Origin of the sequence: Roseomonas sp. KE0001 (assembly GCF_016107285.1) — a bacterium.
Classification (GTDB): Bacteria; Pseudomonadota; Alphaproteobacteria; order Acetobacterales; family Acetobacteraceae; genus Pseudoroseomonas.
Genome location: NZ_RCVQ01000001.1, coordinates 446,319 through 503,606, shown reverse-complemented (window position 1 = coordinate 503,606; position 57,288 = coordinate 446,319). Strand labels below are relative to the sequence as shown.

46 protein-coding genes (2 of these 46 running past the window's edge) are annotated in these 57,288 nt (G+C 71.7%); 22 read left to right on the top strand and 24 right to left on the bottom strand.

The genetic code is table 11. From position 1 onward, the window contains the following. The 3 genes from D9598_RS02320 to D9598_RS02310 form a co-directional block, all read right to left on the bottom strand. Positions 1–538, bottom strand: partial view of an ABC transporter permease gene (locus D9598_RS02320; RefSeq protein WP_198364773.1) — the 5' portion only. The gene continues 407 nt to the left of window position 1, outside the view; only the first 538 of its 945 coding nucleotides appear in the window; the start codon lies at positions 536–538; its stop codon lies off the left edge, out of view. 37 nt (positions 539–575) lie between these two features. Continuing rightward, the gene (locus D9598_RS02315; protein ID WP_198364772.1) at positions 576–2,150 is read right to left on the bottom strand and encodes an ABC transporter substrate-binding protein; all 1,575 of its coding nucleotides are present in this window, start codon (positions 2,148–2,150) and stop codon (positions 576–578) included. A 151-nt stretch (positions 2,151–2,301) separates the two neighbouring features. Beyond that, a complete protein-coding gene (locus D9598_RS02310) occupies positions 2,302–4,488 on the bottom strand; it encodes a N,N-dimethylformamidase beta subunit family domain-containing protein (protein ID WP_198364771.1) in 2,187 nt (728 codons plus the stop codon). A 236-nt stretch (positions 4,489–4,724) separates the two neighbouring features. Between D9598_RS02310 and D9598_RS02305 the strand changes: the two genes are divergently transcribed. The 6 genes from D9598_RS02305 to D9598_RS02280 all read left to right on the top strand — a co-directional run bounded on the left by D9598_RS02305 (position 4,725) and on the right by D9598_RS02280 (position 12,646). After that, the gene (locus tag D9598_RS02305; RefSeq protein WP_198364770.1) at positions 4,725–5,489 is read left to right on the top strand and encodes a class II aldolase/adducin family protein; all 765 of its coding nucleotides are present in this window, start codon (positions 4,725–4,727) and stop codon (positions 5,487–5,489) included. Positions 5,490–5,606: 117 nt separating this feature from the next. Next, a complete protein-coding gene (locus tag D9598_RS02300; RefSeq protein WP_198364769.1) occupies positions 5,607–6,887 on the top strand; it encodes an O-antigen ligase in 1,281 nt (426 codons plus the stop codon). Positions 6,888–6,998: 111 nt separating this feature from the next. Next, positions 6,999–8,069: a glycosyl hydrolase family 8 gene (locus tag D9598_RS02295; protein ID WP_198364768.1), complete on the top strand. Its 1,071-nt coding sequence runs from the start codon at positions 6,999–7,001 to the stop codon at positions 8,067–8,069. Between the two features lie 134 nt (positions 8,070–8,203). Next, on the top strand, positions 8,204–11,080 hold the full coding sequence (locus D9598_RS02290) for a PAS domain-containing protein (protein WP_198364767.1): 2,877 nt from the start codon (positions 8,204–8,206) through the stop codon (positions 11,078–11,080). Positions 11,081–11,186: 106 nt separating this feature from the next. After that, positions 11,187–11,873, top strand: a complete 687-nt coding sequence (locus tag D9598_RS21555) for a response regulator transcription factor (protein ID WP_198364766.1) — start codon at positions 11,187–11,189, stop codon at positions 11,871–11,873. Between the two features lie 20 nt (positions 11,874–11,893). Continuing rightward, positions 11,894–12,646 (top strand): HD-GYP domain-containing protein, encoded by a 753-nt coding sequence (locus D9598_RS02280; protein WP_198364765.1) that lies wholly within the window; start codon positions 11,894–11,896, stop codon positions 12,644–12,646. Between the two features lie 22 nt (positions 12,647–12,668). Here D9598_RS02280 and D9598_RS02275 read toward each other — a convergent pair whose 3' ends face one another. After that, the gene (locus tag D9598_RS02275) at positions 12,669–13,289 is read right to left on the bottom strand and encodes a hypothetical protein (protein WP_198364764.1); all 621 of its coding nucleotides are present in this window, start codon (positions 13,287–13,289) and stop codon (positions 12,669–12,671) included. Between the two features lie 145 nt (positions 13,290–13,434). Here D9598_RS02275 and D9598_RS02270 point away from each other — a divergent pair, with 145 nt between their 5' ends. Then, positions 13,435–14,184, top strand: a complete 750-nt coding sequence (locus D9598_RS02270) for an SDR family oxidoreductase (RefSeq protein ID WP_198364763.1) — start codon at positions 13,435–13,437, stop codon at positions 14,182–14,184. 54 nt (positions 14,185–14,238) lie between these two features. On the opposite strand, the gene D9598_RS02265 is transcribed toward D9598_RS02270, so the two are convergent. From D9598_RS02265 to D9598_RS02200, 14 genes are all read right to left on the bottom strand, one after another. Continuing rightward, positions 14,239–15,231 carry a tripartite tricarboxylate transporter substrate binding protein gene (locus D9598_RS02265; protein ID WP_198364762.1) on the bottom strand — a complete coding sequence of 331 codons (993 nt, stop codon included), beginning with the start codon at positions 15,229–15,231 and terminating at the stop codon, positions 14,239–14,241. A gap of 191 nt (positions 15,232–15,422) precedes the next feature. Next, positions 15,423–16,202 (bottom strand): cold-shock protein, encoded by a 780-nt coding sequence (locus D9598_RS20925; RefSeq protein WP_370591915.1) that lies wholly within the window; start codon positions 16,200–16,202, stop codon positions 15,423–15,425. An 86-nt stretch (positions 16,203–16,288) separates the two neighbouring features. Beyond that, positions 16,289–17,554 (bottom strand): FAD-binding oxidoreductase, encoded by a 1,266-nt coding sequence (locus tag D9598_RS02255; RefSeq protein WP_198364761.1) that lies wholly within the window; start codon positions 17,552–17,554, stop codon positions 16,289–16,291. Continuing rightward, positions 17,551–17,961, bottom strand: coding sequence for an AtzH-like domain-containing protein (locus D9598_RS02250; RefSeq protein WP_198364760.1), 411 nt, complete (start codon positions 17,959–17,961; stop codon positions 17,551–17,553). The genes D9598_RS02255 and D9598_RS02250 overlap by 4 nt, the downstream gene beginning before the upstream one ends. Positions 17,962–18,047: 86 nt before the next feature. After that, the gene (locus D9598_RS02245; protein WP_198364759.1) at positions 18,048–18,842 is read right to left on the bottom strand and encodes a xanthine dehydrogenase family protein subunit M; all 795 of its coding nucleotides are present in this window, start codon (positions 18,840–18,842) and stop codon (positions 18,048–18,050) included. A 14-nt stretch (positions 18,843–18,856) separates the two neighbouring features. Further along, the gene (locus D9598_RS02240) at positions 18,857–21,280 is read right to left on the bottom strand and encodes a xanthine dehydrogenase family protein molybdopterin-binding subunit (protein WP_198364758.1); all 2,424 of its coding nucleotides are present in this window, start codon (positions 21,278–21,280) and stop codon (positions 18,857–18,859) included. A 91-nt stretch (positions 21,281–21,371) separates the two neighbouring features. Then, positions 21,372–21,875 (bottom strand): (2Fe-2S)-binding protein, encoded by a 504-nt coding sequence (locus D9598_RS02235; protein WP_198364757.1) that lies wholly within the window; start codon positions 21,873–21,875, stop codon positions 21,372–21,374. Positions 21,876–22,067: 192 nt separating this feature from the next. Next, the gene (locus D9598_RS02230; protein WP_198364756.1) at positions 22,068–23,135 is read right to left on the bottom strand and encodes an ABC transporter ATP-binding protein; all 1,068 of its coding nucleotides are present in this window, start codon (positions 23,133–23,135) and stop codon (positions 22,068–22,070) included. Further along, positions 23,132–24,124, bottom strand: coding sequence for an ABC transporter ATP-binding protein (locus D9598_RS02225; protein ID WP_198364755.1), 993 nt, complete (start codon positions 24,122–24,124; stop codon positions 23,132–23,134). Before D9598_RS02225 ends, D9598_RS02230 begins: the two co-directional genes overlap by 4 nt. A 4-nt stretch (positions 24,125–24,128) precedes the next feature. Continuing rightward, on the bottom strand, positions 24,129–24,992 hold the full coding sequence (locus D9598_RS02220) for an ABC transporter permease (RefSeq protein WP_198365009.1): 864 nt from the start codon (positions 24,990–24,992) through the stop codon (positions 24,129–24,131). Between the two features lie 44 nt (positions 24,993–25,036). Then, the gene (locus D9598_RS02215) at positions 25,037–25,978 is read right to left on the bottom strand and encodes an ABC transporter permease (protein ID WP_198364754.1); all 942 of its coding nucleotides are present in this window, start codon (positions 25,976–25,978) and stop codon (positions 25,037–25,039) included. A gap of 9 nt (positions 25,979–25,987) precedes the next feature. After that, complete coding sequence (locus tag D9598_RS02210) at positions 25,988–27,592, bottom strand: ABC transporter substrate-binding protein (RefSeq protein ID WP_198364753.1); 1,605 nt, start codon at positions 27,590–27,592, stop codon at positions 25,988–25,990. A 129-nt stretch (positions 27,593–27,721) separates the two neighbouring features. Continuing rightward, a complete protein-coding gene (locus tag D9598_RS02205; protein WP_198364752.1) occupies positions 27,722–29,302 on the bottom strand; it encodes an ABC transporter substrate-binding protein in 1,581 nt (526 codons plus the stop codon). Positions 29,303–29,583: 281 nt separating this feature from the next. Beyond that, positions 29,584–31,188, bottom strand: coding sequence for an ABC transporter substrate-binding protein (locus tag D9598_RS02200; protein WP_198364751.1), 1,605 nt, complete (start codon positions 31,186–31,188; stop codon positions 29,584–29,586). Positions 31,189–31,419: 231 nt separating this feature from the next. On the opposite strand from D9598_RS02200, the gene D9598_RS02195 reads away from it, so the two are divergent. From D9598_RS02195 to mepA, 5 genes are all read left to right on the top strand, one after another. Continuing rightward, positions 31,420–31,788, top strand: a complete 369-nt coding sequence (locus D9598_RS02195) for a GtrA family protein (protein ID WP_198364750.1) — start codon at positions 31,420–31,422, stop codon at positions 31,786–31,788. A gap of 410 nt (positions 31,789–32,198) precedes the next feature. Next, a complete protein-coding gene (locus D9598_RS02190) occupies positions 32,199–33,977 on the top strand; it encodes a type I secretion system permease/ATPase (protein WP_198364749.1) in 1,779 nt (592 codons plus the stop codon). Further along, entirely contained in the window at positions 33,974–35,371 is a 1,398-nt protein-coding gene (locus tag D9598_RS02185; RefSeq protein ID WP_198364748.1) for an HlyD family type I secretion periplasmic adaptor subunit, read from the top strand. The genes D9598_RS02190 and D9598_RS02185 overlap by 4 nt, the downstream gene beginning before the upstream one ends. Before the next feature lie 136 nt (positions 35,372–35,507). Beyond that, on the top strand, positions 35,508–35,795 hold the full coding sequence (locus tag D9598_RS02180; protein WP_198364747.1) for a hypothetical protein: 288 nt from the start codon (positions 35,508–35,510) through the stop codon (positions 35,793–35,795). A gap of 10 nt (positions 35,796–35,805) precedes the next feature. Beyond that, a complete protein-coding gene (gene mepA, locus D9598_RS02175) occupies positions 35,806–36,672 on the top strand; it encodes a penicillin-insensitive murein endopeptidase (protein ID WP_198364746.1) in 867 nt (288 codons plus the stop codon). Between the two features lie 16 nt (positions 36,673–36,688). Here mepA and D9598_RS02170 read toward each other — a convergent pair whose 3' ends face one another. Continuing rightward, positions 36,689–37,420 carry a glycerophosphodiester phosphodiesterase family protein gene (locus tag D9598_RS02170; protein ID WP_198364745.1) on the bottom strand — a complete coding sequence of 244 codons (732 nt, stop codon included), beginning with the start codon at positions 37,418–37,420 and terminating at the stop codon, positions 36,689–36,691. 108 nt (positions 37,421–37,528) lie between these two features. Between D9598_RS02170 and D9598_RS02165 the strand changes: the two genes are divergently transcribed. The 3 genes from D9598_RS02165 to D9598_RS02155 are packed head-to-tail and all read left to right on the top strand — an operon-like array spanning position 37,529 to position 41,846. Continuing rightward, entirely contained in the window at positions 37,529–37,801 is a 273-nt protein-coding gene (locus D9598_RS02165) for a hypothetical protein (RefSeq protein WP_198364744.1), read from the top strand. Positions 37,802–37,837: 36 nt separating this feature from the next. Continuing rightward, positions 37,838–38,923, top strand: a complete 1,086-nt coding sequence (locus tag D9598_RS02160; protein WP_198364743.1) for a TRAP transporter substrate-binding protein — start codon at positions 37,838–37,840, stop codon at positions 38,921–38,923. Between the two features lies 1 nt (position 38,924). Continuing rightward, positions 38,925–41,846, top strand: a complete 2,922-nt coding sequence (locus D9598_RS02155; protein WP_198364742.1) for an ATP-binding protein — start codon at positions 38,925–38,927, stop codon at positions 41,844–41,846. A 13-nt stretch (positions 41,847–41,859) separates the two neighbouring features. Here D9598_RS02155 and D9598_RS02150 read toward each other — a convergent pair whose 3' ends face one another. Further along, on the bottom strand, positions 41,860–42,783 hold the full coding sequence (locus tag D9598_RS02150; protein WP_370591914.1) for a nucleoside hydrolase: 924 nt from the start codon (positions 42,781–42,783) through the stop codon (positions 41,860–41,862). A 206-nt stretch (positions 42,784–42,989) separates the two neighbouring features. Between D9598_RS02150 and D9598_RS02145 the strand changes: the two genes are divergently transcribed. From D9598_RS02145 to D9598_RS02135, 3 genes are all read left to right on the top strand, one after another. After that, positions 42,990–44,561: an ABC transporter substrate-binding protein gene (locus D9598_RS02145; RefSeq protein WP_198364740.1), complete on the top strand. Its 1,572-nt coding sequence runs from the start codon at positions 42,990–42,992 to the stop codon at positions 44,559–44,561. A 138-nt stretch (positions 44,562–44,699) separates the two neighbouring features. After that, positions 44,700–45,971 carry an Nramp family divalent metal transporter gene (locus D9598_RS02140; RefSeq protein ID WP_198364739.1) on the top strand — a complete coding sequence of 424 codons (1,272 nt, stop codon included), beginning with the start codon at positions 44,700–44,702 and terminating at the stop codon, positions 45,969–45,971. Positions 45,972–46,072: 101 nt separating this feature from the next. Continuing rightward, positions 46,073–46,843: a FadR/GntR family transcriptional regulator gene (locus D9598_RS02135; RefSeq protein ID WP_198364738.1), complete on the top strand. Its 771-nt coding sequence runs from the start codon at positions 46,073–46,075 to the stop codon at positions 46,841–46,843. 11 nt (positions 46,844–46,854) lie between these two features. Here D9598_RS02135 and D9598_RS02130 read toward each other — a convergent pair whose 3' ends face one another. Beyond that, positions 46,855–48,144 carry a M20/M25/M40 family metallo-hydrolase gene (locus tag D9598_RS02130; RefSeq protein ID WP_198364737.1) on the bottom strand — a complete coding sequence of 430 codons (1,290 nt, stop codon included), beginning with the start codon at positions 48,142–48,144 and terminating at the stop codon, positions 46,855–46,857. Positions 48,145–48,309: 165 nt separating this feature from the next. Next, positions 48,310–49,977, bottom strand: coding sequence for a DEAD/DEAH box helicase (locus D9598_RS02125; protein ID WP_198364736.1), 1,668 nt, complete (start codon positions 49,975–49,977; stop codon positions 48,310–48,312). Between the two features lie 489 nt (positions 49,978–50,466). On the opposite strand from D9598_RS02125, the gene D9598_RS02120 reads away from it, so the two are divergent. The 4 genes from D9598_RS02120 to D9598_RS02105 all read left to right on the top strand — a co-directional run bounded on the left by D9598_RS02120 (position 50,467) and on the right by D9598_RS02105 (position 53,974). Then, positions 50,467–51,543 (top strand): methionine ABC transporter ATP-binding protein, encoded by a 1,077-nt coding sequence (locus D9598_RS02120; protein WP_198364735.1) that lies wholly within the window; start codon positions 50,467–50,469, stop codon positions 51,541–51,543. A 1-nt stretch (position 51,544) separates the two neighbouring features. Beyond that, a complete protein-coding gene (locus D9598_RS02115; protein ID WP_198364734.1) occupies positions 51,545–52,210 on the top strand; it encodes a methionine ABC transporter permease in 666 nt (221 codons plus the stop codon). A 64-nt stretch (positions 52,211–52,274) separates the two neighbouring features. Beyond that, positions 52,275–53,108, top strand: a complete 834-nt coding sequence (locus D9598_RS02110; RefSeq protein WP_198364733.1) for a MetQ/NlpA family ABC transporter substrate-binding protein — start codon at positions 52,275–52,277, stop codon at positions 53,106–53,108. A 29-nt stretch (positions 53,109–53,137) separates the two neighbouring features. Then, entirely contained in the window at positions 53,138–53,974 is an 837-nt protein-coding gene (locus D9598_RS02105) for a MetQ/NlpA family ABC transporter substrate-binding protein (RefSeq protein ID WP_198364732.1), read from the top strand. A 6-nt stretch (positions 53,975–53,980) separates the two neighbouring features. Here the strand turns inward: D9598_RS02105 and D9598_RS02100 are convergent, their stop codons facing one another. Together D9598_RS02100 and D9598_RS02095 are read right to left on the bottom strand one after the other, a co-directional pair. Then, positions 53,981–55,402: a class I SAM-dependent methyltransferase gene (locus tag D9598_RS02100; protein ID WP_198364731.1), complete on the bottom strand. Its 1,422-nt coding sequence runs from the start codon at positions 55,400–55,402 to the stop codon at positions 53,981–53,983. 59 nt (positions 55,403–55,461) lie between these two features. Next, positions 55,462–57,288 carry the 3' portion of a TonB-dependent siderophore receptor gene (locus tag D9598_RS02095; RefSeq protein ID WP_370591913.1) on the bottom strand. 408 nt of this gene lie beyond the right edge of the window, so only the last 1,827 of its 2,235 coding nucleotides appear in the window; its start codon lies beyond the right edge, outside the window; it ends in the stop codon at positions 55,462–55,464.

Genomic DNA, 57,288 nt, shown 5'->3' with positions numbered 1-57,288 from the left:
TGCGGAACCAGCCCCAGGGGTCCTCCGTCAGCGGGATGTAGCCGCCGGTCGGCAGCCAGCCGAGATGCACCGCGAAGACGATGATCATGACCAGGCCGAGGAAGAAGCTCGGCAGCGAGATGCCGATCATGGCGAAGGCCATGGCCAGCTGGTCGATCACCGTGTTCTGCTTCAGCGCCGCCAGGATGCCCGCCAGCAGGCCGATCAGCAGCGTCAGCACCAGGGCATAGGCGGAGAGCGCGAGCGTGACCGGAAGCCGCTCCATGACGGAGGCGAAGACGCCGCGGCCGAGCAGGATCGAGCGGCCCAGATCGCCCTGCAGCAGGCCGCCGTACCAGTGGAGCAGCTGCGTCAGGAAAGGCTGGTCGAGCCCCAGGTCCTGGCGGATCTGCTGCACCTGCTGCGGCGTCGCCGAGAGGCCGGCGATGGCGGCGGCCGGATCGCCCGGGATCAGCCGCATCATGCCGAAGGTGATGAGGCTGACCAGGAGGAGCACCGGCACCGCGCTGAGCAGCCGCCGCGCCACGACGCCGATCATGCCGCGGCGCCCCGGCGCGGCCCGGCGCGGCGTCCGCTCACTTGGCGATCCAGACGTTGCTGAAGCGCGGGATGCGGAAGGGCTTGAAGTTCTTCACGTTGGCCCGCACCGCCTGGACCTTGGTGAGCGAGCCGAAGGGATAGGCATAGGCCCGCTCCAGCACCAGCTTCTGCATCCGCGCGAAGGCGGCGTTGCGCTCGGCCTCGGTCGGCAGGTCGTTCATGTCGCGCCAGGCGGCCTCGACATCCGGGTCGCCCTTGTCGTCGCGCGGGCGGTAATTGGCGCCGGGCGAGGCCAGGAACTGCATCGTGGCCAGCGCGCCGAGCGCCGGCTGCGTGCCCCAGCCGCTGTGGAAGAAGTGCCACTCGGTGCTGTTGACCTTCTGCGACATCTGCACCGAGGTCGGCCAGTCCACCACGCGGAGCTGCGCGTTGATGCCCGCGGCCTGGAGTTGCTGCTGCATGACCAGCGCGGCATTGTACATGGCCGGATAGTCGCGATTGGTCAGGATGGTGATCGGCTCGCCCTTGTAGCCGGACTGCTTCAGCAGCGCCGCGGCCTTCTCGGGGTCGTTGATGTTGTAGGTCTCCTTGCCGGCGTCCGTGTAGGTCGGCTGGTTCGGATACTGGAAGCCGACGTTGAGCCGGTAGTTGCCGTCGGTCGCGGCATCCATCACGTCCTCAGCGCCGATCGCCGCCTGCACCGCCTTGCGGAAGTTCAGGTCACTGGTCGGCGCCTGCGCGGTGTTGGGCAGCGCGATCTGGATCCACCAGTTCTCCAGCGGCAGGATGGTGACGTTGCTGTCCTTCTTCAGCGCCTCGACGGATTTGGTCGGGACATCCTCCACCCCCTGCAACTCGCCCGTCTCCAGCCCCGCGACGCGGGCCGAAGCCTCGGTGACGATGCGGAAGGTCACGCTGTCGAGGCAGGCCGCCTTGTAGCCGCCGAAGCCGGTGCGCTCCTCATAGGCCGTGTTCGGCTTGTACCCGTCATACCGCACCAGCTTCGCATGGCTGCCGGGGACGAATTCCGCGATGCGGAAGGGGCCGGTGCCGACCGGCCGGAGCTGCTGCGGCGGATCGTCCTTGTGCTCGGCGGGAATGATGACGATCGGCACGCTGAAGGAGGAGAGCGCCTCCAAGAAGGTCGGCTGCACGCGCGCCATCCGGATGACGAAGGTGGCGGCGTCCGGCGCCTCCCAGCCCTGCACGTTGTCGAGCGTGCTGCGTTGCAGTCCGATGCGCTTGTAGCGGTCGAAGGAGGCGGCGACATCGGCCGAGGTCATCGGCTTGCCGTTGTGGAAGCCGATGCCCTGGCGCAGCCTGAAGGTGTAGCTGAGACGGTCCGGCGCCTCCTCGACGCTCTCGGCCAGCTCGGCGATGACCTTGTTGTTCTCGTCGCGCGTCACTAGCGATTCGTAGATGTTCATCGCGATGTTGCGGGTGGAGATGGTGCTGGACGTCATCTGGTCCAGGCTGTTCACATTGGCTTCCTGGCCGAAGACCAGATCGCCGCCCCGGCTGGGGCAGGAGAAGGGCGCCGCCGCGGCCGGAGAAAGCGGCAGAGCGATGGCCGCCGCCAGCCCGCAGGACGCCAGGATGGAACGCTGCATCAGCATGATCCCCCGCTCGCTTGTTGTGATGTGAAGCCTCGCCGTGAAGCTTCAAATCAGCGGCTGGGGCCGTCAAGCCTCATTCTGGAGCAGTTCCTGCCGCATCGCAGCAAGAGCGGCCTGCAAACGATGCCGTTTGCCTGTCAAATCATCATCCTGACGCGGAGAAGCGCCGCACCACATTTTCCGTCACCCGGCTGACCGGCCCTTCGAAACCCTCCCGCCAGAGCGAGCCGCAGAAGGTGATCGAGCCCACGGCGAAGACCGCGCCGCCGCCCGGCGTCTCGAACCAGGCGATCTCGCCGCGTTTCAGCGCCTCCGGTGTCTCGCCGCTGACCGTCGCCAGATGCGACAGCAGCTCCTCCGGCACGGTGACGAAGGAGGACGGCGGCTCCTCCGAGCGCGCCAGCACGACCGTGCCGGGCGGCGAGCCCAGGCTGGCATCCGCGCGGTCCAGCTCGAAGCCCGCGGCGCCGCCGCCTGAAAGCCCGTAATCGCCGAAGGTCTCTCCCTCGACACCCTCGAAGATCCAGGCATGCTCCGGCGCGTGGCTGGCCGGAAGGCGCCGGTAGCGCGTGCCCTCGAACAGGCCCTGGGCGGAGAAGCCGACGCCGGCCAGGGCCTGCGGGGGCCGGCGGTTGCGGCGCCAGAGCCCGCCATACTGGCCGTCGAGCTGATGGTGGTACTCGCCCGGCTCCGCGGCCCAGGCGCGGATGCCGCCCTCGGCGCGGCGCAGCTCGATCATGCCCGGCAGCTCGGGCACGCAGGCGATGCGCCAGTAGAAGCCGTTGCCGCCCAGATACATCATGCGGCCGCCGCCGGCGGTGAAGGCCGCCAGGGCGTCGAGTGTCGGCGCCGTGTGATACTCGGGATGCGAGCCGGTCATCACCAGGCGGTAGGGTGCCAGCAGCGCCGCGCCCTCCTCGTGCAGATCCTCGTCGGTGACGATGTCGAAGGAGAAGCCCTTGTCCTCCAGCCAGGCGAGGATATGCGTGTCCGCCGGATAGTGCCGCAGGCCGGAGCCGCGCGCGTCGTTGAAGGTGAGGAAGCCGGGACGCATGGTCAGGATCGGCCGCAGCCGGGAGGAGAAGGCGATGCCGCTGCGGTCCGGGTGGCGGTTGTAGGTGGAGCGGCCATAGACCGGATAGTCGTCCGGATTGTGCGGATAGGCGCCCCACGCCGCCACCCGCGCCCGGTAGGCGGCATCCGCGTTGCCGCGCGCGTGGTTCGCATAGGCCTGGTAGGTGAAGGTGGAGGCCAGGAAGACGATGTCGGCCGTCGGCCCGCCGCGCGGCGGCAGCACGTAGAAGGGCAGCCAGTCCTCGCCGGCGCCGCAGCTCAGGTGCAGGGCGTAGGCGCCGCTGCGCAGATCCGGCGGGACGGTGAAGCGGAAGTCGGTCCGCCACCCGCAGTCGCCCAGGTCGTCGGCGTGGAAATGGATCGCGGCATAGTCCTCCGGCCGATGGCGCCAGCACATCTCGTCGCCGCTCCAGCGCGCGCCCACCACGGCGCGCGTCGGCACGTTCCGCAGGCTCCCATGGCAGGCCTGCGGGCCGATGTCGCTGACGCTCTGGGTGGGAATGCCCCGCGCGAAGTCCCACAGCGCCAGCACCCGCTCCGGCCGCCGCAGCGGCTCGGGCCAGCTTGTCCGCGCCCCGGCCAGCAGCGCCGGTTCCTCCAGTTTGCCGGTGAAATGCGCGCAGGGCTCCGCCGCGTCCTCGGCGGCGATCACCACCGGGCCGCCACCGCCGGGCGGCTGGAAGCCCTCCAGCGCGCCGCGCAGCGCGGCGACGCCGCCCGAGACCTCCGCCAGCGGCACCTGCCCCAGGTCGAAGCAGCCGGCATCGGCATCGAGGCTGAGCCAGAGACGGTACCAGCCGCGCTCGGCCAGCGGCACGCCGGTCGCGACCTCGCGCACCGTCGCGCCCTGGCGGAACCGCGCCACCGCGCCCTGAGCGCCGAGCCCGAGCGTCACCATGACATCGCCCTGCGCCTCGCTGATCAGCGCCGCGGTCCGGTCGGGGAGCACGGCCGCCCAGACCAGCACCGTCCAGGTCACCGGCCCGGGCCCGCGGCGCGGCCCGGACGGGATGACGGCGCAGGAGCCGGAGCGGACCGGCTGGTGCCGGCCCTGGAAGCCGGCGCTGAACCGGCCCGAGAGGTCCTCGAAGCGGAGGCCGGGCCCGGCGGGGTTCGGATCGCCGCTGATGACGCGCAGCAGGCGCGCGCGGTAGGGCTCGCCGGAGGGGACGCTCACCTGGACCGCGAAGGTCTCGCCCGGGCGGCGCGAGAAGCGGTCGAGATAGCCGGTGATCGGCAGCTCGCGTGGCGCCGTCATGCGCCGTGGCCTCGGGGCTGGTCGGCGCGGCGGGGAGATGCGGACATGCGGTTCGCTCCGGCAGGACGAGACGAAGGGCAAGTCTACTCGCCGCCCCGCCGCCGCAAAGCCCTTCCGCCGGCCGCGAACTTCGATTTGCCCGGAAGCGAAGTCGGCGACGGGCCGGTGAAAGTGCTTGGTCTCCCGGCGGGACCGGTGCAAGCTGCGCCGCGGCACGAGGCGAACGGAGCGGGCGGATGAGCGCGATGGTGCAATCCCTGGCCAGCAGCGCGGCGGAGGAGCGCGAATGGGCGCTGCGCTGCGACATGGCCGCGGTGTTCCGCGTCGCCGCGCGGCTCGGCTGGAACGAGCAGATCGGCAACCACAACAGCCTGATGCTGCCGGACGAGGCGGAGCCGCGCTTCCTCATCAATCCGCGCGGCTACCTCTTCCAGGAGCTGAAGGCGAGCGACCTCATCGTCTGCGACCTGGACGGGCGCGTGCTGCGCGGCAGCGGCGAGTTGCGCAAGGTCGCCTTCCACATCCATGCCCGCATCCATGTGCAGAATCCCGCCGCCGCCTGCGTCGTGCATGTGCATCCGCGCTGGCTGACCGCGCTGTCGCTGCTGCGCGACGCCGAGTTCGCCCTGTCGCACCACAACAACCTGCTGCTGAACGACCGCATGGTCTATGACCGTGAGGGCGACGAGCCGGTGCATGTGAACGAGGAGGGCGACCGCATCGCCCGCCTGATGGGCGACAAATCGATCATGGTGATGCGCGGCCATGGCGTCACGGTGGTCGGGCCGACGGTCGCCGATGCCTTCGACGAATGCTACATGGCGGAGCGTACCGCCATGTATCAGATGACCGCCCTGCAGACGGGGCAGCCGCTGCATCGCCTGCCCGAGGGCCTGCGGCGCCATCATCATGGCCCCTGGGGCGAGCGCATGGACGCCCGGCTGCACCTCGATGCGTGGCGCCGCATCCTCGACCGCGAGGAACCCGACTACGCCCGCTAGATAAAGCGCCAGAGAAAGCACCGGTCCGCTCTTGCCTCGCCGCCCCGGAGATTGCAGGAGCGGCGGCATGACCTCCTCCTCCTCCCTCCCCTTCCCGCCCGGCCGGGCCCCGGCCGCATGAGCGGCGCGCCGGCGGGCCGGACGCCCTTCGCCTGGAGCGCGCCGACCGCCCCCCTCGCCGCCGCGCTGGTCGTCGCCCCCTTTGTCGCCGTGCTGCAATCCAAGGCCATGGCGCCCCTGGCCCTGGTGGCGCTGGCCCTCGCCGTGGTGCAGGCGCGCCGCGCCACCGGCCGCTGGCCCTGGCCGCGCGGGCCGGCGCTCTGGGCCGGCCTGGCGCTCGGCCTCTGGGGCACGGCCTCCGCGCTCTGGGCCCCGGAGCCGGGGCGCGCCCTGTCGGGCGGGCTGGGCTTCGCCGGCACCGTGCTGCTGGCCGGCGCGGCGTATCGCGCGGCGGGCGAGGACAGCCCCGGGCGTCGGGCGTGGCTCGGCCAGGCGCTCGCCGCCGGCCTGGCGCTCGGCCTCGCCGCCGCGCTGCTCGACCATCTCACCGGCTCGGGGCTTCGTGCCGCCGTGCGCGGGCTGCGGGAGATACCGCCGCAACTGGCCTTCGGGCTGAAGCCCGCCGCCTCGGTCATGGCGCTGCTGCTTCCGCTGGTCGCCGCGGCCGCCCTGCCTCGCCGCTGGCGCGTGGCCGGCCTGGCCCTTGGGGGCGGCGTGCTGCTCTGGGTCAGTGGCGACACCGCCCGGCTGGCGGCCGCCGCGGGGCTGATCCTGGTGGCCCTGACGGCGCTGGAGCGCCGCCTCCGCCCCGGCGCGCCGGCCTGGACACCGCGCCTCCTCGGCCTGGGCATGGCGGCGGTTCTGCTGGCGACCCCGCTGCTGCTCGGCCCCGCGCTGCGCCACCTGCCGACCTCCTTCCAGAGCCTGCCGCCCTCGGCCGTGCACCGGCTGGTGATCTGGGATTTCGGGATGGAGCGGGCGCGGGAGAAGCCGCTGCTGGGCTGGGGGCTGGAGGCCGCGCGCGCCTTGCCCGGCGGCAAGGAGAACCCCTCGTCCGACCGGCTGTCGCGGCTCGGCGTCGAGCGGCCCGGGCTGCGCGCCTGGTTCGCCGCGCCCCATGTCGAGCTGATGCCGCTGCATCCCCACAACGGCGCCCTGCAGATCTGGCTGGAACTCGGCTGGGTGGGGGTCGTGATCGCCGCCCTCGCCCTGCTGCTGCTGGCCTTCGCCGCCCGGGGGCCGGCGGCGGCGGCGATGACCGGCGCGCTGGGCTCGGCCTTCATCACCTTCGTGGCGAGTTTCGGGGCCTGGCAAAGCTGGTGGTTGTGCAGTGCCGCTCTTGCCCTGGCCTGCGCGGGCGGACTCTCTGGAGCCGCCTCCGCCAGGGCGAAAACGTAAGCAGGTATTACACAACTTCAAAGGGAAGTGAGGGGGCGCCTTCAACCCTCGCCTCCCTGGCCCTGGCCTGTAGGCTGATCCGCGCAAACACAAGGCGTGGAGTTGGTGGCGATGGCCCGCGGGCACGGGCGGCGTTCAATCCTGGGTGCGACGGCGGCCGTCCTGGTGTCGCTGCCGCGCCAGCCGGGCCATGCCGAGCACCGGAATGCCGCAGGGCCGGCGCCCCGCGATGAATGGGAGAGTTTCCGCGCCCGCTTCGTCACCGGGGACGGGCGCGTGGTGGACACCGGCAATGGGGGCATCTCGCATTCCGAGGGCCAGGGATGGGGCCTGCTCTTCGCCGAGGCCTTCGACGACCAGGCCACCTTCCGCCGCATCCTCGCCTGGACGCGCCGCGCGCTGGCGCGGCCGCAGGACCGGTTGCACGCCTGGCGCTGGCAGCCCGGCCGGGCCCGGCCCGTGGAGGACGCCAACAACGCCACGGACGGCGATATCTTCATCGCCTGGGCCCTGAGCCGGGCCGCGCGGCGCTGGCAGGACCCGGACCTCGCCCTGCTCGCCGGCGAGATGCTGCGCGACCTGGAAGCCCTCTGCATCCGCCAGGTCGACGGCCGGACCCTGCTCCTGCCGGCGGCCTTCGGCTTCGATCATCCCCGCCACGTGGTGGTGAACCCCTCCTACTACGTCTTCCCGGCCTTTCCCGGACTGGCGCGGCTGCGCCCCGCGGGCCCCTGGAAGGAGCTGACGGCGGAGGGCTGCCGGCTGTTGCGGCAGGCGCGGTTCGGCCCCTGGCAGCTGCCGGCCGACTGGATCCAGATCGACCGGCCGCATGGCGCGCCCCGCCCCGCCCAGGGCTGGGCGCCGCGCTTCTCCTACGACGCGGTCCGCGTGCCGCTGTACCTGTCCTGGGCCGGGCTGACCGAGGAGCCGGCGCTGGCCGCCGCCCGCCTTTTCTGGGGCGGGGAGGCCAGCAGCAGGCCGGCCTGGACCGATCTCGATGGCCGCGCCGTCGCGCCCTATGCGGCGGATGCCGGCATCCAGGCGGTGGCCGAGGCGGTGACCGCGACGCGGCGCCCCGGCCCGCGCTTTCCGCCACTGTCGGAAGCGCGAAGCTATTATGCCGCCAGCCTGCTCCTGCTCTCCCGCCTGGCCGTGGCGGAACGGCCGCAGCTTGCATTGTGACGCAATCGGAGGTTTAACATTGCCTCCGAATCTTTCCCCTTTCATTCCCTGCCGCCTGCCCCGCGCGCCATGATCCAATTCGCTCCTGAGCCGCGCACCCCTCCGGCGGTGACGGCTGCCCGAATGCGGCCCTGATGCTTCAGCAGCCGCGTCGGCTTCTCTGGCCCTGGCGGATCGCCGGACTGGCCTTCACCGTCCTGATTCTTGTCGCGGTCGGCGGTGGCATCGGGCTGCATCTGCTGTCGGAACGCCGGCAGACGGCGGAACGCAGCCTGGCCGAGGCCAGCGTGCTGGCCAGGAGCATGGCCGCCCAGGCCTCCGCCCTGTTCAACGCGCTGAACCAGGCCATGATCGGGCTCGGCGCCGTGGCGCGGCGCACCGGGGCGGAGCAGGCGCAGGAGGCGCTGGAGGCGCTCGCCGTCCGGGAGGCGGCGGCGCCCGAGGGCGTCACGCTGGCCATCCTGTCGTCCGACGGGCGTCTGCTGCTCGCGAGCGAGGCCGGGCGCCGCCGGATCGCCGGCCTCGACCTGGACGACTTCGAGAAGGCGCTCGGCGCGCTGGCCGCCGGGCAGGGCGGCATGCGCTTCGGTCCGCCCGTGCGTAGCACGGTGGGACCGGCGCTGCCACTGTGGCACCCCCTGCCGGACGGCCAGGAGGCGGTGCTGGCCCTGCTCCCCCTCCGGCTCTTCGAGGGCTTCTACGACCGCCTGCTGTTGCCGCCGGGCAACGAGATCGCGCTGATCGACGGCCAGGGCCGCCTGCTGGCGCGCATGCCCTCCGACCCGGACCGGATCGGCCAGCCGGCCGCGCAGGCGGTGCGGGCGATCGAGATCCTGCGCCTGCAGGAGAACTGGTCCGGCCTGAGCCGCACCGAGGAGGGCGGCGGCCATTTCACCGCCGTGGTGCCCGTGCCGGGGCAGCCGGGCGTCGTCTCGGTGGGGCTGAGCGAGGCGGCCGCCTTCGCGGCCTGGCGCAACCATGCGGGACTCGGCGTCCTGCTCACCCTCCTGATCACCGGCGTGGCCGGGTCGGGCGTGGCGCTGGTCCTGCGCGAGGCCCGGCAGCGCCTGGAGGCGCAGGGCCAGGCCACGGCGCGGCTGGAGTGGCTGGCACGCGGCTCGGCGCAGATCGCCAGGATCGCCGAGTTGCCCGTGCTGCTGGAAGTGGTCGCGCGTCTGGCCCGCGAGACCACGGGCGCCCCCTTCGCCGCCCTGATGCTGCTGAACCAGCCGATGCGCCGTCCCGCCGAGAGCCGGGGCACCGAGCCGGCACCGGGCCGGTTCGCCGCGCTCGGGCGCTGGATCGCCGGCCTGCCCGGGGAGCCCGTCGTGCCGGAGGGCAGGCTGCCGCCGCGGGAGGATCTGCCGGCCCGCATGGCGCTGCCGCTGAGGGAGGAGGATGGCGGGGCCTTCGCGGTGCTGGTCCTGGCGGAGCCCGAGGGCGGCTTCAACGCCGATGGCGAGGCGATGCTGGACCAGCTCGCCCGCCTCGCCGAGGTGGCGATTCGCAACCGGCGTCTGATCACGGCGCTGCATGGCATGGCCGACGAGGCGAATGGCGCGCGCGAGCGTGTCGAGCACATCCTCGATTCGATCAGCGACGGCTTCATCGCGCTCGATGCCGAGTGGCGCATGACCTACGCGAACGGCGCCGCGCTCGGCATGATCGGCGTGGCCAGCCCGGCCCTCCTGGGCCTCACGCTCTGGGAGCGTTTCCCCTCTCTGCTGCAGGACGAGGCCTTCGCCCTGCTGCACTTGGTCGCCTCGCGCGGTGCCCATGAGGACTTCGCCGTCCACCTGCAGGAGCTGGATCGCTGGTTCCGCATGGTGGCGCATCCCGCCGGCGATGGCGTCGCCATCTTCTTCAGCGACATCACCGGCGCGCAGCAGGCGCGGCAACGGCAGTTCGAGAGCCAGCGCACGGAGGTCATCGGCCGGCTCGCCAGCGGTGCCGCGCGGGACCTGCTGCGGGAGTTGCGCGAAGCCGAGTCGCGAATCGAGCAGTTGCGCGGCACCATCGCCGACATCACCGGAGGCGCTCCCTCGGGCCTGCTGCGCGACGGCACCGCGGCGCTGATGGCGACGCGCCGCGGGCTCGAGATGGCCGGCAGGATGCTGGACTTCGCCAGCCTGACAACGGCCGGGAAGGCGGACCCGCATCCGGCGACCCTGCTGCGCAACCTCGAGCCCCTGCTCCGCGCCGCCCTGCCCGAAGCCGTCACGCTCCGCCTGGTCGTGAAGCCCGGCCTGCCCCGCCCGCGCCTGCCCGCCTGGCAGTTCGAGAATGCCGTGGTCGCGCTGGTGCTGCAGGCGCGGGACCTCATGACCGGTGCGGGACGGGTCGAGATCACCCTGACCGGAGCGCAGCCCGGGCATGGATCGGCGCATCCATGGCTGCACTGCCGGATCAGCGCCTCCGATGCGGGGGGCGGCGAGCGGAGCATTCCCTTCCTGCCCGGGGAGTCGCGCGGCGAGTTGCGCGCCCTGCAGGAGATGGTCCATCAGGCTGGCGGCACCCTGAAGCTGGATCGTGGCCCGACATCCGGCTTCAGCGCGGCGCTGGCTCTCCCCGGCCAGCCGCCGCCCGGCTCGGAGGCCTGCATTCCCAGAACCGGAGAGGCGGGAGCGCGCATCCTTCTCGTCGAGGACGAGGCGCCGCTCCGCCACGTTCTCACGCGACAGTTGCAATCCCTGGGATGCACGGTGGTGGGTGTCGAGGCCGGGCCGGAGGCGCTGAAGGTGCTGGAGGAGGGTTTCCCGGCCGACCTTCTCCTGACCGACATGATCATGCCCGGCGGCATGAGCGGCCGCCAACTGGTGCGCGAGGCGCGCCGGCACAGGCGCAATCTGCCCGCACTGCTGATCTCGGGCTACGCCCTGAGCGAGGAAAGGCTGGGGCCGCAGGATCTTTTGCTGGCCAAACCATGCTCGCAGAACGACTTGGCGCGCCACCTTCGAAGACTGCTCGAACCAGTGGATCCCTCTCAGAAAGGCGATTCATCTCTCAACTAAATTATGGTTGTTGCCGTAGTATCTGCTATCCTTACGAGCAATGCTCGACACACATGCAACCCAGAAGTCGCCCGCTCGCTACGCCCGGCCGGCCCAGCCGTCGTGTGTGAACGAGCGTCCGACCCTGCTGCTCGGCATGGCCTCGCCCAGCCTGGCAGACTCCATGGCGGCCGCCCTGGCGGAAGCCGGCTACAACCCTCAGCGCGTGGAGAGCCAGACGGAACTCCGCCGCGCCCTGCAACAGGAGGCGGCGCGGATCGTGCTGCTGGACCTGGAGCTGATCGGCGGGGACAGCCTGTCGATCGTCAGCCATATCTCGGCGCCCGATCGCGGCCTCGTGGTGTTCAGCCGCCGGCCCTCCGAAGGCGAGCGAGTCGCCACGCTGGAGCTCGGCGCCGATGACCATCTCGCCCTGCCGGCATCGCCGCGCGAGGTGGTGGCGCGGCTGAAGGCGCTGATGCGCCGGCTTGGCGGTACCGAGGCCGCGCCCGCGGTGCAGATCATCTGGGGCGTGCAGCTCGACCCGGCGCGGCAGCGCCTGATCTCGCCGGACGGCATGGAGCACCACCTGACCGGCGCCGAAGCCGGCCTGCTGTCGATGATGCTGCAGAACCCCGGCCACCTGGCGGAGCGGGACGCGATCGCCGAACGGGTCCTGGGCTATCGCCGCAAGCCGCAGCAGCGGGGGGTGGACCAGTTCGCCTCCTCCCTGCGGCAGAAGCTGGAGCGGGTTTCCGACGGCCGAATCCAGGTGCTGGCGGTGCGGGGGCGAGGCTACCGGCTGGTGTGGTAGAAGCCCGGCCTGACATCGGCATGGCGGTTATGTCCACGGCCACCCATCCGCCCCTCTCCGAGGATCTGCGCGAGCTGCCGCCGGATCCGAACCTGCCGGACGACCTGTCGCGGCAGAGCCTGCGCCTGCTTGCCGCCCTGCGCCGGCATCACCCGCCCACGGCGGATCATTCCATCCGCGTCGCCACGGTGCTGCTGGCCATGTGGTCGCGCCGGTCCGAGGCGCTTGGCGATGCCGCGCTGATCGTCGCCGCCGGCCTGCTGCACGATCTCGGGAAGCTGTTCCTCCCCGTCTCGCTCCTGGACGCCGCCCGGCAGCTGACCCCGCTAGAGACGGCGGCGGTGCGCGAACACCCCCGCACCGGCTCGGAAACCCTCTCGGCCCTCGGCTATCCGGAAGCCGTGGTCTTCTCCGCGCGCGATCATCACGAACGCTGGCAGGGCGGCGGGTATCCCTCGGGCCGCCAGGGTCGCGAGCTGATGCCGCTCGTTCGCGCCGTCTGCGTGGCGGATGCCTTCGTCGCCATGATCGAGCCCGGCCGTGCCTACCGGCGCCACCTGACGGTGGCCGAGGCCCTACTGGAGGTGCAGGCCTGCAGCGGGACGCAGTTCGATCCGGGCTTCGCCGCCCTGCTGGTCGATGGGCTGGGCCCCACCTTCCAGGCCGAGCTTGGCCTGGACACGGTGCCCGGCGAGCGGCGCGCCGTGGTCGCGGGGCTGTTGCCCTCCCACCTGTTGCAACGCGCCCTCCGGCTGCCGCCCTGCCCCTGGTGACCCCCCGGCGCGGCGCCTGGCGTCAGCGGCCGCCCGGCAGCAACCCGGGGAGGGCCTGGCCCAGGCCCGAGAGGCCCTGCGGCAGGTTCAGCGCCATCAGGCCCGGCGGCACCTCGAAGCGGGCGGCGTTCAGCGGCGCATAGCGCACCTCCTCCGCCTCCAGACTGCCGCGGCGGCCCTCCCGCTCGCCGCTGGCGCGCAGCAGCACGCCATCCGGCGTCAGGCAGGCCGTGCCATTCCCCTCTTTGCTGACGATGCGCCACAGGGCGCAGTCATGCCCCGCCACGCGCGCGGAGCCGGCGCGGCTCACCTTCGCGCCCTCCGGCAGGCCGTCGAGCAGGGGGATCTGGCCCCGGCCCGGCAGGGTCACCACCATGCGCTGCCCCTCCATCACCATCTGCGCGCGCTGGGCCGGGACATCGAGCAGCACCCAGCCCGGCGCGCGCGGCGTCTCGATACGCCAGCGCTGCCGCGCCGCCAGCCAGGCCGCCTCCACCGGCTGCGCGGTCTGCCCCGGGGCGCTGGCGGTGTAGCGCACCGCCACGTCCCGCGTCGGAAACAGGCGCGGCATCTCCTGTGCCGCCGCCGGAACGGTCAGAAGCGGGCCCGCCAGGGCCAGGATCCGGGTCAGTGCAGTCCTCAAGCGCGTGTCCTCTTCCTGTCCCGCCGCGTGCCGGCGGCCGGGTGCTTGCGCGCCGTCCGCCGCCGCCGCACCCTGTGGCGTATCGGCGCCGCCGGCCTCGGCGAGGCCCGGAACGGCGCCATCTTAGGTGAGGAAAGGACCCCCCATGGACAAGATCGCCGTCGTCACCGGAGCCGGCAGCGGCATCGGCCGCGCCGCCGCGCTGGCGCTGCTCGGCGCCGGCTGGAAGGTGGCCCTGGCCGGGCGCCGCCAGGATGCGCTGGAGGCCACCCGCGCCGAGGCCGGCGGGCGCGCCGGCGACTGCCTGCCGGTGCCGACGGATGTCAGCGACCCCGCCTCGGTCAAGGCGCTCTTCGCCGCGGTGACGGAACGCTGGGGGCGCTGCGACCTGCTGTTCAACAACGCCGGGCGCGGCAGCCCGTCGGTGGATTTCGACGAGATCACGCGAGAGGACTGGTTCGGCGTCGTCGGCGCCAACCTGCATGGCGCCTTCCTCTGCGCGCAGGAAGCCTATCGGGTGATGAAGCAGCAGTCGCCGCGCGGCGGCCGCATCATCAACAACGGCTCCATCAGCGCCCATGCGCCGCGCCCCGGTTCGGCGCCCTACACCGCCACCAAGCATGCCATCACCGGCCTGACCAAGTCGATCAGCCTGGACGGGCGGAAGTGGGACATCGCCTGCGGCCAGATCGATGTCGGCAATGCCGCGACGCCCATGACCGAGCGCATGGTCCGCGGCGTGCCGCAGCCGAATGGCGATATGCTGGCCGAGCCGCGCATGGATGTCCGCCATGTCGGCGAGACCATTCTGCACATGGCCTCGCTGCCGCTCGACGCCAATGTCCAGTTCGTCACCATCATGGCCACGAAGATGCCCTTCGTCGGGCGCGGCTGACGGACCGGGAGGGGCCGATCGCCCCTCCCTCACCTTTCGCCCGAACGAGCCGGCTTACTCCACCCTGGCACCGGAGCGGCGGATGACCTCGGCCCAGCGGCCGATGTCGCGCTCCTGCACGGCCCGGAACTCGGCCGGAGTGGCCACCGTGCTGGGGGTGATGCCCTGGCTCTGGATCAGCCAGTCCTTGAAGTCCGGCGTGTTGATGATCTTGCGGATCTCCTCGTCCATCCGCGCCTGGATCGGCTGCGGCAGGCCGGCCGGCGCGAAGATGCCGTACCAGGTGCTGCTGTCGAAGCCCGCAAGGCCACAGGCCTCCTCCACGGTCGGCACCTCCGGCAGGGCCGGCAGGCGCTTCCGGCTCGACACCGCCAGCCCCTTCACCTGCCCTTGCCCGATATAGCCGATGGCGGGACCCGACTGGTTGAAGAAGAAATCCACGTCGCCGGCCAGCAGCGCCGTCTGCGCGCCGGGCTGGCCGCGGAAGGGCACATGCACGACCTCCAGCCCGGCCACCTGCGCGAACTGCGCCCCGGCCAGATGCGTCGAGGCGCCGTTTCCGGTCGAGGCATAGTTCAGCGCGCCGGGCTTCGCCTTGGCGGCGGCGATCAGGTCCTGGCAGGTGGCGAACTGCGGCCGCCTCTCGGCGCTCACGGTGAGCACATTCGGCACGTCGCCCAGATGCGTGATGGGCGTGAAGTCCTTCACCACGTCGAAGGGCAGGCTGCTGTAGAGCGTGGCATTGATGGCGTGGGTGCCGGCGGTGCCGAAGAGGAAGGTGTAGCCATCCGGCCGCGCCTTGGCGACGAGATCGCTGGCGATATTGCCGCCGGCGCCCGTGCGGTTGTCCACCACCACGGTGACGCCGAGGGCCCTGGACAGCGGCTCGGCCAGCTTGCGCTGATAGATATCGACCCCGGAGCCATTGGGGAAACCGCCCATCAGCGTGATCGGGCGGTTGGGCCAGTTGGCCTCCTGGGCCCGGGACGCGGTCAGGGGAGCGAGAAGCCCAGCCAGCGCCAGACCGAGCAGAAGATGACGGCGCATCAGATCAACCCTTACTGAACATTCACCGAAAGCTAATCGTCGCACCCGCCCCCCGAAAGCCTGGAAGAGGACGGATTCTTCCCCAGAGAGGAGACCGCTGCCCGGAAAGCGGGCATCCCCCGCCATCGAAGGCAAAAAACCCCTGCCGCCGGAAGGCGACAGGGGCTTCAGACCCACGACGGGTGGAGGGATCAGCTGCCCTTCAGCACCACGGCCTGACGGCCACGCTGGCCGTCGCGCACCTCGAGGTTCAGCTTCTCGCCCTGCTGCACGTCCTGCTTGCCGGCGCGCTGCAGCACGGAGGAATGCAGGAACACGTCCTGGCCGCCATCGTCCGGCGTGACGAAGCCGAAGCCGCGCACCTGGTCGAACCACTTGACGGTGCCGTTCACGGCATAGGTCGGGCCGCCCTCGTCGCGGCCGCCGAAGTCACGGCGCGGCGGACGGTCGCCGAAGCTGCGCGGCGCGCCGAAGCCACCGCCCGCACCGGCGCCGCCGAAGTCACGACGCGGCGGACGGTCGCCGAAGCCGCCGCCGAAGCCGCCACGATCGCCGAAGTCGCGGCGCGGCGGACGGTCACCGAAGCCACCACCGAAGCCGCCCCGGTCGCCGAAGTCGCGGCGCGGCGGACGGTCACCGAAACCGCCGGCGCCGAAGTCACGGCGCGGCGGACGATCGCCGAAGTCACGACGCGGGCGGTCGCCCCCACCGGCACCACCGCCCGGGCCGAGCTTCCGCTCGGTGATCCGGGTGACCAGCCGGCGGCCCTGGCGGTCCGTGCCGATCTCGCAGACCAGCTTGTCGCCGGTCTCAGGCGGTTCGATTCCGGCCTCGGTCAGCGCCGAAGCGTGGAAGAACACATCCTGGCCATCCGGACCCAGCACGAAGCCGAAGCCCTTACGGCCGTTGTACCACTTGACCTCAGCCTCGATGGGCCCGGTGCCGCCCTGCGAATCGTTATCGGGAAACACTGCGTCTCGTATCCGTAAAAAAGTGTGCGGCCCGACGGGATGCGGGGCCGGCTGACCGGTATCCTCGCACTGGCGGGCGATGATTGCTAGTCGAATCGCAGGGGATTGTACGGTGCCGGATCAAGATCCGGGCGCCGGCGCGCGACGAGGTCCAGCGCCAGCTTCGCCGTCCGTGGCGCGCCGACCAGGCCGGTATGCCCGTGGCCGAAGGCAAAAACAATATCCGGGCTGCGCCGGGCCGGGCCGATGCAGGGCAGGCCGTCCGGCATGCTGGGGCGATGGCCCATCCAGAAGCGCACCCGCTCGGGCGGCAGATCGCGCGGCAGGCCCGGGAAGCTGCGCAGCAGATGGTCGCGCAGGATCGCCGCGCGCCGCCAGTCCGGCGCATCCTCCAGGGCGGCGATCTCCACCTGCCCGGCCGCGCGCAGCCCGGCCTCGGTCATGGTCACGCCCATCTTGCCGTCCGAGGGCATCAGCGGGACGCGCGGCCCGGCCTCCGGCGCGGCGATGACGGCGTGGTAGCCGCGCTCGGTCTGCAGCGGCAGGCGGTTGCCCGCCAGCGCCGCCAGCGGGCGCGACCGGATGCCGGCGGCGATGACCGCGCGGTCGGCTGCGACCTCCCCCGCCTTCGTGCCCACCGCCCTGAGCCGCCCGTCCTCGATCCGGAAGCCGGTGGCGGCGGCGCGCCGCAGGCGGGCCCCCTCGCGCACCGCCTGCGCCACCAGGGCCGCGACATAGGCGCCCGGGTCGCGGCAATGCCCCCCCTCCTCGGCCAGGATCGCGAAGCCGTAGCGGCGGTCGAGCTCCGGCTCGCGCCGGCGCAGCTCCTCGGCCCCGATCTCCCGCCAGGTCAGCCCGACCTGGCGGCGGACACGCCAGGCCAGGGCCTCGGCCTCGAAGGCGGCGCGGTCGGGGTAGATGTACATCAGCCCGTCGCGCCGGATCAGCCCGGGCACGCCGGCGGCCTCCGCCAGGGCCGCGTGCAGCGCGGGCGCGCCCTCCAGCAGCGGGCGGAGCGCCCGGGCGGCGCGCAGCACCTTGGCCTCGGTCCAGCCGGACCAGAGGTAGCGCAACAGCCAGGGCGTCGCGCGCGGCAGGTAGGACCAGCGGATGGACAGTGGCCCGAGGGGGTCGCGGAGAAACTGCGGGACCCTGCGCCAGGTGCCGGGCGTGGCGGGCGGGATCACGGAATGGGGCGAGAGCCAGGCGCCATTGCCATAGCTGGCCGCCTGCTCGCCCCCCGGCTCGGCCGGGTCGAGCAGCGTGACCTCCCAGCCCTCGCGCCGCAGCGCGAGCGCCGTGCAGGCGCCCACGATGCCGGCGCCGATGACGACGACATGCCCGCCGCTCATCGGGATTGCAGCCCCGGATCGCGCGCCAGCAGCGAGACATGGGCGGAGACGACGCGCCACCCCTCCGGCATCCGTGCCATGATCTTGGTCTCGCGCCCGATCAGCCCGGTTGGTATCCCATCGGCGCCGAGGCGCTCGTATTCCAGGTGGGTGGCGGCGAAGTCCGGGCCGAAGGCGACGATGTGGACCTTCCTCTGCGCGCGCCGCGCGTAGGCTTTCACCGAGGCGCGGAAGGCGCGAATGGCCTCATGCCCGTAGAGGATCTCGCCGATGCCGAAGCGCACCGTGCGCGGGTCCGCCCAGAAGAGGCTGTCCAGGATCTCCGCGCGGTTGTTCATCAGCGCGTCCTCGTAGCGGTCGAACACCGCCCGGACTTCTGCAATCACCGCCGGATCGTCGATCTGCACGCGCGCACCCCTCCGCTGCCGGGACTCGAGGTGCGCAGGGTGCCGCAGGGCGCGGGCCGGCGGAAGGGGCCGGCCCGCGACAGGTCTCAGCCGGCGTCGGCCACCGCGCGCTTGGCCATCACCGTGACCAGGTTGGCGCGGTACTCGGCGCTGCCATGAATGTCGCTGTTGAGGTCGTCCGGCGCCTGCTTCACGCCGGCCACCGCCTCGACGGACCAGTTGGCGGCGAGCGCCGCCTCCATCTCCGCCTGCCGGAAGGCGCAGGGGCCGGCCCCGTTGACGCCGACGCCCACCCCCTTCGGCCCCCGCGCCACGAAGACGCCGGTCATGGAATAGCGGCTGGCCGGGTTGCGCAGCTTGGCATAGCCCGCCTTCTCGGGGATCGGGAAGGAGATGGCCGTCACCAACTCGCCCGGCTCCAGGGCGGTGGTGAACATGCCCAGGAAGAAGTCGTCGGCCGGGATCGAGCGGCGGTCGGTGACGATGGTGGCGCCGAGCGCCAGCGCCGCCGCCGGATAGTCGGCCGCGGGGTCGTTGTTGGCGATGCTGCCGCCGATCGTGCCGCGGTTGCGCACCTGCGTGTCGCCGATGGTCGAGGCCATGCGGGCCAGCGCCGGGATGGCGGCCATGATCTGCGGGTCGGTCGCCACTTCGTAATGCCGGACCATCGCGCCGATGACCAGCGCGTCGCCCTCGCGCCGCACGTCGCGCAGCTCGGCGATGCCGGAGAGATCGACCAGAGCGGTCGGCTGGTTCAGCCGGTGCTTCAGCGCGGGCAGCAACGTCATGCCGCCGGACACCGGCTTGGCGTCGGGATCGTCGGTGAGCAGCTTCACCGCATCCGCGATGCTGGACGGCTTGTGGTAGGCGAAATCGTACATCGCGACAGGCTCCCTTACGCGGTGGCGGCGGACAGGGCGCCGCCCTTGCCCTGGATGATGGACCAGATCTTCAACGGTGTCGCCGGCATCTCGACATGCGTCACGCCCAGCTCGCGCAGCGCGTCGACCACGGCGTTGATGACGGCGGGCGGCGAGCCTATGGCGCCCACCTCGCCGCAGCCCTTCACGCCGAGCGGATTGTGGGTGCACAGGGTGACGGCGGTGGAGACGCCGAAGCTCGGCACCTGGGTGGCGCGCGGCATGGCGTAGTCGTTGAGGCTGGCGGTCAGCAGCTGGCCCTCGCTGTCATACACCGTGCCCTCCAGCAAGGCCTGGCCGATGCCCTGGGCGAGGCCACCCTGGATCTGCCCCTCGACGATCATCGGGTTGATGACGCGGCCGACATCGTCGCAGGCGGTGAAGTTGACCACCTGCGTCTCGCCCGTCTCGGGGTCGATCTCCACCTCGCAGACATGGCAGCCGCCAGGATAGGTGAAGTTCTTGGGGTCGTAGAAGGCGGTCTCCTCCAGCCCGGGCTCCAGCTCCTCGATCGGGTAGTCGTGCGGTACGTAGGCGGCCATGCTGATCTCGGCCAGCGACTTCGTCCGGTCCGTGCCGGCGACGCGGAACCGGCCGCCCGCCTCGTCCACGCCGAACTCGATGTCCTCGACCGAGGCCTCCAGGAGATGCGCCGCGATCCTGCGGCCCTTGGCGATGATCTTGTCCATCGCTTTGACCATGGCGGCGCCGCCGACGGCCAGGGAGCGCGAGCCGTAGGTGCCCATGCCGAAGGGGATCTTGCCGGTGTCGCCGTGCACGATCTCGACCGAGCCGAGCGGCACGCCGAGCTGCTCGGCGACGAGCTGGGCGAAGGTGGTCTCGTGGCCCTGGCCGTGGCTGTGCGTCCCGGTGAAGACCGAGATGCTGCCGGTCGGGTGCACGCGGATATTCGCCACCTCGTAGAGCCCCGCCCGGGCGCCGAGCTGGCCGACCAGCTTCGAGGGCGCGATGCCGCAGGCCTCCAGATAGGTGGAGATGCCGATGCCGCGCAGCTTCCCGCGCGCCTTCGCCTCGGCGCGGCGCTGCTCGAAACCGGCATGGTCGGCGGCCTCCAGGGCGAGGCGCAGCGTCGTCTCGTAATCGCCGCTGTCGTATTGCAGCGCGACCGGCGTCTGGTAGGGGAACTGGTCGGGATGGATGAAGTTCCGCCGGCGGATCTCGATGCGGTCGATGCCGGTCTCCCGCGCCGCCACATCGACCAGCCGCTCCAGCAGGTAGGTCGTCTCCGGCCGGCCGGCGCCGCGATAGGCGTCCACCGGCACGGTGGAGGTGAAGACCGCCTTCACCTGCCCGTGGATCGCCGGCGTGGTGTAGCAGCCGGCCAGCAGCGTCGCGGAGAGGTAGGTCGGGATGGCGGGGGCGAAGGTCGAGAGATAGGCGCCCATATTGGCCAGGGTCTCGACGCGCAGGCCGAGGAAGCGCCCCTCCGCGTCGAGCGCCAGCTCCGCCCGGGTCACATGGTCGCGGCCATGCGCGTCGGAGAGGAAGCTCTCGCTGCGCTCGCAGGTCCATTTGACCGGCCGGCCGACGCGCCGCGCCGCCCAGGTGACCAGCGCCTCCTCGGCGTAATGATAGATCTTGCTGCCGAAGCCGCCGCCGACATCGGGCGCCACCACGCGCAGCTTGGCCTCCGGCACCTTGAGCACGAAGCCGCCCATCAGCAGCCGGATGACATGCGGGTTCTGGCTGGTGGTGGTGAGCGTGTACTCATCCGCGTTCGGATCGTACTCGCCGAGCGCCGCGCGCGGCTCCATGGCGTTGGGGACGAGGCGGTTGTTCGTGGTCTCGAAGCGGACCACCTTGTGCGCCCCGGCGAAGGCGGCGTCCGTCGCGGCCTTGTCGCCGATCTCCCAGTCGAAGCAGAGATTGCCCGGCGCCTCGTCATGCAGCGCCACGGCCCTCGGCGCGAGGGCGGCGGCCATGTCCGGCAGCGCGGGCAGCGGCGCATACTCGACCAGGATCGCCTCGGCGGCATCGCGCGCCTGGGCCTTGGTCTCCGCGACGACCATCGCCACCGGGTCGCCGACATGCCGCACCTTGCCGCTGGCCAGCACCGGGTGCATGGGCTCGGCCATCACCTGCCCGCCCTTGCCGGTCACCTGCCAGCCGCAGGGCACGCCGCCGAGACCGTCGGCCTCCGCCTCCTTCGCGGTCAGGACCGCCTGGACCCCCGGCATGGCCGCCGCGGCCGCGGTGTCGATGGAGAGGATGCGCGCATGCGCGTGCGGGCTGCGCAGGATCCAGGCCTGCAACTGCTCGGGGCGGCTGAGATCGTCGGTATAGCGGCCGCGCCCGCGGAGGAAGCGCAGATCCTCCTTGCGACGGACACTGGCGCCGATGCCCTCGAAGGCCGCGCCGACGGGCTTGGTGACGTTCATGGACCTTGCTCTCCCTCGCGCCCTCCCAGGCGCTTTCCTCGGCGCCGTCTCGCACCGCGCCGGGCTTATGATGCCCGGTCGTGGCCAGGAGCTACTCGGCGGCGCGCGCCACCTCGGTGGCACGGCCCTGCATCACATCCGCGGCGGCGGCGATCGCCTTGACGATATTGTGGTAGCCGGTGCAGCGGCAGATGTTGCCCTCCAGCCCCTCGCGGATCTCCTGCTCGGACAGGCCATCGGGATGCTTCTTCACCAGGTCGATGGCGCTCATCACCATGCCCGGGGTGCAGAAGCCGCATTGCAGCGCGTGGTGCTCGCGGAAGGCCTCCTGCATCGGATGCAGCGTCCCGTCCGCCGCCGCCAGGCCCTCGATGGTCGTGACCTCGGCGCCGTCGGCCTGAACCGCCAGGATGGTGCAGGACTTCACGCTGTCCCCGCCGATATGCACCACGCAGGCCCCGCACTGGCTGGTGTCGCAGCCGACATGGGTGCCGGTCAGCCGCAGCTTCTCGCGCAGCACCTCGACCAGGAGGGTCCGTCCCTCCACCTCCACCGCATGGGTCTTGCCGTTCACCGTCAGCGTGACATTCGGCATGCCGCCTCTCCCCGTCCGCAATGGCGCCGCGCAGCACGGCGTCCTTGGGATAGGAGGGTCATCCAAGCATGCACGGCCCGTCAAGCGGGGGCTTGCGGGCAAACTGCGTCCGTTCTGGCGCAAATGCGAAGCGTTTGCAAGTACTGTCCGAGAAAAAGGGGCCGAGGCCCCTTCTCCCCCCCACCGGCCCCGTCAGGCCGCGGCGGCGACGCTCCGGGCCAGCGGATTGCGGGCCTCCGGCAGGTCGTGCAGGTGGCAGGCGGCCCATTGCCCGCCCTCGGTCTGCTTCAGGAGCGGCTCGTCACTGCGGCAGCGATCGAAGACATAAGGGCAGCGCGTGTGGAAGCGGCAGCCCTTCGGCGGGTTGATCGGGCTCGGCACATCGCCCTTCAGGACGATGCGCTGCCGCCCGGCCCCGGGCTCCGGCACCGGCACGGCGGAGAGCAGCGCCTCGGTATAGGGATGCTTCGGCGCGGCGAAGAGCGAGCGGCGCGGGCCGATCTCGACGATCTTGCCGAGATACATCACCGCCACCCGGTGCGTCATGTGCTCGACGATGGCGAGGTCGTGGCTGATGAAGAGCAGGGCCAGGCCGAGCTCCCGCTGCAGGTCCTGCAACAGGTTGACGATCTGCGCCTTGACCGAGACGTCGAGCGCGGAGACCGCCTCGTCGCAAATGATCAGGTCCGGCTCGCCGGCCAGCGCGCGGGCGATGCAGATGCGCTGCCGCTGGCCGCCGGAGAACTCATGCGGCCAGCGGTTCACCGCGTCGCGCGGGAGGCGCACGGTGTCCATCAGCCTGGCCACCCGCTCATCGAGATCCTTGCCGTCCCGGGCCAGGCCGAAGTTGCGGATCGGCTCGGCCAGCAGGTCCTTCACCCGCATGCGCGGATTGAGGCTGCTGAACGGGTCCTGGAAGACCACGCCGACGCGCCGGCGCACCGGGCGCAGCGCGCTCTGGCTGAGGTCGTCGATGCGCTGGCCGTCCAGCACCACCTGCCCCGCGGTCGGCGGGAACAGGCGCAGCAGCGCCTTGCCGACGGTCGACTTGCCGCAGCCCGATTCACCCACCAGGGAGAGCGTCTCGCCCTTGGCGATGTTGAAGCTGACGCCGTCCACGGCATAGACATGGCCGGTGGTGCCGCCGAAGAAGCCCGCCCGGATCGGGAAGTGCTTCTTGAGGTCGTTCACCTCCAGCAGCGGCCGGCCGCCCCGCTGGGGGGCGCCGTGCTGCGGGTGGGTTCCCATGGTCATGCTCATGCGGCCACGGCCTCCTTCTCCGCGTAGTGGCAGGCCGCGACATGGCGCGGCGCCTTCTCCTCCAGGGCCGGCGCGACCTCGCGGCAAAGCTCCGTCACCTTCGGGCAGCGCCCGGCGAAGACGCAGCCCTGGATCTTCTCCTTGAGGCTGGGCACCAGGCCGGGAATCTCGGCCAGGCGCTCGGTCTCGCCATCCAGCGAGGAGCCGAGCTTCGGCACGGCGCCGAGCAGGCCCTGGGTATAGGGGTGGCGCGGCGTGCGGAAGAGGTCCTCGACCCGCGCCTCCTCCACCTTGCGGCCGGCATACATGACGATGACCCGCTCCGCGACCTCGGCGACGACGCCGAGATCATGGGTGATCAGCACGATGGCGGCACCGACGCGGTGCTTGAGGTCGCGCATCAGGTCGAGGATCTGCGCCTGGATGGTGACGTCGAGCGCAGTGGTCGGCTCGTCGGCGATCAGCAGCTTCGGATTGCAGGCCAGCGCGATGGCGATCATCACGCGCTGCCGCATGCCGCCGGAGAGCTGGTGCGGATACTCCTTCACCCGCTTGTCCGGCGCCGGAATGCCGACGAGCGTCAGCATCTCCACCGCCTTGGCCTCGGCCTCCGACTTGGAGAGGCCCTGATGCAGGCGCAGCGCCTCGCCGATCTGCTTGCCGATGCTGAGCACCGGGTTCAGCGAGGTCATCGGCTCCTGGAAGATCATGCTGATCTCGTTGCCGCGGATGGCGCGCATCTCGCGGTCCGAGAGATCGAGCAGGTTGCGGCCGTTGAAGCGGATCTGGCCGGCGATCTTGCCCGGCGGCTCGGGGATGAGCCGCAGGATGGACATCGAGGTGACCGACTTGCCGCAGCCGGATTCGCCCACGATGGCGACGGTCTCGCCGGCCTCGACATGGAAGCTCAGCCCGTCCACCGCGCGGTTCACACCGCCATCGGGGGTGCGGAAATGCGTCTGAAGATTCTCGATCTCGAGCAGAGCCATGGCTTTACACCCGCTTGGCGAGGCGCGGGTCGAGCGAATCCCGCAGGCCATCGCCCAGCAGGTTCACCGCCAGCACGGTGACGGACAGGAAGATGGCAGGAAAGAAGACGATATAGGGCTTCACCTGCCACAGGGCGCGGCCCTCGGCCATGATGTTCCCCCAGGAGGGGATGATCGGCGGCGTCCCGGCGCCGATGAAGGAGAGGATGGCCTCGGTGATCATGGCGCTGGCGCAGATATAGGTCGCCTGCACGGTCATCGGCGCCAGGGTGTTGGGCAGGATGTGGCGCCAGATGATCACCGGCGTGCGCGTGCCGGAGGCAATGGCGGCATCGACATAGGGCTGCTCGCGCAGCGAGAGCACCACGCCGCGCACCAGGCGCGAGACGCGCGGGATCTCGGCGATGGTGATGGCCAGGATGACATTGCCCACCGAGCCGCGGGTCAGCGCCATGAGCGCGATGGCCAGCAGGATCGAGGGGATGGACATCAGCCCATCCATGATCCGCATGATGATGCTGTCGGCCCAGCGCACGAAGCCGGAGACCAGGCCGATGAACAGGCCGATCACCGAGGCGGCGATGGCCACGCCGAAGCCCACCATCAGCGACACGCGGGTGCCGTAGAGCACGCGGGAATAGACGTCGCGGCCCAGCATGTCGGTGCCGAACCAGGCCGCCGCCGAGGGGTTGCGCGTGCGCATCACCGGCGCCAGCGCCGTCGGGTCCTTGGTCCAGAGCCAGGGCGCGAAGATGGCGACGGCCACCATCAGCAGCAGCAGGAAGCCGCCGATGCCGATGGTCGGATGACGCATGAGGTAGCCGAGGAAGCCCTTGCGCGGCTTCCGGACGGCCATGATGTCCGGCATGGGGGTCGCCGCCGCGACACCCTGCGGGGGCTGTGTGGTGGTGCTCAATACCGGATCCTCGGGTCGAAGAGAGTGTAGCTCAGGTCGATCAGCAGGTTGACCAGCACGTAGACGAAGCTGAACAGCAGGATGACGCCCTGGATCACCGGATAGTCGCGGCGCAGGATGGCGTCCACCGTCAGGCGGCCAAGGCCCGGAATGGCGAAGACGCTCTCCGTCACCACCGCCCCGCCGATCAGCAGCGCGACGCCGATGCCGATGACGGTGACGATCGGCACCGCCGCGTTCTTCAGCGCGTGCAGGAACAGGATGGTGCGCTGCCCCGCGCCCTTGGCGCGCGCGGTGCGGATGTAGTCCTGCTGCAGCACCTCGAGCATGGTGGCGCGCGTGATGCGGGCGATCAGGGCGATATAGACGCCGCCGAGCGCGATCGAAGGCAGGACCAAGTTGCGGAACCAGGGCCCGAAGCCTTCCGAGAAGGGCGTGTAACCCTGCACCGGGAACCAGTCGAGCTGCAGCGCGAAGTAGTAGGCCAGCAGATAGCCGACGACGAAGACCGGGACCGAGAAGCCGAGCACGGCGAAGGCCATCACTAGGCGGTCGATCCAGGAGCCGTGCTTCCACGCGGCGACGACGCCCATCGGCACGGCGATGACGACGGCCAGCACCAGCGTCACCACCATCAGCGACAGCGTCGGCTCGATGCGCTGCGCGATCATGCGCGTCACCGGCAGGTTGGTGAAGATGGAGACCCCGAGGTCGCCCTGCAGGATGCGGAACACCCATTCACCGAACCGCACCAGGAAGGGGCGGTCGAGGCCGAGGCTCTGGCGGATCCGCTCCACATCGGCCGGCGTGGCCTGGTCACCCGCAATGACCGCCGCCGGATCGCCGGGGGCGATGTAGAGCAGGCTGAAGACAAACAGGGCGACGATCGCCATCACGGGGATGGTCGCCAGGACACGTCGGACGATGTAGGCGAACATGTTCTCTGATCAGCTCTTGGTGACGCCCCAGAAGAACGGGATCGGTGCCTTGACGACACCGGACACGTTCTTCCGCCAGGCCTGGTAGGACATGAAGAAGCCCGTCGGCGCGTAGAGGCCGAACTTCATGGCTTCGGTGTTCAGCTTGTCGATGGCCGCCTTCTCGGCCGCGGGGTCGGCCGCCGCGAACCATTCGTCGCGATAGGCCTCGACCTGGTCGTCCTTCGGCCAGCCGAACCAGGCGCCATCGCCATTGGCGCGGATGGCGCTATAGGCGGCCGGGTTGAGGCAGTCGGCGCCGGCGTGCCAGGTGTGGAAGATGTGCCAGCCGCCCTGGCTCGGCGGGTTCTTCATGGCGCGCCGGCTGCCCACCGTGCCCCAGTCCGTGGCGACGAAATCGACGTTCATGCCGATCCGCTTCAGCAGATCGGCCGTGACATCGCCGAAGGCCTTGGTGATCGGCTGGTCCTGCGCCACCAGGACGGTGATCGGCTCGCCCTTGTAGCCGGCCTCGGCCAGCAGCTTCTTCGCGCCCTCATAGTCGCGCTTGCCCTTCAGGATGTCGCCGCCCGCCTCGGTGTAGAGCGGCGTGCCGGGCGTGAAGAAGCCGGCCATCGACTTCCACAGCTCCTGCTCGTCCCCCACCAGGGCGCGCATGTAGTCCTCCTGGCTCAGCGCCATCAGGATGGCGCGGCGGGCGCGGACGTCGTTGAAGGGCGCGTGCAGGTGGTTCATGCGGAAGCTGCCGACATTGCCCAGCGGATCCGCGATGTCCACATTGATGTTGCGGTTGCGCCTGAGCAGGGGCACCAGGTCGGCGATCGGGTTCTCCCACCAGTCCACCTCGCCGTTCTGCAGCGCGGCCACGGCGGTCGCCGGGTCGGGCATGATCACCCATTCCACGCGGTCCACCATCACCCGCTTGCCGCCCGCCATCCAGTCGGGTGCCTCATCGCGCGGCACATAGCCTTCGAACTTGGCGAAGACCGCCTTGGCGCCGGGAACCCATTCCTCGCGCACGAAGCGGAACGGGCCCGAGCCGACGAACTCCGTGATCTGCTGGAAGGGATCGGTCTTCGCGATCCGCTCCGGCATGACGAAGCTGCAGGGCGAATTGTTCTTCGCCAGGGCCAGCAGCATCTTCGGGTAGGGCTTCTTCAGCGACCAGCGGAAGGTCGCGTCGTCCACCGCGACCAGCTCGTTCTGGATGGCGCGGATCATCTGGCCCATCGGGTCGCGCACCGCCCAGCGGTTCAGGCTGGCCACCGCATCCTTGGCCAGCACGGGCGCGCCGTCATGGAACTTCAGGCCCTGGCGCAGCTTGAAGGTCCAGGTGAGGCCATCGGCGGAGACCTCCTCGGCCTCCACCATCTGCCGCCGCGGCTCCAGCTTGGCATCGAGCCCGTAGAGCGTGTCCCAGACCAGCATGCCGGCGTTGCGGACGACGTACTGGGTGCCCCAGATCGGATCGAAGTTGGCCAGGTTGGCCTGCGGCACGAAGCGCAGCGTGCGCGCCGCCGCGCCCTGCGCCAGGGCCGGCGCCGGCAGGATACCCGCCGCCGGCGTCACCGCGGCCGCGCCGGCGGCGAGCTTCAGGAAAGACCTGCGTTCCATGATTGTCACCCCATCGATCTCCCAGCATGCGACCGGACCGGCCGCTTCCCCGTTGCCTGCCCACGGCCGGCTCGCCGGGGATACTGGGGGCGCACCAGCACATACCGTGCCACCCCCGCCGCCGCCCCGCTAGGATTTCTCGATGTTCCAGAAAACCGTGGACGGGGAACGGCCGACGCCGCGCACGTTGCGCCGCCAGACCGAAGGCTGCCAGTAGAAGCCGAGCGGGACATAGGGAATGCTGAGCATGGCCTGGGCATTCAGCGCGTCCCCGATGCGCCTGGCCTCGGCCGGATCGGGCGCGCGCAGCCACGCCGCGCGCAGCCGCTCGATCTCCGGGTCGTCCGGCCAGCCGAACCATGCATCCTTGCCATTGGCCCGCAGCATCAGGTGGATCGGCGGCATGTTCAAGGAGTTGCCGGAGGAGGTGGTGTGGAAGACGTTCCAGCCGCCCCGCTCCACCGGCTCGCGCGAGGCGCGGCGCTGGCCGAGCGTGCCCCAGTCGACCGAGACCAGTTCCACATTCATGCCAAGGCGCCGCAGCAGGTCGGCGGTGACCAGGGACAGCGCGTTGATCTGCGGATAATCGCCAGGCGCTACCAGCACCACCTTCTCGCCGGCATAGCCCGCCGCCTTCAGCGCGGCGCGCGCCTTCTCCACATCGTGCGTCTTCAGGATCTCGCTGCCGGCCTCGCTTTCCAGCGGCGAGCCGCAGGTGAACACGCCCGGGCAGACGCCCCAGCCCTCCGGCGCCTCGCCGGCGACGGCGCGCAGATAGTCGCGCTGGTCCACCGCCATGGCGACGGCGCGCCGGATCTCCACCTTGTCGAAGGGCGGATGCAGGTGATTGAGCCGCATGCAGCCGTAGGTTCCCTCCGTCAGCCTCTGCTCGACGACGAGGTCACGATTGGCGCGCATCACAGGCAGCAGGTCGTGAAGCGGATACTCCCAGTAGTCCTGCTCGCCGGTCTGCATGGCGCCGGCGGCGGTCGCGGGATCGCTGATCACCGTCCATTCGACGCGGTCCAGCTTCGGCACCTTGGCGCCGGCCAGCCCGTCCGGGGCATCCTGGCGCGGGGCATAGCGGTCGAAGCGTGTCCAGACCGACCTCTGCCCGGGGTTCCATTCCTCCGGCAGGAAGCGGAAGGGGCCGGAGCCGACGGCCTCGCGGATCTGGGTGAAGGCGTCCACCTGCGCCAGCCGCTCGGGCATGATGAAGGCGGGGGACGGGCTCTTGCCGAGCGCCAGGGCCAGGAAGGGGAACGGCTCCTTCAGCCGGAAGACGAGCCGCCGGTCGTCGAGCGGCTCCAGCGCGTCGACGGCACGCCACAGCACCTGACCGAAGGGGTCGCGCTTGGCCCAGCGGGTGATGGAGGCGGTGCAGTCGCGGGCCCGCACCGGCTCGCCGTCATGGAAGAACAGGCCTTCGCGCAAGGTGAAGGTCCAGCGCCGGCCGTCATCCTCCACCAGCCAGCCTTCCGCCATCTGCGGTTGTGGCTCGGTCCGGGAATTCACCGCCGTCAGCGTGTCATAGACCAGATAGCCGTGGTTCAGCGTCACCACCGCCGTGGTCCAGAACGGATCGAGGCTGGTGAGATTGGCCTGCGGGATCACCCGCAGCACCTTGGCCGCGCCCTGCGCCAGGGCCGGACGGGCGAGGGCGGCGGCGGAGAGGCCGAGGCCGGCGCTCAGGATATCGCGGCGGAGCATGGTTCCTCCGGCGCTCAACGGCGGATCGTCGCGGGCGGGCGTTCAAGGAGGATGGGCATGTGCGGGCACGCCGCACGAGCAGCACCAAGGCTGTGTCGGTTCATCTGGATGGTCTCCCGAAGATGGGCTGCCAGGCTTGGCGCCTGGTCTTGGCCCGTCATGCGCTCCTTCGGGGATTGGATCAGTCCCGCGCCTCAGGGGCAAGTGAGGAGCGGCAAAAAAGAGCGGCCCGGCGGGTGCCGGGCCCCTCCCAAAGGATCAGTCGTGGATCAAGTCGTGGATCAGCCGCGCTGCACGTTCCAGAACATGGGCAGCCCCTTCAGCACGCCGCTCAGGTTGCGGCGATAGGCCCAGGCCTGGAAGTACTGGCCGCAGGGCAGGTAGGGCACGTCCTGCTGCAGGGCCTGCAACTGGATGTCGCGCGCGATCGCCTGCTGCGCGGCGAGGTCGGGCGCCTCGAACCAGGCGTTGCGAAGCTCCTCCAGGCGCGGCGCGGTGGGCCAGCCGAACCAGGCCGCCTGGCCGTGGCCGCGCAGCGCCTGCTGTACGCCCGGATTGGCCATGTCGACACCCGCCCAGAAGGTGAAGAACATGCTCCAGCCGCCCTTCTCGGGGGCCTCCTTGCTGGCGCGCCGCTGCACCACGGTGCCCCAGTCGGTCGAGACGAAATCGACGTTCATGCCGCATTTCTGCAGCATGTCGTGCCCGACCATGGCCAGGGCGTGAAGCGAGGGGAAATCGGTGGCGGCGATCAGCACCACCTTCTCGCCCTTGTAGCCGGCGGCGGCGAGGTCGCGCTTGACCTTGTCATAGTCGCGCGGGCTGGTCAGCGCCTCCATCCCGACATCGTTGGCCAGCGGCGTCTCGGGCGTGAAGATGCCCACGCCCTCCCGCCAGAGGCTCTTGTCGGTGCCGATGACGGCCGTCATGTAGTCCGCCTGGCTGACGGCGCCGAGCAGCGCGCGGCGGATCGCCGGATTGTCGAAGGGCGGGTGCAGATGGTTGAACCGCGCCATGCCCATCAGCCCGGTCGGGTCCTGGATCTCCATGGTCAGGTTGCGGTTGCGCCGCAGCAGCTCCTGAAGGTCGCCCGGCGGCTGCTCCCACCAGTCGGCCTCGCCGTTCTGCATGGCATTGGCCGCCGTGGCGGCATCCGGCATGACGTTCCACTCGACGCGGTCGAAATGCACGCGCTTCGGGCCGGCCGTCCAGGTCGGCGTGCCCTCGGGGCGCGGCACGTAGTCGGCGAAGCGCTCATAGACGATGCGGGCGCCCGGCACGCGCTCATCGGCCTTGTAGCGGAACGGCCCGCTGCCGATCATCTCCTTCACCGGCACGGCGGGATCGGTCTGCGCCAGCCGTTCGGGCATGATGAAGCAGACCGGGGTGGCCGGCTTGCCCAGCGCCTCGAACATCAGCGGGAAGGCCCGCTTGAGCCGCCACAGGATGGTCCTGTCATCCGGCGCGGAAAGCTCGTCCACCGCCGTCATCATGACCTGGCCCAGCGCGTCGCGCTTCGCCCAGCGCTGGATGGAGGCGACGCAGTCGCGCGCCCGCACCGGCGCGCCGTCATGGAACTTCAGCCCCTCGCGCAGCGTCATGGTGACGCGGCGGCCCTCATCCTCGACCACATGCCCCTGCACCATCTGCGGCTGCGGCCTGTAGTCCTGGTCGAAGCCGTAGAGCGTGTCCCAGACCATGTAGCCGTGGTTGCGGCTGACATAGGCGGTGGTCACGATCGGGTCGGCCACCGCCAGATCGGCCTGGGGGATGAACTTCAGCACCCGGGCGGCGCTGCCCTGGGCGACCGCGAAGCGCGGCAGGGCCGTGGCGGCCCCCATGGCGGCGATGCCGGCGGCACCACTCAGCATCTGGCGTCGGAACATGTTCGGTCGATCTCCCGCAGCGGTCGGCCTGCTCTCAGGAGGGGGAGGGAAGCCGAGTGCACCTCCCGGCGCAAGAGGCCATCGCGCCCCGCCCCTCCCCCACCCCCCCTTGGCAGCCGGGGCGGGCGCGGCCTAATGCCCCGCTTTATGCCGCCCGATGCGCCCCCCGATGCGTCCCCTGGCGCAACCCGAGCCTCCGCGTCCCGCGGCCCGGGCGCCCTGCCCGGCCAGATGCTGCGCTTCGGCCTGGTCGGCGGCCTGGGCGTGCTGGTCGACACCGCGGTGCTCTATGCCGCCCTCTGGCTGGGCGCCGGACTCCATGGCGGCCGTCTGCTCTCCTACCTGGCCGCGGCCAGCGGCAACTGGGCGCTGAACCGGATCTGGACCTTCCGCGGGGCCTCCCGCGACCGGCCGGGACGGCAATGGCTGCTCTTCCTGCTGGTCAATCTGGTCGGCTTCGCCCTGAACTACGGCACCTACGCGCTGCTGATCGGGCAATGGCCGCCGGCCGCCGCGCACCCCGTGCTGGGCGTGGCCGCGGGCGCCCTGGCCGGGATGGCCGGCAACTTCCTGCTCAGCCGCCAGCTCGTCTTCCGATGAAGGGGCCGGCGGGACGTATCTCTTTTTTCGCACGGTCGAGCGTTTCTTGTCCGCCGCCTGTCCCACCCTTCCCCCTCCCGGCCGGAGCGAACCAGAGGGCTTTCAGAGCCACGCCGGAGCCGCGTGCCACCTGGAGAAGACATGCACAAGCAGTCATACAACTCATCGTGCAATGCCTTGATCCGCTGTGCTAGAAGCACCGTGACTGGGAAAGGCCGCGCCAGGCACGCCCTTTTACCCGATGACTGAAGCCTTCCCGCGCCGGCCCGTCGCCCAAGGGCGGTGCCGGGGACGATGCCAAGGAGCAAGCGGCACATGCCGACGAGACTATCCGGAATCGAAACGGCGTTTGCATCCTGGTGGGAGTTGGCGGCGTTGACTGGCCGAGACTGCACGGAGAGGTTGTATTGATGTTCCGAGCTCCACGCCTTCCAGGTGCAGAGAAGCCGGGCGATACGCCCCTGACCCGCGCGATCGAGACCTGCCGAAAGGAGTTCCTGGCGGTCGGTCTGTTCAGCGGCGTGGTCAATCTGCTGCAGCTGACCGTGTCGATCTACATGATGCAGGTCTTCGACCGGGTGCTGGCCACCCGCAGCCTGGACACGCTCTACTTCCTCACCGCCATCGCCGTCGCCGCCCTTCTGCTGCTGGCGGTGCTGGAGGCGGTGCGGAGCCGGGTGATGCAGCGCGCCGCGACCTGGATCGAGAGCCGCGTGGCGCCGGAGGGCTTCGAGCGGGCGCTGGAGGCGCAGCTGCGTGGCCGCCCCTACCGCATGGAGGCGCTGCGCGATCTCGGCTTCTGCCGTTCCTGGCTGGCCTCGCCCGGCGCGCTGGCGGTCTATGACGTGCCCTGGGTGCCGATCTATCTCGGCGCCATCTTCCTGCTGCATCCGGTGATGGGCTTCATCGCCCTGGGCGGCGCGGTGCTGCTCTTCCTGCTCACCCTGTTCAACGAGTATTCCACCTCCTCCCTGCTGAAGCAGGCGAACACGTCGATGATGGCCAGCCAGCGCCGCGCCGACGCCATCGCCCGCAATGCCGAGGTGATCGACAGCATGGGCATGGCGCCCGCCGTCATGCACCGCTGGCGCCAGGGCGTGGCCGAGACGGTGGGGCCGCAGGAGAAGGCGGCCGACCGCGCCGCCCTGCTGCTCTCCACGACCAAGTTCCTGCGCCTCGCGGTGCAGCTCGCCATCCTCGGCGTCGGCGCCTATCTGGTGCTGCAGCAGCAGCTCACCGCCGGCGCCTCGATCGCCGGCTCGATCATCATGGGTCGCGCCCTGGCCCCGGTGGAGCAGCTGATCGGCGGCTGGAAGGGGCTGGTGCAGGCGCGCCAGGCCCTGAAGCGGGTCACCGCCTTCCTCTCCCTGCCGCGCATCCGCCCGCCGGGCCTGGCGCTGCCGGAACCCTCCGGCCGCATCCAGGCCGAGCGCGTCGCCTATGGCCTGCCCGGGCAGAACGCGGCCATCATCAAGGGCGTCTCCTTCGGTCTCGATGCCGGTGAGAGCCTGGCCATCATCGGCCCCTCCGCCGCCGGCAAGACGACGCTGATCCGCCTGCTGATCGGCACGCTGGCGCCCAATTCCGGCACGGTCCGCATGGACGGGGCCGATGTCTACACCTGGAAGCGCGAGGATTTCGGCCGCCATGTCGGCTACCTGCCGCAGGATGTCGAGCTGTTCGACGGCACGGTCTTCCAGAACATCGCCCGCATGGCCGAGGCCGAGCCGGAGGCGGTCTTCGCCGCCGCCCAGCTCGCCGGCTGCCACGAGATGATCCTGCGCCTGCCACAGGGCTACGACACCGAGATCGGCGAGGGCGGGCAGCATCTCTCCGGCGGCCAGCGGCAGATGATCGGCCTGGCGCGGGCCCTCTTCGGCCGGCCCAAGCTGGTGGTGCTGGACGAGCCCAACTCCAACCTGGACGGCGATTCCGAGGCGGCCCTGCAGCGCGCCATCAATGCCCTGAAGGCCCAGGGCACCACCGTGATCCTGGTCTCGCACCGGCCGGCGCTGGTGCAGGGCGTGGACAAGGTGATGCTGTTGAAGGACGGCGCCATCGAGCTCTTCGGCCCGCGCGCCGAGGTGCTGAAGCGGATCATGACGCCCCGCGCCGCGCCGCCCGCCGCCCCGGCCGAGGTCACCGCCGCCGCCGCTCCCCCCCGCCTGGCCCCCGGAGGCGCCGCATGAGTGTCACGACCCTTCCCCCCGCCGGTCCCCCCGCCGGGGGCGGCCCCGGCGCCCTCGCGCCGCGCCCGGGCAACCTGCCGCCGCTGCGGCCGGACCCGCTGCTCGACGCGCCCCGCCCCCGCACGCGCGGCACGCTGCTCTTCGGCCTGGTGGTGACGCTGGTCTTCGTCGGCGGCTTCACCGCCTGGTCCACCCTGGCGCCTTTGGCCGAGGCGGCGATCGCCCCGGGCCAGATCCGCAGCGAGGGCAATCGCCGCACCATCCAGCATCTCGAGGGCGGCATCGTCCGCGAGATCCTGGCGCGCGACGGCGACAGCGTGAAGGCCGGCCAGGTGCTGATGCGCCTCGACGACGTGCAGGCCGGCGCCACGCTGGAGACGCTGCGGGCGCAGCGCTGGGCGCTGCTGGCGCAGGAGGCCCGCCTCGCCGCCGAGGCGCGCGGCGCCAGCGAGATCGCCTTCCCCGCCGACCTGCGGGACAGCACCGACCCGCGCGCGCTGGAGGTGATGACCGGCCAGCGGACGCTGTTCGCCGCCCGGCAGACCAGCCTGAACAGCCAGCTCCAGGTGCTGGAGGCCCGCATCGCCCAGCACGAGGCGACCGCCAGCTCCGCCCATGGCCAGATCGCCAGCCAGCAGCGCCAGCTCGCGCTGATCCGGCGCGAGGAGGAGGATGTGCAGACCCTGGTCCGGCAGGGGCTGGAGCGCATGCCCCGCCTGCTCGCCCTGCAGCGCAATGTCGCCTCCCTCGAGGGCAACATGGTCGATCTGCGCGGCCAGGTGGAGCGCGCCGCGGCCTCCGCCGAGGAGGCGCGCAACCAGATGCGGCAGACCCGCGACCAGCGCCTGGCCGAGGTCTCGACCGAGGCGCGCGAGGTGCGCACGCGCCTCAACGAGGCCGAGGACAAGCTGCGCGCCGCCCGCGATGTCGCCACCCGGCGCGAGATCGTGGCGCCGGAGGACGGCACCATCCTCGGCAGCAAGTTCTTCAACCTGGGCGCCGTGGTCCGCCCCGGCGAGCCGGTGATGGAGCTGGTGCCGGCGCATGACCGGCTGGTGGCCGAGGTGCAGCTCTCGCCGAGCGATATCGACGTGGTCTATCCCGGCCTTCAGGCGGAGGTCCGCCTGCCCGCCTTCAAGCAGCGGCTGGTGCCCTATCTGCACGGCCACGTCACCTATGTCGCCGGCGACGTGACGATGGATGAGCGGACCCGCGCCAGCCATTACCGCGTGCAGGTGCTGATCGATGCCGACCAGCTCACCAAGTTGGAGAATGTCGAGCTGAAGGCCGGCATGCCGGTCGAGGCGCAGATCCAGACCGGCAGCCGCAGCTTCTTCCACTACATGCTGCAGCCGGTCTTCGACAGCTTCCACCGCGCCTTCCGCGAGCAGTAGCCCCGGCGCGGGCCGGGCGGCGGCACCGCCCGGCTGGCCCCGGCCACCGCTTTCCGCTAGAGCGACCCATGTCCGCCCGGCGCCCGCGCGAGAGCCGCGGTGTCGGGCGGCCCCGCCCGCAGACCAGGAGACGCCCATGACCGACACCTCCGCCCTCTTCGCCGACGGCATCATGGAGGCCAGCGTGCATCACGGCGTCGCCCGCCTGACCCTGGCGCAGACCGGCCAGGACGGGAAGCCGGTGCCCTGCGGCCAGCTGGCGATCCCGGTGGTGCAGCTGCCGGCCTTCGCCAACGGTGTCCTGGCCCTGCTGAAGCAGATCGACAGCCGGGTGAAGCAGGCCCAGCAGGCGCAGCAATCCTCCGCCGATGCGCCGGCCGAGGCACCCCAGCAGGTTCCGGGCTCCTTCCGCTTCTCCGGCTGACGCCTCGGCGATGGGCGGGCGCGCGCTCGCCTGCATCCTGGCCTGCGCCGTCTCGCTGCTCGCCGTGCCGGCCCAGGTCAAAGAGGGCCGGGCCAAAGAGGGCCAAACCGCCGGCTGGGCCACGGTGCCCGGCCCGGCCTCCGGCCCGGTGGCGGTCCATGGCGCGCACGGCCTGGGCTGCCTCGCGGGCGCCGAGGCCCTGCCGCCGGAGGGCTCAGGCTGGCAGGCGGTGCGGCTGTCCCGCAACCGGATCTGGGGACATCCCGATCTGATCGCGGCCCTGCGCGGCCTCGCCGGCCAGGCCCGGGCCGCCGGCCTGCCGGACCTGCTGATCGGCGATCTCGGCCAGCCGCGCGGCGGCCCGATGCCCTGGGGCCATGCCAGCCATCAGATCGGCCTCGATGCCGATGTCTGGCTCGATCTGCGCCCGCGCCCACCCCTCTCCCGCCAGGCCCGGGAGGCGATCGAGGTGCCTTCGGTCGTGCGGCCGGACGGCCTCGCGGTCGATCCGGCCCGCTTCACCGGCGCGCATGCGCTGTTGCTCAGGCTCGCGGCCGGACAGCCGGGGGTGGACCGGATCTTTGTCCACCCGGCGATCAAGCAGGCGCTCTGCCAAGCCCATCCCGGCGCCGGCTGGCTGCGGCGTATCCGCCCCTGGCGCGGGCACGATTCCCATATCCATATCCGCCTGCGCTGCCCGGCGGATCAGCCCGGCTGCCGGGATCAGGCGCCGCCGCCGCCCGGAGATGGCTGCGACGCCAGCCTGGCCTGGTGGTTCACGTCCGAGGCACGGCAGCCGCCAGCGCCGCCCGCCGCCCCGCCACCGGCGGTCCCATCGCTGCCCGCTGCCTGTGCCGCGGTCCTGGCGGCGCCCTGAGCCACGGCGCGCAGCCTCACCCCCGCAGGCGCAGGGCCAGCACCGGATCGTCCGTGGCCATCAGGTCGAGGCCCAGGCCCAGGGCCTTCTGGATGCTCTCGGCGTGATTGGCGCCCCAGGCGCCCAGCCGCAGCCCGGCACCGCGCAGGCGGCCGACCAGCTCGGCATCCAGCGCCTCGATCTCGGTCTCCACCATCCCGAGGCCATGGGTGCGGGCGACGGCGATGACACCGCCGGCGCCGATCTGCCGCAGCAGGCCGCGGCCGAACAGCCAGGCCACGCCGGCCAGGCCGCCGGCGCCCTCCGCCGCCGCCGCCAGCTCGGCGTCGAAGGCGATGATCTGGCACTGGCCGCGGATGCCCGCCGCCTCCAGCACCGCCAGGGAGCCCTCCAGCAGGGGCGCCTGCTGCCCCCGCGCCGGGGTCTTCAGCTCCACCTGCAACCGCGTGTCACGGCCACGGAACAACGCCGCCACCGCCGCCAGGCTCGGGATGCAGCCACCGCCCGCGCCGCGCAGCCGGATGCGTTCCAGCCGGGCCGCCGGCTGCCCCGCGACCGGGCCGCTGGCCTCGCTCATGCGATCCAGCGTCGCGTCGTGGAACACCATCGGCACGCCATCGGCGCTCAGCTGCACGTCGCACTCCGCCAGGTCCACCGGAAGCAGGAGCGTGTTGCGAAAGGCTTCCAGGCTGTTCTCGGGCCACAGGAAGGCGCCCCCGCGATGGCTGGCGATCTCGGTTCCTTGCATCGTTCGTTCCGATTCGGGCATGTTTGGGCGAGGCTCGCCGGGTCTGGATGCTGGCGGAATCGCCGGAGGCCATTTAAAGTCGAATAAACTTCTGCGCGAGGTCCTAACATGCCCCTTCTACTGGTTGCCCATGACCAGGCGGCCGACGGAGCCCTGGCGCTGGAGGATGCGGTCTGGCAGCTGGCGGAGTCTCATCTGACGCTGCCCGGCTCCCTGCTGGTGGAGACCGCCGTCTCGCCCCGCTACCTGAACGAGCACCTGTTGGGCGCCATGCGGCGCGCCGACCTTCAGGGCACGCTGCTTGTCGTTCCGGTGGCCGCGCCGAGCTGGAGCGGCCTCTCGCCCGAGGCCGAGGAATGGATCCGCGCCCGGCTGCCCTGAGACTGTGCGCCCGGCACGGGCGGGAAGGAAAGCGGCATGAAAAGGCTGATCCGCAAGGGGGAGCGAGGGGCATGGTGGCGCGCTGGCCTTGCCCTGGCGGCGTTGCTCGGCCTGGGAGGCGGCCCCTCGGCGGCGCAGCAGACCGAACCCATCCAGCTCAAGATCGTGGGTGGCCTGGCCGGCGTCTCGCAATACACCCGCTACGAGCAGCCCTTCTGGCAGAAGCGCGTGCCGGAGCTGACCGGCGGCCGCGTCGCCGCGGAGATCGCGCCCTTCGACCGCGCCGGCTTTCGCGCCGAGGAGATGCTGCCGCTGATGCGCCTCGGCGTGGTGAGCTTCGGCACGGCGCTGGTCGCCATTGTCTCCAGCGAGGAGCCGGAGTTCAACGCCGTCGATCTGCCGGCGCTCAACCCGGATATCGAGAAGCTCCGCGAGACCATCCGCCTCTACCGTCCGCATCTGAGGGAGCTGCTGGCCGAGCGCTACGGCATCGAGCTGCTCTCCATCTACACCTATCCGGCGCAGGTGACATGGTGCAGCCGCGCCTTCTCCGGCCTGGCCGATCTCGCCGGCCGCCGCGTCCGCACCTCCTCGGTCGGTCAGGCCGAGGTCTTCGAGGCGCTCGGCGCCACCTCCGTCGTCATTCCCTTCGCCGACATCGTCACCGCCATGAAGGCCGGCGTGGTGGAATGCGCCGTGACCGGCACGCTCTCGGGCAACACCATCGGCCTGCAGGATGTGACTACGCATGTGCACAGCATGGCGCTGACCTGGGGCGTCTCCATCTTCGGCGCCAATGCGGAGGCCTGGAAGGCGCTGCCCCAGTCGGTGCGCGACAGCCTGCGCCAGGGCCTCGGGGAACTCGAGACGGCGATCTGGGACGGCGCGGCGAAGGAGACCGGCGAGGGCCTGGCCTGCAGCGCCGGCCTGCCGGGTTGCAGCACGGGCCGCAAGGGCAGCATGACGGTGGTTCCGGTGACGCCGGCGGACAATGAGCGGCGGCGCCAGTTGCTGGTGAACACCGTTCTCCCGCGCTGGGTCGATCGCTGCGGCAGCGACTGCGCGGCCGCCTGGAACAGGTATCTGGGACCGGCGAACGGCATCATGGTCCGCGAGGACTGAGATGCAGCAGTTCCGGCGCATCCGCCTCGCCATCCTGCTGGCCGCCGTGGCACTGCTGCTGGGACAATGGTTCACCACTTCCCTCCTGGTCGGCCGCACGCGCGAGGCGGCGATGTCCGCCTCCGCCGAAACGGTGCTGCGGGTGGCGCGCTCGGTGGAGGCCTCGGTGAACCGCAGCCTGGTGCAGGTGGACGCCATGCTGACCGGCCTACCGTCGATCCTGACGCCGCTGGCCAGCGGCGGGCGGCTCGACGCGAACCTGGCCAACCGCGTCCTGCGCGAGCTGAACAACCAGAACTTCACCTTCCGCGACGTGCTGCTGATCGGCGCCGACGGCATGCCGGTGGCCACCGGCCTGCCCGTCTCGCGCCGCCGCCCGCTGCCCTTCTCCATCGACACCGCCTTCTTCGAGGGGGGCGGGCGGGCCGGCGGCGTGCTGATCGCCGGGCCGATCCGCAACCCGGCGACCAGCGAGTGGTCGCTGTTCATGGCGCGCCGCATCCGCCTGCCGGACCTCGGCTCCCTGCTCGCCGTGGCGGAGCTGCCGGTGCCGGTGATGATCAACCTGCTGGCCGCCAGCGGCGGCGACGGCAGCAATCTCCGCCTGACCCTGGAGCGGGATGACGGCACGCTGATGGCGAGCCTGCCGCATGACGAGCCGCGCATCGGCACCCTGCTCTCGCCGACCTCGCTGGAGCGGTTGCAGGAGGCCAGCAACGGCGTGCTGATGGAGACCGCGAGCCGCTTCGAGGGCGTCCCGGTCATCGCCGCGGTCCGCCCCCTGCTCTATTCGTCCCTCACCGTCTCGGCCAGCCTGAAGCTGAGCGACGCGCTGGCGGAATGGGAGAAGGAGCGCTTCCGCGCGCTCATTATCTCCATCGCCTTCGCGGCGCTGGTGGGCGCCCTGGCGGCGGCGCTGATCCTGGCCATGCGGCAGCGGGAGAAGGTGGAGGCCGAGCGCAATCGCTGGCGCGCCATGCTGGAGAACGCGCTCGACAGCATGACCGACGGCTTCGTCATGTGGGACGCCAACGACCGGCTGGTGGCCTGCAACGCCCGCTACAAGGATTTCTACCGGGTCAGCGCCTCGGTCATCGAACCGGGCGCGCATTTCGACGACATCATGCGGGAAGGCTTCCTCCGCGGGCAGTATCCCCAGGCCGGCGACGACCTCGATGCCTTCCTGCAGGACATGCGCCGCTGGCACCGGGGCGACAGCCCCCCCATGGAGCGCCTGCTGCCCGATGGGCGCTGGGTGCTGGTGACCGAGCGGGCCACGCCGGGCGGTGGCACCGTCGGCATCCGCACCGACATCACCGCCATGAAGCGCACCATGGAGGACCTCGCCGTGGCGCGCGACCAGGCGGCCGCGGCCGGCGAGGCCAAGACGCAGTTCCTGGCGCGGATGAGCCACGAGCTGCGCACGCCGCTGAACGGCATCCTCGGCTTTGCGCAGGTGCTGCTCAACGATCCCCGCCTGGTGCCGGAGCAGCGCGAGCAGCTGCGGACCCTGCACGAGGCGGCGCGCCATCTGCTCGAGCTGGTGAACGGCCTGCTCGACCTGTCGAAGATCGCGGCCGGCCGGCTGGAGCTGCACCCGGAGCCGGCCGAGCTGCCCCTGCTGCTGGAGCGCAGCGCGGCGCTGCTGGGGCCGGAGATCCAGCGCAAGGGGCTGCGCTTCATCCTGGACGTCGCCTCGGGGACGCCGCACTTCGTCATGGTGGATCCGACCCGCCTGCGCCAGCTGGTGCTGAACCTGCTGTCCAACGCGGTGAAGTTCACGCCGACCGGCGGCCAGGTGATGCTGCGCGCGCGGGCCGCCTGCGAGGGCGAGGGCATCCGGCTCGAGGTCGAGGACACCGGCCCGGGCGTGCCGCAGGAGCAGCGGCATCTGCTGTTCCGCGACTTCGTGCAGCTGGCGACGCCGGGCGCCGGCACCGCCGAGATGGGCACCGGGACCGGCCTCGGCCTTTCCATCGCGGCCCAGCTCGCGCAGCTGATGGGCGGCACGATCGGCTGCGACAGCGAGCCCGGGCACGGCGCGCGCTTCTGGGTCGAGCTGCCCTTGCCCTCCACCCTGCCCATCGCCCTGACCGGCCAGGACATGCGCGCGGCACCCCCCCCGCCCTCCCCCAATCCCTTGCAGATCCTGGTGGTGGACGATGTTCCGGCGAACCGGCTGGTGGCCCGGGCCATGCTGACCAGCGCCGGCCACCACGTCACCTGCGTCGAGGACGGCTCGGTCGCGGTGGCGGCGGTGCAGCAGACCGCCTTCGACCTGGTGCTGATGGACCTGCAGATGCCGGTGATGGACGGGCTGGAGGCGACGCGCCGCATCCGCGCCCTGCCGCCGCCGCGCGGCCGCGTTCCGGTGGTGGCGGTGACGGCCTCGGCCATGCCGGAGCAGGTGGAGGCCTGTCGCGCGGCCGGCATGGACGGCCACCTGCCGAAACCCATCGATCGCGACGTGCTGCTGCGGCTGGTGCGGCAGTATGCGCTGCGGGGCGCGGCCGCGCTGGAGCCCGCCGCGCCGGCCGCGGCCGCGGCCGCGCCGCCCTCCGCCGCCGTGCTCGATCTCGAGGCCGCCGAGGCGCTGGCCTCGGATCTGGGCGCCGCGGCGCCGGCCGTGCTGCAGGAATTCCTGGATGAGCTGGAACGCGGCGCCGAGTTGCTGGACGGGCTGGGCGCGCGGCCGGAGGCGGAGGAGAGCCGCCTCGCGGCGCACCGCCTCCTCGGCGTCGCGCGCACCATCGGCGCCCAGGCCCTGGCGCAATGCCTCGAGACGCTGCAGGCCGAGGCCCGCCACGGGACGCCCTCGCCCACAGCCGCCGATGCCGCCCGGCGGGCCCTGGCCGAGGCGTTGCCCCTGGTGCGCGGCTGGATCACCCGGCAGGCCACGGAGGCCCGCGCCGCCTCGGACTGAGGGCCGCGCCCGCTCAGGGCAGCCGCGCCAGCCTCTCCCCCAGCAGCGCGAAGAAGCCCTCGGCGTCGATCGTCTCCAGCAGCCGGATGTTCACCGGCCGGTCCGAGCGCTGCCAGCGGTCGATCCGGGTGCGGCCGCGGTCGGGCCCGTCCAGCACCACCTCCGCGGCGGCGGGACGGTGCGTGAACAGCGCGGGCGCCACCAGCCAGGCGATGGCGCAGGGGTCATGCAGCGGCGCGCCGCGCCCGGCCAGCCGCTTCGAGGGCGGCAGGGCCGCCAGGATGTCGCCGCAGGCCGCGCGGCACCGGCCACCCGGCCCCGCGCGCAGGGCGGCGACGCGCGCCGGCGTCACCAGGGCCTGGGCGGTCAGGTCCAGCGTCGCCAGGGTGACGGGGCAGCCACAGCCCAGCAGCACGGCCAGGGCCTCGGGGTCCATCGCCGCGTTGAATTCCGCCGCCGGCGTCCAGTTGCCCTCGCCCACCGCGCCGGTCATCAGCACGATCTCCGCCACGGCGGCGCGGAGCGGCGGCTCGGTGGCCAGCGCCAGGGCCAGGTTCGTGGCCGGGCCGAGGCCGACCAGCGTCACCGAGGCCGGCGCCGCGCCGCGCAGCGCATCCCGGATGGCGTCCGCCGCCAGGCCGGGCGCGGCGGGCGGCCCCGCGGGCAGGACCACGCCACCCAGCCCGTCCGTTCCGTGCACCCGCGTCTCGCTGCGATAGGCGCCGGTCAGCGGCCGCTCGGCCCCCGCGACGACCGGCGCGCGGGCGCCGCCGAGGCCGAGCACCGCGCGCGCATTGGGCAGGGTGCGCTCCAGCCCGACATTGCCGCCCGCCACCGTGACCAGCCGCAGGTCCAGCTCCGGCGAGGCCAGGGCCAGCCAGAGCGCGATGGCATCGTCCGTTCCCGGGTCGCAGTCGATGAGGACCGCGCGGCTCACCGCCGGCCCCCGGGCGAGGTCGGCGCGATGGCGCCGGGGCGCCGGCCGGTCGTGGCGGGAAGCAGCGGGAGGGAAGCCTCGGGCATGGGCGTGGATGGTCCTGCTTCGGAACGGCCGGCTTCGTTGCGGCGGGCGGCGCAGCATGCCAGTTTGCCCCGCCCCGGGCCACCCGGCCCGCCCGCCCGACGCAGCGAGAGACCCGACCGATGCCCCGCCTCCGCGACCTCCTGCTCGCGGCCGCCCTGGCCGCCACGCCCGCCACCGGCGCCTCGGCGCAGGAGCTGCTGCGGATCGGCATGGAATCCGGCCCGACCAGCCTCGACCCGCACTATGCCAGCATCATCACCAACATCGCCTACAGCCGGCATGTCTTCCAGCCGCTGGTGCAGCAGGACCACCGCCAGGCGCTGCGGCCCGCCATCGCCTCCGAATGGCGCGCCGTCGACGAGCTGACCTGGGAATTCCGGCTCGACCCACGCGCCCGCTTCCATGACGGCGCGCCGGTGACGGCGGAGGACGTGGCCTTCACCCTGGGCCGCGCCGGCGACGTGCCGAACTCGCCCTCCTCCTTCCGCGTCTACACCCGTCCCATCCAGGCGGTGGAGGCCGTGGACGCGCAGACGATCCGCATCCGCACCGCGCAGCCGACGCCGCTGCTGCCGAACTACCTCTCCCTCGTCATGATCGTCTCGAGGAAGCATGGCGAGGGCGCCACGACGGCCGACTACAATTCCGGCAAGGCGATGATCGGCACCGGCCCCTACCGCCATGTCTCGTGGCAGCCGGGCAGTCCGCTGGTGGTGGAGCGCAGCGCCGGCTTCGCCGGCCCCGCCCCGGCCTGGTCGCGGGTCGAGTTCAGGCCGCTCGCCAATGCCGGCGCGCGCACCGCGGCGCTGAATGCGGGGGATGTCGACCTGATCGAGATCGTCCCCCCCGACCAGTACAGGACCTTCGCCGCCGATGCCCGCTTCACCGTGGCGCAGAGCCCGTCCAACCGCCTGCTCTTCCTGACGCTCGACAGCGACCGCGAGGACAGCCCGCATGTCCGCGCCCGCGACGGCGGCCCGATCGCCAATCCGCTGCGCGACGCCCGCGTGCGCCGTGCCCTGTCGATGGCGATCAACCGGGAAGCGCTGGTGAGCCGCATCCTGCAGGGCCAGGGCCTGCCGGCCGGAGACCTTGGGCCGGAGGGCTATTTCGGCACCTCGCCGGATCTGAAGCCGCAGCCCTATGACCTCGAGGGGGCCAGGAGGCTGCTGGCCGAAGCCGGCCATCCGCAGGGCTTCGCCGTGCAGGTGAACGGGCCGAACGACCGCTTCGTCAACGACGAGCAGGTGGTGCAGGCCATCGCGCAGATGTGGACCCGCCTCGGGCTGGTGGCGACGGTCGAGACGCGGCCGCGCGGGGTCTGGCTCTCCGAAGCGGCGCAGCTCCGGTACTCGGTGAACCTCGCCGGCTTCTCGCCCAATCCCGAGTTGCTCGGCATGCTGGAGACGCAGATCCACAGCTGGAATACCACGCTGGGCCTCGGCACCGCCAATCGCGGCCGCTTCAGCAACACCGACATCGACGGGCTGATCCAGAAGGCGCGGCAGACGATGGACAATGCCGAGCGCGAGCGGCTGACACAGCAGGCGACGCGCGCCGCCATCCGCGACCAGACGGCGCTGATCCCGCTCTACTTCCAGGTCAATACCTGGGCGATGCGGAAGGGCGTCACCTACGAGGCGCGCACGGACGAGATGACCCTCGCGACCAGCGTCGGCCTAGCGCGCTGAGAGACGAGCGGAGCGGCCCCGGCCGGCGCTCGCCGCCCGGCCGCAACCCCGCGGCAACCCCGGCGGCCGGCTCGTGTTGCCAAGCGGTCCCGCCGGGCGGTCCGGCCCGGCGGGACCGCGGAAAGGGGAGCGAGGATCATGACCCAGGGCAGTGCCGCGGCGCGCGGCGAGGAGGGCGTGGCGCCCACCGGGCTCGCGCGCTGGCGCATGGTGGGGCCGGGCGTCGTCGTCGCCGTCACCGGGGTGGGCGCCGGCGACCTGGTCGCGACGCTGATCGCCGGCAACCGCTTCGGCTACACGCTGCTCTGGGCGGCCGTGCTCGGCTGCGTCGTCAAGATCGCCATGGCCGAGGGCGTGGGGCGCTGGCACCTCGCCACCGGGCGCACGCTGTTCGAGGGCTGGCGCGACCTCGGCGCCTGGACCTCGGTCTATTTCCTGCTCTACGTCGTGATCTGGGGCTTCGTCTACGGCGCCACGGCGATGTCCTCCACCGGCCTCGCCCTGGCGGCGCTGTTTCCCGTCCTCGATATACGCGGCTGGGCCATCGTCTCCGGCCTGCTCGGCTTCCTCTTCGTGGCGCTCAACCGGTATGCGGTGTTCGAGCGGGTGATGAAGTTCTTCATCGCCCTGATGTTCGTCACCGTGGTCTCGCTCGCCGTGCTGGTCGCCCCGAACATCCCGAACGCGCTCTCCGGCCTGATCCCGCGGTTGCCCGAGGGCGCGGCAATCTACACGCTGGGGCTGATCGGCGGGGTCGGCGGCACCATCACCCTCGCCTCCTATGGCTACTGGGTGAACGCGAAGGGCTGGCGGACGCCGGGCTGGATCCCGATGATGCGCTTCGACAACCAGATCGGCTACATCACCACCGGCATCTTCGTCGTCGCCATGATGATCGTCGGCGCCGAACTGCTCTACAACAGCGGCATCGCGCTGCGCGGCGGTGACCGCGGCCTGCTCGACCTCGACGACGTGCTGCGCGAGCGCCTCGGCCCCTTCGTGGCCACGATGTTCCTGATCGGCTTCGCCGCCACCACCTTCTCCTCCATCCTGGGCGTCTGGCACGGCGTCAGCGTGCTCTTCGCGGACTTCGTGGCGCGGGTGCGCGGCCAGAACCCGGAGGAGGCCGAGCTGGAGCGGAGCTGGGCCTTCCGCGCCTACCTCTTCTGGCTGACCTTCCCGCCCATCTCGCTGCTCTTTCTCGACCGTCCCTTCGCCCTGGTCATCGCCTTCGGCGCGCTGGGCGCCCTCTTCATGCCCTTCCTGGCGCTCACGCTGCTCTGGCTGCTGAACTCGCACCGCGTCCCGCAGGCCTGGCGCAACGGCTGGCTGAGCAATGGCCTGCTGCTGCTGTCCGCCATCCTGTTCCTGATCCTCGCGGGCACGGAGATCGTGAACTTCCTCACCTGATCCGGGCATGCTCGCGGATCGTCGCCTCGTCTGGTAATATGACCAATAAGGTTCGGGCTCCTGCGGGAGGGGTCGCGAAGTCAGCGAGGGAGCCGAGCGAGATGGATGCGGGGAACGGAACCAAGCCGGTGCAGGGCATCGCCCTCTCTCCCCTGGCCCCACCCGCCAACCTGACGGCGGAACTGGTCCGCCGGCTGGCCGCCGAGATCCGCGCCGGACACCTGCGGCCCGGGGATCGGCTGCCGACCGAACAGGCGCTGATGCGCCAGGCCGGCGTCTCCCGCACCGTGGTCCGCGAGGCCGTCGCGGCATTGCGGGCGGAGGGGCTGGTGCTGACCCGCCAGGGCGTCGGCGCTTTCGTCGCCGACCCTTCCACGCGTGGCCAGGTGCGCATCGATCCGGGTGAGATGCGCTCCCTCACCGACATCCTGCAGGTGATCGAGCTGCGCATCGCCATCGAGACGGAGGCCGCGGGCCTCGCCGCCGAGCGGCGGGACAGGGAAGCGATGGAGCGCCTGACCGCCGCTGCGGCCGCATTCGACCGCGCGGTGGAGGCGGGCGAGGGTGCCGTGCGCCAGGACCTCGACTTCCACCGGGCCGTCTTCGCCGCCACCGGCAACAGCTTCTTTCCCCGCTTCCTGGAATTCCTCGGCCCCATGCTCATCCCGCGCCAGACGGTGCGGCCCCAGCTGGAGGATGCCGAGGCCCGCACCGCCTATCTGCAGCGGGTCCAGGAGGAACATGAGCGCATCACGGCCGCGATCGTCGCCGGCAAGGCCGCCGAGGCGCGCACGGCGATGCGCCGCCACCTGACCGCCAGCCGCGACCGCTATGCCAAGCTCGCGGGCCAGCTCGCCGCCGCCGCGGGCTGAGGCGCGGACCGTCAGTCGCGCGGAATGACCGGCAGGTCGGCCAGATAGGCCAGGAGGCTGCGGCCCAGCGCCTCCACATCCTCGATGGTGGTGAATTCATCCGGCGCCCGCGGCAATTGCCCGCGTCGTGACAGCCCACCCATCAGGATCTCTTCCAGGCCCGCCTGCTGGACGAAGCCCAGGGGCGAGGGGGCGAGGCTGCCCCAGCGCCGGAAGGCCTCCTGCCGGAAGCCGAAGCCCCATCCTAGCGCCTGCTGCCAGCGGCCGGCATGGGCGCCGCGATCGGGTTCGGCCACCGGTTCCATGTGTCGCAGCACCCGCCCGGTCAGCGTCACGCCCGCCGGCGCATCGCGCAGCGCCGCGCTCAGCTCCGCCAGGGCGGCATGATGGCCCTCCTCCGCGGTGAAGCGGCGCAGCACCGTGATCGTGCAGGATGGCAGGCCGCCACGCCGGCCCTCGCTGGCGCGCACGGAAACGATGCGCAGGCTGGGCCGCAGCAGCGGCTCGCCTTCCCGCTCGGGCGGGGCGGGAATGGTGGAGCGCCGGGCGGCGACCTCCTCGCGCAGCGCCATCAGCCGGCCGAGCACCGGCCCCCCCGCCTCGGCCGGGGAACCGCCAAGGGCCTGCCCTGGGGCCTGCCCTGGGGCCTGTTCAGGGCTGATGCGGATCTCGTACTCCAGCGCGCCCAGGGCGCCCGCCCAGATCTGTGGCGCCGCGAGACCATCCAGGGCGAGCAGGTGCCCTTCCAGCAGGCCCTGCCCCGCCATGTGCCGCAGCCCGGCATGGCGCTGCTCCCCGTGATCGGCGGTGAAGGCGAGCACGAGGTCGTGGCGCAGCCCGAGGCCCACGGCATCGGCCGCCCGCAGCGCCGCCCAGAGCGCGGCGATGGCGCCTTTGCAACGGGTGGTGCCAAGACCGTAGAGCCGGTTCCCTTGCCGCGTCAGGGCCAGGGGCTCTCGCGTCCAGCCCGTGCCGGCCGCCGCAGTGTCCATGGGCAGGTGGATGGTGCAGGCGGGATGCCCGGTCCGCCGCGCGCCGAGCAGGCTGATGACGGGGCCACGCGGGCAGAGCGCCTCCGGCGTCTCCACCCGGCGCAGCCCGAACCCCAGGGGAGCGAAGAGGTCGCGCAGGGTGTCGCAGAAGAGCTCGCAGCCCCGGTCCGCCGCCGGCGCGGTGTCCACGGCGACCAGGCGCGAGAGCATGTCGATCCAGCCGGTGGCGCCGAGCAGGGGCGCGGCGAGACTCAGGCGGTCGATGCTCCTGTCGTTGGTCAGGATGTCGGTAGTGTCATCCCAGGGCATCCAGGCCGCCCATTCCCTGCTCGCGGAAAGGCGGCCTGCATCCCCGATGGTGGCGGCGGGCCCTCCCGGACCCTGCCTTATCAAAGGTCAGGAGATCGCAGCAGTCACGCTGCCTTGCTCGCACGGGAACTTGACCAACCGACGCGAAAACCGAAGCTTCGCCAATTACCGGGGATAGGGGCGCCGGCTCCGTTCCATGCCGCCCGGTCGATGGGGAACGAAACGATTCCCCCCCGTCATCGGCTCGACGCGGATATGCGGCTCGTCCGCGTCCGGACGCCGCGCGGCCTCGGCGAAGCGGCCGGCGGCATGACCCGCCACCTCGAACTGCGTCTCGCGCCCGAGGATGCGGATGCGGCCGATGTCATCCCGCTGCACCTGGCCGCGGCGGCACAGGAGGGGCAGGATCCAGCGCGGATCGGCGCGATTGTCGCGGCCGACATTGATGCGGAACCAGACGCCCTCGCCGAGCGGCGCGGCGCCGCGCTCCCGCGCCGGGCGGCGCGGCGCGCTGTCGAAGGGCGCCAGATCCTCCGGGGCCGGCAGCGGCGCGCGCAGCAGCCGGATCAGGGCGGTCGCCACCGCCTCGGCCGAGGCGCCGCCGGCGATCAGGCCCCGCGCCACCTCGAGGTCACGCGGCTCGGCCTCCTCGGCCAGCAGCGCCGTGGCCTGCGTGGCGAGGCGCTCGGCATCCCGCGCCTGGATCACCTCGGCGGCGGGCGGCGGGCCCCATTCGGCCTGCAGGCGCGCGCCGGCCAGCAGGCGCTCGGCCGTGCGGCGGCGGTTCGGCGGCACGATCAGCACCGAGGTGCCCTTGCGCCCGGCGCGGCCGGTGCGGCCCGAGCGGTGCAGCAGGGTCTCCGGCTCCTTCGGCAGCTCGGCATGGATGACGAGGCCGAGATCCGGCAGGTCGATGCCACGCGCCGCCACGTCGGTCGCCACGCAGACCTGGGCCTTGCCGTCGCGCAGCGCGTGCAGGGCGCGGCTGCGCTCGGCCTGGGACAGCTCGCCGGACAGCGCCACGGCGGAGAAGCCGCGCTCGGCCAGGTTGCCCTGCAGGCGCGCCACGGCGGCACGGGTCGAGCAGAAGACGATGGCGCGCGGGCTGTCCGAGGCGCGCAGCAGGTTGACCACGGCGCGCTCGACATCCTGCGGCGCCACCAGCGCCGCCCTGTAGGCGATGTCGCCGTGCTGGCCACCCTCGCCCTTCGCCTCGATGCGCAGCGCGTCGCGCTGGAAGCTCTCGGCCAGGCGGGCGATCTCGCGCGGCACGGTGGCCGAGAACAGCAGCGTGCGGCGGTCCTCCGGCGCGGCGTCCAGGATGCGCTCCAGCTCCTCGCGGAAGCCGAGGTCGAGCATCTCGTCCGCCTCGTCCAGCACCACGGCGCGCAGCGCCTCGGGGCGCAGGTTGCCGCGCTCCAGGTGGTCGCAGAGCCGGCCGGGCGTGCCGACGACGATATGCGCCCCCTGCGACAGCGCCCGGCGCTCGGCCAGCGGGTCCATGCCGCCGACGCAGCTCACCACCCGGCCGCCGGCGGCGGCGTAGAGCCAGGACAGCTCGGTGCGGACCTGCAATGCCAGTTCGCGGGTCGGTGCCACCACCAGCGCCAGCGGCGCGCCGGCCGGCGGCAGGCGCTCGGCCGTCCCCATCACCTCGGCCGCCACCGCCAGACCGAAGGCCACGGTCTTGCCCGAGCCGGTCTGCGCCGAGACCAGCAGGTCTCGCCCATGGGTCTCGGCCTGCAGCACCGCGTCCTGGACGGAGGTTGGCTCGGTGTAGCCGCGCTCGGTCAGGGCGCGCAGCAGCGCTTCGGGCATCGCGGGGAAGGGCATGTCTGTGAAAAATCCGCCGTAGTCTTCGGGTGTCGGTGTCCGCCGGCGCACCCGGTGACGGGGCGCTGCAGGGGAGCCGGGGGCCATCGGGGCACCGGGCTGGCGCCGCCTTACCGCTTTTCCCCGGATTTTGCACGAAAAGCTCCCCATTGGGTGCGAGCCATGCGGAGGTTGCATGGGTTCCGGTGGCGCTTCGGCGCTTGCATGCCGGCTGTGGTTTCCCCATTCTCCGCTCCTGGAAGGGGAATAGCCTTCCCGCGGGGATTTGACGGATGCAGCTTGCGCCGCGACACCAAGTGCTAAAGCGCCAGGAAGCCGGGGACGCGCGTCGCCAGCTTCGTGGATCATCCGACCATCTGGGGGATCACGAAGTGGCCATGACCTGCCGAATGCATCGCGACTGACCACCGCGATTGACCACCGGGGCCTCCGCCCCTCCCCTGCCCGTCCGGGCCTTGTCCCGCCGTTGCCAGACCGACCGGATCGCCCATGCCCGTATCCTCCGCGCCTCCCGACCCCGCCATCCGACTGCGCGGCCTGAAACGCCATTTCCCCGGCCGCGGCGGCGTGACGACGCGGGCGCTCGACGGGGTGTCGCTGGACGTGGCGGCGGGCGAGATCTTCGGCATCGTCGGCCGCTCGGGGGCCGGGAAATCCACGCTGATCCGCTGCGTCAACCTGCTGGAACGGCCGGATTCCGGCGCCGTCACGGTGCTCGGCCAGGACCTGCTGGCGCTCGACGGCCGGGCGCTGCGCGAGCGGCGGCGCGGCATCGGCATGGTGTTCCAGCACTTCAACCTGCTCTCCTCCCGCACGGTGGCGCAGAACGTCGCCTTCCCGCTGGAGATCGCCGGCGTGCCCGCCGCCGAGCGCGCGCCGCGCGTGGCCGAGGCGCTGGCGCTGGTCGGGCTGGCCGAGAAGGCCGAGGCCTATCCGGCGCAGCTCTCGGGCGGGCAGAAGCAGCGCGTCGGCATCGCCCGGGCGCTGGCGCCGCGCCCGCGCATCCTGCTCTGCGACGAGGCGACCAGTGCGCTCGATCCCGAGACGACCCAGGAGATCCTGGCGCTGATCCGGCGGCTGCGCGACCAGCTCGACCTCACCGTGCTGCTGATCACGCACGAGATGGCGGTGGTGAAGGAGATCTGCGACCGCGTCGCGGTGATGGAGCGCGGCCAGGTGATCGAGGAGGGCCGGGTCTTCGATGTCTTCACCCAGCCGCGCCATCCGACGACGCGGCGCTTCATCGCCGACACCATCGGCCATTCCATCCCGCCCGGCACGGTGGCGCGCCTGCCCGGCCCGCGCGAGGGCGAGGAGCGGCGCCTGCTGCAGGTGCTCTTCGCCGGACCGAACAGCACCCGCTCGGCGATCAGCGAGGCCTCGCGGCGCTTCGGCGTCGATCTCAACATCATCTCGGGGCGGATCGACGAGATCGCCGGCGAGCCCTTCGGGCTGATGGCGCTGGCCGCCTACGGCCCGGCGGCGCAGATCGAGGCCACCGTCGCCTGGTTCGGCGAGCTGGGCCTGGTCGTCACCCCCGTGGAACCGCAGGCGGAGGCCGCGTGACATGATCCCCTGGCTCAGCCCGATGCTGGAGCAGCTCTTCGTCGAGGCGGCGCTCGAGACGCTGACCATGGTGGCCGGCGCCGCCGCCATCGCCATCCTCCTCGGCCTGCCGCTCGCCCTGCTGCTGCATGCGACGGATCGCGGCGGGCTGGCGCAGAACGGCCTGGTCAACCGGCCGCTCGGCCTGCTGATCAATGCCGTGCGCTCGACGCCCTTCATCATCCTGATGGTCGCCATCGTGCCCTTCACCCGGCTGGTCGCCGGCACCTCGATCGGCACCGGCGCGGCCATCGTGCCGCTCTCGCTCGCCGCCACCGCCTTCATCGCCCGCCTCTTCGAGACCGCCTTCCGCGAGGTGGACCGGGGCGTGGTCGAGGCGGCGCGGGCGATGGGCGCGACGCGGCCACAGATCCTCTGGAAGGTGCTGGTGCCCGAGGCCATGCCGGGACTGATCGCCGCCGTCACCGTCACGCTGGTCAGCCTGGTGGGCTACTCCGCCATGGCCGGCGCGGTCGGCGGCGGCGGGCTCGGCGACCTCGGCATCCGCTTCGGCTACCAGCGCTTCATGCCGGAGGTGATGGCCAGCGTCGTCGCCGTGCTGATCCTCTTCGTGCAGGGGCTGCAATCGCTGGGCGACTGGCTCGTCCGCCGCGTGCGCCGCCGCTGAAACCGCCGTCCAGAAGACGCCCCCCAGAAGACGCCCCCCCAGAAGAAGCTCCAGGAGAACCGCCATGTCCCTCTCCCGCCGCACCCTCCTCGGCAGCGGCCTCGCCCTGCCCGCTCTCGCCACCACCGCTGCCCCCCCTGCCGCCCGGGCCCAGGGCGGGCCCGAGATCGGCACCGCCGCGCGGCCGCTGCGCATCGGCGGCACCGCCGGGCCGCACAGCCAGGTGCTGGAGAAGGTGCAGGAGATCGCCGCGCGCGACGGCCTGATCCTGCGCATCGTGCCCTTCACCGACTACATCACGCCGAACGCGGCCCTGGCGGCGAAGGACCTGGACGCCAACAGCTACCAGCACCAGCCCTTCCTCGAGGCCACGGTGCGCGACCGCAACCTGCCCCTGGTCGCCGCCGGCAAGACGCTGGTCTTCCCGATGGGCGTCTATTCCCGCAAGCACAGGAAGATCGCCGACATCCCGAACGGCGGCCGCGTCGCCATCCCGAACGATCCCACCAATGGCGGGCGGGCGCTGGCGCTGCTGGCGGCGAACGGCGCCTTCAGGCTGACCGAGGGCGCCGATTTCCGCGCCACCGTGGCCGATGTGGTGGAGAACCCGAAGCGCCTGCGCATCATCGAGCTGGAGGCGGCGCAGATCCCCCGCGCGCTGGATGAGGTCGAGGCGGCGGCGATCAACACCAACTTCGCCATCCCGGCCGGGCTCAACCCGGTGCGCGACGCCGTCGCCATCGAGAGCGCCGACAGCCCTTACGCCAACCTCATCGCCGTGCACCGCGACAACAAGGACGCTCCCTGGGTGAAGCGCCTGGTCGCCGCCTACCAGAACGATGAGATCAAGAAGTTCGTCGAGGAGACCTTCCAGGGCTCCGTGGTGCCGGCCTTCTGATGGCCCGCCTTCCGGGGGAGAGGATGATCATGCTGAACCGGCGTTCCCTGATCCTGGCGGGCGGCACGCTGCTGCTGCCCGCCCTGTTCCGCCTGCCCGCCGGCGCCTCCCTGGCCCGGGCGCAGGGCGCGGAGATCGGCACCGCGGCACGGCCGCTGCGGGTCGGCGTCACCGCCGGCGTGCACGCGCAGGTGCTGGAGGCGGTGCGCGACGTGCTGGCGAAGCAGGGCTTCGTCCTCCGCATCACCGAGTTCTCCGACTTCATCCAGCCCAACGCGGCGCTGGCGGCCGGCGAGATCGACATCAACACCTATCAGCACCTGCCCTTCCTGGAGGCGCAGAAGCAGCAGCGCGGCTACGACTTCGTGCCGGTCGGCAAGACCGTGCTGACGGTGATGGGGGTGTTCAGCCGCAAGCACAAGACGATCGGCGATATCCCCGACGGCGCCCGCATCGCCATCCCGAACGACCCGACCAATGGCGGCCGCGCCCTCCTGCTCCTGGCCAAGGCGGGCCTGTTCACGCTGCGGGAAGGCGCCGACTACCGCGCCACGGTGGCCGATATCACCGCGAATCCGAAGCGCATCCGCATCCTCGAGCTGGAGGCCGCCTCGATCGCGCGCGGGCTGGACGACGTGGATGCCGCCGCCATCACCGGCAACTACGCCGTGCCGGCCGGGCTGAACCCCCTCAAGGAAGGCCTCGCGGTCGAGGGCACCGACAGCGCCTATACCGTGCTGGTGGTCGTCCGCCGCGGCGATGAGAACAGGCCCTGGGCGCAGCGGCTGGCCCGCGCCTATGCCGACCCCGCGGTGAAGGACTTCGTCGAGAGAACCTTCGGCGGCGCGGTGATCGTCGGCGCCTGACGCGCCTCAGCCCTCGGGTGGCAAGGCGCCGAAAGCGCGCCAGGCGCGCAGGTTCTCGCGCAGCCGCTCCGGCGTGGCAAGCTCCGGGGCGGTGGCCTCCGGCCCCGCCGCCTCCAGCAGCGCCGCCACCGCCGGCATCAGCTCCGGCGCCACGGGCAGCGCGCTGCCCAGCGCCGGCGCGGCCAGCCAGCCCACTCCGGAGCCGCAGAGCGCGCGGTTCAGCCGCCAGGCGGCCTGCGGGTCCGGCAGCGGGCTGCGCACCGGATGCGCGCAGCCGCTCCAGATCAGCATCTGCACCGCCTGGTTGAGCTGCGCCGGATGCGCGCCATGGCGCGCCAGATCGCCGACGCGGCAGGGCCCCCGGCGCAGCGCCGCCAGCAGGGGGTCGAACAGCGCCGCCTCGCCCTGCACCGGCCCGATCGGCGTGTCGAAGCGCAGCGGGCCGCGGCGCGGCGCGGCGGGCAGGAGGGCGAGCGGCAGCTCCGCCAGGGCCTGCCAGTGCCGCCCGGCCGGCAAGGGTGCGCCGCCGGAGCGGTAGAGATCGCGACGGAGGGACTGGTTGCGCGCCATGTCGCGCACCGTCTCCGCCAGGGCGGGATCGTCCAGCCCGGCCAGCAGCGGAAGGGTCCCCGCCGGCAGGCTGACCGCGTCGATATTGTCGAGCGGCGTGGCGCTGCCCAGGTAGCGGCAGCCCTGCCGGCCCAGCGCCTCGATGATCTCCGCGACGTGGAAGGGTTCCCAGTGCGCCGGCAGCAGCTCATGCGCCAGCGCCGCCGGGTCCTGGCGCCGCGACGCCTCCAGCCGGTGGCGCTCCTGCGGGTGGGCGACGAAGAACCCCGCCCCGCCCGCGGCCAGCCGCGCCTGGAAGGCCAGGGCGGCCTGGGCGCGCTCGACCGGGCCGCCCTCCGCCCGCGCCGCGACGCGGCGGGCCAGACGCTGGCCGGCGGCCGCGGCGGACATCCCCGGATGGGTCATGTAATGCGCGTAGACCACGCCGCCCGGCCGCAGGAAGCGGCCGATGAAGCGCAGCAAGGCCTCCCGCTCGGCGGGCGCGATCCAGGACAGCACGCCATGCGTGACGATGACGTCGAAGGGTCCGAAGCGGTCCGGCGGCGCCTCGGCCACTTCGGTGAAGCCGGCCTGCACCGTCTCCAGATTGGGCAGGCCGGCGGCCTCCGCCCAGGCCCGCGCCCGCGCCAGATGCGCCGCGTTCAGGTCGATCGCGGTGACATGGGCGGCAGGATGCGCCGCGGCGGTGACGACGGCGTTGAGGCCGGGACCGCAGCCGAGCTCGCACCACCGGAAGGCCCCGGCCAGGTCGGGCCCTTCCTGGCCGAGGCCGCGCAGCACGGCATCGATCCAGACCGGTGTCATTTCCCGGTGAAAGACCGGCGGATAGGGAATGTCGTTCGGATAGGCCTGGCTCAAGGCTTCCGCTCCAGGAGAGCGGCGGGCGGGGCCTGTCCCCCGCCCGCCGGCGGCCGCCCTCAGAAGAAGGCGGTCAGGCTGACGAAATAGGCCCGGCCCGGCTCGTTGTAGGTGTTGGCGCCGGCGCCGTTGGAATTGGCCTCGCGGAACAGCTGCTCGTCGAGGATGTTGCTGACGCCGGCGGTCAGCCGCGTGTTCTCGTTCAGCATGTAGCTGGCGCTGACATCGACCACCGAATAGGGATCGCGGCTCCAGCGCTGCGCGCCGGTGGCGGCGGCGCCGGTCAGCGTCGTCAGCCGTGCCTCCTGCCGGCCGTAATGCGTGAACTGCAGCAGCATGGTGAGGTCCTGGGTCGCCTGCCAGGTGAGGCTGGAGTTGATGGTGTATTCCGGGATGATCGACAGCGGCTCGCCGGTGGTCTTGTCCTTGCTCTCGATCATGTAGGTGAAGTTGGTGTTCCAGGACAGGCTCTCGGCCAGCGGCACCAGTAGGTTGCCTTCCAGCCCCTGCACCACGGCCTCGGGGGTGTTCTCCCAGCGGAAGATGCGGCCGTTGGTGTTGGTCGCGCCGCGCGGGATCACGCCGGCGACGATCTTGTCCTCGTAGTCATTGTGGAAATAGGTCAGGCTGGCGTTCCAGCCATGCTGGTCATAGACGACGCCGATTTCCTTGTTCAGGCTTGTCTCGGGCTTCAGGTCGGGATTGCCGGCGACGTAGCAGCCGGCGCCGAGCGAGGGGAAGTTCACCGGGCAGCCATTGCCCATGGTGTAGTAGAGATAGTTCGGGTTGGACTGATAGAGGTTCGGCGCCTTGAAGGCGCGGGCGATGCCGCCCTTCACGGAGAATCCGGTGAACAGCTCGTAGGAGGCGTTGAGCGAGGGGCTCCAGTTCGAGCCGAACTCGCTGTGGTGGTCGAAGCGCACGCCGGGCGTCACGATCAGCCGGTTGGTGGCGTAGATGTTGTCCTCGAGGAAGACGGCGTAGGTGTCGGCCTCGGCGCTCGAGCGGCGCGGCCCGGTGTCGGCGCCCGGCACGATGCCGCCCGTGCCGGTGCTCTGCGTCACCGCCCAGGGGTCCTTCAGGTTCTCCTTGAAGTACTCGGCGCCGACGGTCAGCCGCTGCGGGAACAGCAGCTCGAGCGGGATATTGACCTCGCCATTGATCGTGTAGTTGTTCAGCACCGAGGTCGAGCGGCCGGTGGGCGTGCTGATGCTGCCCTCGCTGGATCCCGCCAGGCCCTCGTTCAGCCGCTTGTTCTGCGTGCCCTCGTAGAGAAGCATCAGGCGGGTGTCGAAATTCTCGAAAGTGCCGCGATGCGTCAGCGAGCTGGTGTAGCGCTCCAGGACGTTGGTCTCGGCGCCCTCATTCGCCAGCCGCTCCAGGAGGTCCGAGCCGGAGGCGCTGACGGCGCGGTCGCCGGCATAGATGTTGCCCTGGCGGCTGTAGCCGAGCTGGAGCTCCAGCACCTGCTGCGGCGTGATGTCCCAGCGCAGCAGCCCGTCGATGTCGCGGTTCTCGACACCTTCCCGGCCCGCCGGCGGCACCGCATCGGCCGCGGCGCCAGCGCCGATCGCCGCCTCGCGGTTCAGATCGAGGGAATCCGCATCGGTGCGGTTGAAGTTGCCGAAGAGGCGGAAGGAGAAGTTTTCCATCAGCGGGCCGGCCAGGTTGAAGCCGACGCGCTTGGTATCGCCCTCGTCACGGTCCTCCGGCTGCTCCGTGTAGAGGGTGACGGAGCCGCTGAGCTTGTCGGTCGGGGCCTTGGTGATGATGTTCACCACGCCACCCGCCGCGCCGGAGCCGTAGCGCGCCGCGGCGGGACCGCGGATGACCTCGATCCGCTCGATCGCCTCGGCCGGCACCCAGTTCGAATCGCCGCGCGTGTT

Excerpts from the sequence above, each read along its gene's own strand:
- D9598_RS02110 (WP_198364733.1), top strand. The coding sequence starts at position 52,275 with ATGTCCCTCTCCCGCCGCACCCTCCTCGGCAGCGGCCTCGCCCTGCCC.
- D9598_RS02190 (WP_198364749.1), top strand. The coding sequence starts at position 32,199 with ATGTTCCGAGCTCCACGCCTTCCAGGTGCAGAGAAGCCGGGCGATACG.
- D9598_RS02310 (WP_198364771.1), bottom strand. The coding sequence starts at position 4,488 with ATGACGGCGCCACGCGAGCTGCCGATCACCGGCTATCTCGACCGCTTC.
- D9598_RS02235 (WP_198364757.1), bottom strand. The coding sequence starts at position 21,875 with ATGCCGAATGTCACGCTGACGGTGAACGGCAAGACCCATGCGGTGGAG.
- D9598_RS02205 (WP_198364752.1), bottom strand. The coding sequence starts at position 29,302 with ATGCTCCGCCGCGATATCCTGAGCGCCGGCCTCGGCCTCTCCGCCGCC.
- D9598_RS02270 (WP_198364763.1), top strand. The coding sequence starts at position 13,435 with ATGGACAAGATCGCCGTCGTCACCGGAGCCGGCAGCGGCATCGGCCGC.
- D9598_RS02185 (WP_198364748.1), top strand. The coding sequence starts at position 33,974 with ATGAGTGTCACGACCCTTCCCCCCGCCGGTCCCCCCGCCGGGGGCGGC.
- D9598_RS02170 (WP_198364745.1), bottom strand. The coding sequence starts at position 37,420 with ATGCAAGGAACCGAGATCGCCAGCCATCGCGGGGGCGCCTTCCTGTGG.
- D9598_RS02305 (WP_198364770.1), top strand. The coding sequence starts at position 4,725 with ATGAGCGCGATGGTGCAATCCCTGGCCAGCAGCGCGGCGGAGGAGCGC.
- D9598_RS02165 (WP_198364744.1), top strand. The coding sequence starts at position 37,529 with ATGCCCCTTCTACTGGTTGCCCATGACCAGGCGGCCGACGGAGCCCTG.
- D9598_RS02280 (WP_198364765.1), top strand. The coding sequence starts at position 11,894 with ATGGCGGTTATGTCCACGGCCACCCATCCGCCCCTCTCCGAGGATCTG.
- D9598_RS02105 (WP_198364732.1), top strand. The coding sequence starts at position 53,138 with ATGCTGAACCGGCGTTCCCTGATCCTGGCGGGCGGCACGCTGCTGCTG.
- D9598_RS02115 (WP_198364734.1), top strand. The coding sequence starts at position 51,545 with ATGATCCCCTGGCTCAGCCCGATGCTGGAGCAGCTCTTCGTCGAGGCG.
- D9598_RS02300 (WP_198364769.1), top strand. The coding sequence starts at position 5,607 with ATGAGCGGCGCGCCGGCGGGCCGGACGCCCTTCGCCTGGAGCGCGCCG.
- D9598_RS02155 (WP_198364742.1), top strand. The coding sequence starts at position 38,925 with ATGCAGCAGTTCCGGCGCATCCGCCTCGCCATCCTGCTGGCCGCCGTG.
- D9598_RS02255 (WP_198364761.1), bottom strand. The coding sequence starts at position 17,554 with ATGAGCGGCGGGCATGTCGTCGTCATCGGCGCCGGCATCGTGGGCGCC.
- D9598_RS02225 (WP_198364755.1), bottom strand. The coding sequence starts at position 24,124 with ATGGCTCTGCTCGAGATCGAGAATCTTCAGACGCATTTCCGCACCCCC.
- D9598_RS02295 (WP_198364768.1), top strand. The coding sequence starts at position 6,999 with ATGGCCCGCGGGCACGGGCGGCGTTCAATCCTGGGTGCGACGGCGGCC.
- D9598_RS02200 (WP_198364751.1), bottom strand. The coding sequence starts at position 31,188 with ATGTTCCGACGCCAGATGCTGAGTGGTGCCGCCGGCATCGCCGCCATG.
- D9598_RS02160 (WP_198364743.1), top strand. The coding sequence starts at position 37,838 with ATGAAAAGGCTGATCCGCAAGGGGGAGCGAGGGGCATGGTGGCGCGCT.
- D9598_RS02135 (WP_198364738.1), top strand. The coding sequence starts at position 46,073 with ATGGATGCGGGGAACGGAACCAAGCCGGTGCAGGGCATCGCCCTCTCT.
- D9598_RS02215 (WP_198364754.1), bottom strand. The coding sequence starts at position 25,978 with ATGTTCGCCTACATCGTCCGACGTGTCCTGGCGACCATCCCCGTGATG.
- D9598_RS02290 (WP_198364767.1), top strand. The coding sequence starts at position 8,204 with ATGCTTCAGCAGCCGCGTCGGCTTCTCTGGCCCTGGCGGATCGCCGGA.
- D9598_RS02140 (WP_198364739.1), top strand. The coding sequence starts at position 44,700 with ATGACCCAGGGCAGTGCCGCGGCGCGCGGCGAGGAGGGCGTGGCGCCC.
- D9598_RS02145 (WP_198364740.1), top strand. The coding sequence starts at position 42,990 with ATGCCCCGCCTCCGCGACCTCCTGCTCGCGGCCGCCCTGGCCGCCACG.
- D9598_RS02315 (WP_198364772.1), bottom strand. The coding sequence starts at position 2,150 with ATGCAGCGTTCCATCCTGGCGTCCTGCGGGCTGGCGGCGGCCATCGCT.
- D9598_RS02230 (WP_198364756.1), bottom strand. The coding sequence starts at position 23,135 with ATGAGCATGACCATGGGAACCCACCCGCAGCACGGCGCCCCCCAGCGG.
- D9598_RS02220 (WP_198365009.1), bottom strand. The coding sequence starts at position 24,992 with ATGCCGGACATCATGGCCGTCCGGAAGCCGCGCAAGGGCTTCCTCGGC.
- D9598_RS02120 (WP_198364735.1), top strand. The coding sequence starts at position 50,467 with ATGCCCGTATCCTCCGCGCCTCCCGACCCCGCCATCCGACTGCGCGGC.
- D9598_RS02210 (WP_198364753.1), bottom strand. The coding sequence starts at position 27,592 with ATGGAACGCAGGTCTTTCCTGAAGCTCGCCGCCGGCGCGGCCGCGGTG.
- D9598_RS02245 (WP_198364759.1), bottom strand. The coding sequence starts at position 18,842 with ATGTACGATTTCGCCTACCACAAGCCGTCCAGCATCGCGGATGCGGTG.
- mepA (WP_198364746.1), top strand. The coding sequence starts at position 35,806 with ATGGGCGGGCGCGCGCTCGCCTGCATCCTGGCCTGCGCCGTCTCGCTG.
- D9598_RS02195 (WP_198364750.1), top strand. The coding sequence starts at position 31,420 with ATGCTGCGCTTCGGCCTGGTCGGCGGCCTGGGCGTGCTGGTCGACACC.
- D9598_RS02130 (WP_198364737.1), bottom strand. The coding sequence starts at position 48,144 with ATGCCCTGGGATGACACTACCGACATCCTGACCAACGACAGGAGCATC.
- D9598_RS02240 (WP_198364758.1), bottom strand. The coding sequence starts at position 21,280 with ATGAACGTCACCAAGCCCGTCGGCGCGGCCTTCGAGGGCATCGGCGCC.
- D9598_RS02265 (WP_198364762.1), bottom strand. The coding sequence starts at position 15,231 with ATGCGCCGTCATCTTCTGCTCGGTCTGGCGCTGGCTGGGCTTCTCGCT.
- D9598_RS02180 (WP_198364747.1), top strand. The coding sequence starts at position 35,508 with ATGACCGACACCTCCGCCCTCTTCGCCGACGGCATCATGGAGGCCAGC.
- D9598_RS02125 (WP_198364736.1), bottom strand. The coding sequence starts at position 49,977 with ATGCCCTTCCCCGCGATGCCCGAAGCGCTGCTGCGCGCCCTGACCGAG.